At 52.2% G+C, this 57,671-nt stretch carries 50 protein-coding genes, 6 tRNA genes, 1 pseudogene and 1 riboswitch (1 of these 58 cut by a window edge); of the genes and pseudogenes, 45 read left to right on the top strand and 12 right to left on the bottom strand.

All coding sequences use genetic code 11. From position 1 onward, the window contains the following. From phrB to EO763_RS06855, 3 genes are all read right to left on the bottom strand, one after another. Positions 1-1,246, bottom strand: the 5' portion of a protein-coding gene (gene phrB / locus EO763_RS06865) for a deoxyribodipyrimidine photo-lyase (RefSeq protein ID WP_161528477.1). Its footprint begins 218 nt before the window's first position; only the first 1,246 of its 1,464 coding nucleotides appear in the window; the start codon lies at positions 1,244-1,246; its stop codon lies beyond the left edge, outside the window. 21 nt (positions 1,247-1,267) lie between these two features. Then, a complete protein-coding gene (locus EO763_RS06860; RefSeq protein WP_161528476.1) occupies positions 1,268-2,227 on the bottom strand; it encodes a YbgA family protein in 960 nt (319 codons plus the stop codon). A 276-nt stretch (positions 2,228-2,503) separates the two neighbouring features. Further along, positions 2,504-2,710 carry a YbfA family protein gene (locus EO763_RS06855; protein ID WP_010299142.1) on the bottom strand — a complete coding sequence of 69 codons (207 nt, stop codon included), beginning with the start codon at positions 2,708-2,710 and terminating at the stop codon, positions 2,504-2,506. A 422-nt stretch (positions 2,711-3,132) separates the two neighbouring features. Here EO763_RS06855 and kdpF point away from each other — a divergent pair, with 422 nt between their 5' ends. The 7 genes from kdpF (at position 3,133) to EO763_RS06820 (ending at position 11,989) form a co-directional block, all read left to right on the top strand. Further along, on the top strand, positions 3,133-3,222 hold the full coding sequence (kdpF, locus tag EO763_RS06850) for a K(+)-transporting ATPase subunit F (protein ID WP_039290783.1): 90 nt from the start codon (positions 3,133-3,135) through the stop codon (positions 3,220-3,222). After that, positions 3,222-4,910, top strand: a complete 1,689-nt coding sequence (gene kdpA / locus EO763_RS06845; RefSeq protein ID WP_161528475.1) for a potassium-transporting ATPase subunit KdpA — start codon at positions 3,222-3,224, stop codon at positions 4,908-4,910. The genes kdpF and kdpA overlap by 1 nt, the downstream gene beginning before the upstream one ends. A gap of 15 nt (positions 4,911-4,925) precedes the next feature. Continuing rightward, the gene (kdpB, locus tag EO763_RS06840) at positions 4,926-7,070 is read left to right on the top strand and encodes a potassium-transporting ATPase subunit KdpB (protein ID WP_161528474.1); all 2,145 of its coding nucleotides are present in this window, start codon (positions 4,926-4,928) and stop codon (positions 7,068-7,070) included. A 19-nt stretch (positions 7,071-7,089) separates the two neighbouring features. Next, entirely contained in the window at positions 7,090-7,665 is a 576-nt protein-coding gene (gene kdpC / locus EO763_RS06835) for a potassium-transporting ATPase subunit KdpC (RefSeq protein WP_130623147.1), read from the top strand. A gap of 364 nt (positions 7,666-8,029) precedes the next feature. Further along, positions 8,030-10,792 (top strand): two-component system sensor histidine kinase KdpD, encoded by a 2,763-nt coding sequence (gene kdpD / locus EO763_RS06830; RefSeq protein WP_161528473.1) that lies wholly within the window; start codon positions 8,030-8,032, stop codon positions 10,790-10,792. 5 nt (positions 10,793-10,797) lie between these two features. Next, entirely contained in the window at positions 10,798-11,478 is a 681-nt protein-coding gene (gene kdpE, locus EO763_RS06825; protein WP_010309408.1) for a two-component system response regulator KdpE, read from the top strand. Between the two features lie 82 nt (positions 11,479-11,560). Further along, on the top strand, positions 11,561-11,989 hold the full coding sequence (locus tag EO763_RS06820; RefSeq protein ID WP_039535892.1) for an EamA family transporter: 429 nt from the start codon (positions 11,561-11,563) through the stop codon (positions 11,987-11,989). A 307-nt stretch (positions 11,990-12,296) separates the two neighbouring features. Here EO763_RS06820 and pgm read toward each other — a convergent pair whose 3' ends face one another. Then, positions 12,297-13,940: a phosphoglucomutase (alpha-D-glucose-1,6-bisphosphate-dependent) gene (pgm, locus tag EO763_RS06815; RefSeq protein ID WP_039533453.1), complete on the bottom strand. Its 1,644-nt coding sequence runs from the start codon at positions 13,938-13,940 to the stop codon at positions 12,297-12,299. Positions 13,941-13,987: 47 nt separating this feature from the next. Next, positions 13,988-14,521 (bottom strand): replication initiation negative regulator SeqA, encoded by a 534-nt coding sequence (gene seqA / locus EO763_RS06810; protein ID WP_010298821.1) that lies wholly within the window; start codon positions 14,519-14,521, stop codon positions 13,988-13,990. 273 nt (positions 14,522-14,794) lie between these two features. On the opposite strand from seqA, the gene ybfF reads away from it, so the two are divergent. Beyond that, complete coding sequence (gene ybfF, locus EO763_RS06805; protein ID WP_161528472.1) at positions 14,795-15,562, top strand: esterase; 768 nt, start codon at positions 14,795-14,797, stop codon at positions 15,560-15,562. A gap of 290 nt (positions 15,563-15,852) precedes the next feature. After that, positions 15,853-16,134, top strand: coding sequence for a LexA regulated protein (gene ybfE, locus EO763_RS06800; RefSeq protein ID WP_010285457.1), 282 nt, complete (start codon positions 15,853-15,855; stop codon positions 16,132-16,134). A 132-nt stretch (positions 16,135-16,266) separates the two neighbouring features. Here ybfE and EO763_RS23755 read toward each other — a convergent pair. Then, a pseudogene (locus EO763_RS23755) lies at positions 16,267-17,933 on the bottom strand (methyl-accepting chemotaxis protein). 886 nt (positions 17,934-18,819) lie between these two features. Here EO763_RS23755 and fldA point away from each other — a divergent pair. Together fldA and fur are read left to right on the top strand one after the other, a co-directional pair. Continuing rightward, positions 18,820-19,347, top strand: coding sequence for a flavodoxin FldA (fldA, locus tag EO763_RS06790; protein WP_161528471.1), 528 nt, complete (start codon positions 18,820-18,822; stop codon positions 19,345-19,347). Between the two features lie 329 nt (positions 19,348-19,676). Then, positions 19,677-20,126, top strand: a complete 450-nt coding sequence (gene fur / locus EO763_RS06785; protein ID WP_010285452.1) for a ferric iron uptake transcriptional regulator — start codon at positions 19,677-19,679, stop codon at positions 20,124-20,126. A gap of 62 nt (positions 20,127-20,188) precedes the next feature. Here fur and glnS read toward each other — a convergent pair whose 3' ends face one another. Then, positions 20,189-21,847: a glutamine--tRNA ligase gene (gene glnS, locus EO763_RS06780; RefSeq protein ID WP_103860217.1), complete on the bottom strand. Its 1,659-nt coding sequence runs from the start codon at positions 21,845-21,847 to the stop codon at positions 20,189-20,191. A gap of 190 nt (positions 21,848-22,037) precedes the next feature. Beyond that, complete coding sequence (gene nagE / locus EO763_RS06775) at positions 22,038-23,534, bottom strand: N-acetylglucosamine-specific PTS transporter subunit IIBC (RefSeq protein WP_161528470.1); 1,497 nt, start codon at positions 23,532-23,534, stop codon at positions 22,038-22,040. Positions 23,535-23,892: 358 nt separating this feature from the next. On the opposite strand from nagE, the gene nagB reads away from it, so the two are divergent. The 11 genes from nagB to EO763_RS06720 all read left to right on the top strand — a co-directional run bounded on the left by nagB (position 23,893) and on the right by EO763_RS06720 (position 30,638). Further along, positions 23,893-24,693 carry a glucosamine-6-phosphate deaminase gene (gene nagB / locus EO763_RS06770; RefSeq protein WP_161528469.1) on the top strand — a complete coding sequence of 267 codons (801 nt, stop codon included), beginning with the start codon at positions 23,893-23,895 and terminating at the stop codon, positions 24,691-24,693. Positions 24,694-24,711: 18 nt separating this feature from the next. Beyond that, complete coding sequence (gene nagA, locus EO763_RS06765; protein WP_161530356.1) at positions 24,712-25,857, top strand: N-acetylglucosamine-6-phosphate deacetylase; 1,146 nt, start codon at positions 24,712-24,714, stop codon at positions 25,855-25,857. A 95-nt stretch (positions 25,858-25,952) separates the two neighbouring features. Continuing rightward, complete coding sequence (gene nagC / locus EO763_RS06760; protein ID WP_044205656.1) at positions 25,953-27,176, top strand: DNA-binding transcriptional regulator NagC; 1,224 nt, start codon at positions 25,953-25,955, stop codon at positions 27,174-27,176. Between the two features lie 203 nt (positions 27,177-27,379). Then, on the top strand, positions 27,380-29,044 hold the full coding sequence (gene asnB / locus EO763_RS06755) for an asparagine synthase B (protein WP_161528468.1): 1,665 nt from the start codon (positions 27,380-27,382) through the stop codon (positions 29,042-29,044). 219 nt (positions 29,045-29,263) lie between these two features. After that, positions 29,264-29,340 (top strand) — tRNA-Met (locus EO763_RS06750). A gap of 9 nt (positions 29,341-29,349) precedes the next feature. Further along, a tRNA-Leu gene (locus EO763_RS06745) sits at positions 29,350-29,434 on the top strand. 56 nt (positions 29,435-29,490) lie between these two features. Then, positions 29,491-29,565: transfer RNA gene (locus EO763_RS06740), tRNA-Gln, on the top strand. Between the two features lie 35 nt (positions 29,566-29,600). Next, positions 29,601-29,675: transfer RNA gene (locus EO763_RS06735), tRNA-Gln, on the top strand. Positions 29,676-29,728: 53 nt separating this feature from the next. After that, positions 29,729-29,805 (top strand) — tRNA-Met (locus EO763_RS06730). Positions 29,806-29,811: 6 nt separating this feature from the next. Beyond that, positions 29,812-29,886 (top strand) — tRNA-Gln (locus EO763_RS06725). A gap of 134 nt (positions 29,887-30,020) precedes the next feature. Then, complete coding sequence (locus tag EO763_RS06720; protein ID WP_161528467.1) at positions 30,021-30,638, top strand: hypothetical protein; 618 nt, start codon at positions 30,021-30,023, stop codon at positions 30,636-30,638. 22 nt (positions 30,639-30,660) lie between these two features. Here the strand turns inward: EO763_RS06720 and ubiF are convergent, their stop codons facing one another. Then, positions 30,661-31,827 (bottom strand): 3-demethoxyubiquinol 3-hydroxylase, encoded by a 1,167-nt coding sequence (ubiF, locus tag EO763_RS06715; protein ID WP_161528466.1) that lies wholly within the window; start codon positions 31,825-31,827, stop codon positions 30,661-30,663. Between the two features lie 225 nt (positions 31,828-32,052). On the opposite strand from ubiF, the gene miaB reads away from it, so the two are divergent. The 9 genes from miaB (at position 32,053) to EO763_RS06670 (ending at position 41,525) form a co-directional block, all read left to right on the top strand. Further along, on the top strand, positions 32,053-33,477 hold the full coding sequence (gene miaB / locus EO763_RS06710) for a tRNA (N6-isopentenyl adenosine(37)-C2)-methylthiotransferase MiaB (protein ID WP_039472517.1): 1,425 nt from the start codon (positions 32,053-32,055) through the stop codon (positions 33,475-33,477). 268 nt (positions 33,478-33,745) lie between these two features. Next, entirely contained in the window at positions 33,746-34,804 is a 1,059-nt protein-coding gene (locus EO763_RS06705; protein ID WP_103162180.1) for a PhoH family protein, read from the top strand. Continuing rightward, on the top strand, positions 34,801-35,280 hold the full coding sequence (ybeY, locus tag EO763_RS06700) for an rRNA maturation RNase YbeY (protein WP_039488891.1): 480 nt from the start codon (positions 34,801-34,803) through the stop codon (positions 35,278-35,280). The genes EO763_RS06705 and ybeY overlap by 4 nt, the downstream gene beginning before the upstream one ends. Before the next feature lie 118 nt (positions 35,281-35,398). Next, complete coding sequence (gene corC, locus EO763_RS06695; RefSeq protein ID WP_103162179.1) at positions 35,399-36,277, top strand: CNNM family magnesium/cobalt transport protein CorC; 879 nt, start codon at positions 35,399-35,401, stop codon at positions 36,275-36,277. A 7-nt stretch (positions 36,278-36,284) separates the two neighbouring features. Further along, complete coding sequence (gene lnt, locus EO763_RS06690; protein ID WP_161530355.1) at positions 36,285-37,814, top strand: apolipoprotein N-acyltransferase; 1,530 nt, start codon at positions 36,285-36,287, stop codon at positions 37,812-37,814. Between the two features lie 451 nt (positions 37,815-38,265). After that, a complete protein-coding gene (locus EO763_RS06685; protein ID WP_010298785.1) occupies positions 38,266-39,162 on the top strand; it encodes an amino acid ABC transporter substrate-binding protein in 897 nt (298 codons plus the stop codon). A gap of 219 nt (positions 39,163-39,381) precedes the next feature. Then, positions 39,382-40,122 (top strand): amino acid ABC transporter permease, encoded by a 741-nt coding sequence (locus EO763_RS06680; RefSeq protein ID WP_010285409.1) that lies wholly within the window; start codon positions 39,382-39,384, stop codon positions 40,120-40,122. A gap of 3 nt (positions 40,123-40,125) precedes the next feature. Further along, positions 40,126-40,800, top strand: coding sequence for a glutamate/aspartate ABC transporter permease GltK (gene gltK / locus EO763_RS06675; RefSeq protein ID WP_014914631.1), 675 nt, complete (start codon positions 40,126-40,128; stop codon positions 40,798-40,800). Beyond that, a complete protein-coding gene (locus EO763_RS06670; protein WP_102116692.1) occupies positions 40,800-41,525 on the top strand; it encodes an amino acid ABC transporter ATP-binding protein in 726 nt (241 codons plus the stop codon). Before gltK ends, EO763_RS06670 begins: the two co-directional genes overlap by 1 nt. A gap of 48 nt (positions 41,526-41,573) precedes the next feature. Here the strand turns inward: EO763_RS06670 and EO763_RS06665 are convergent, their stop codons facing one another. Beyond that, entirely contained in the window at positions 41,574-42,056 is a 483-nt protein-coding gene (locus EO763_RS06665; RefSeq protein WP_161528465.1) for a zinc ribbon-containing protein, read from the bottom strand. 309 nt (positions 42,057-42,365) lie between these two features. Between EO763_RS06665 and leuS the strand changes: the two genes are divergently transcribed. The 13 genes from leuS to lipA all read left to right on the top strand — a co-directional run bounded on the left by leuS (position 42,366) and on the right by lipA (position 56,191). Next, positions 42,366-44,948, top strand: a complete 2,583-nt coding sequence (leuS, locus tag EO763_RS06660) for a leucine--tRNA ligase (RefSeq protein WP_161528464.1) — start codon at positions 42,366-42,368, stop codon at positions 44,946-44,948. A gap of 14 nt (positions 44,949-44,962) precedes the next feature. Continuing rightward, a complete protein-coding gene (gene lptE / locus EO763_RS06655; RefSeq protein WP_161528463.1) occupies positions 44,963-45,517 on the top strand; it encodes an LPS assembly lipoprotein LptE in 555 nt (184 codons plus the stop codon). Then, complete coding sequence (gene holA / locus EO763_RS06650) at positions 45,514-46,539, top strand: DNA polymerase III subunit delta (protein WP_161528462.1); 1,026 nt, start codon at positions 45,514-45,516, stop codon at positions 46,537-46,539. The genes lptE and holA overlap by 4 nt, the downstream gene beginning before the upstream one ends. After that, entirely contained in the window at positions 46,506-47,195 is a 690-nt protein-coding gene (gene nadD, locus EO763_RS06645) for a nicotinate-nucleotide adenylyltransferase (protein ID WP_161528461.1), read from the top strand. The genes holA and nadD overlap by 34 nt, the downstream gene beginning before the upstream one ends. 194 nt (positions 47,196-47,389) lie before the next feature. Next, positions 47,390-47,707, top strand: coding sequence for a ribosome silencing factor (gene rsfS / locus EO763_RS06640; RefSeq protein WP_039356444.1), 318 nt, complete (start codon positions 47,390-47,392; stop codon positions 47,705-47,707). A gap of 1 nt (position 47,708) precedes the next feature. Continuing rightward, positions 47,709-48,179 carry a 23S rRNA (pseudouridine(1915)-N(3))-methyltransferase RlmH gene (gene rlmH, locus EO763_RS06635; protein WP_005976291.1) on the top strand — a complete coding sequence of 157 codons (471 nt, stop codon included), beginning with the start codon at positions 47,709-47,711 and terminating at the stop codon, positions 48,177-48,179. A 33-nt stretch (positions 48,180-48,212) separates the two neighbouring features. Continuing rightward, positions 48,213-50,117 (top strand): peptidoglycan DD-transpeptidase MrdA, encoded by a 1,905-nt coding sequence (gene mrdA, locus EO763_RS06630; RefSeq protein ID WP_039488876.1) that lies wholly within the window; start codon positions 48,213-48,215, stop codon positions 50,115-50,117. Between the two features lie 9 nt (positions 50,118-50,126). Beyond that, positions 50,127-51,239, top strand: coding sequence for a peptidoglycan glycosyltransferase MrdB (mrdB, locus tag EO763_RS06625; RefSeq protein WP_039488874.1), 1,113 nt, complete (start codon positions 50,127-50,129; stop codon positions 51,237-51,239). A 13-nt stretch (positions 51,240-51,252) separates the two neighbouring features. Continuing rightward, the gene (gene rlpA, locus EO763_RS06620; RefSeq protein ID WP_161528460.1) at positions 51,253-52,371 is read left to right on the top strand and encodes an endolytic peptidoglycan transglycosylase RlpA; all 1,119 of its coding nucleotides are present in this window, start codon (positions 51,253-51,255) and stop codon (positions 52,369-52,371) included. Between the two features lie 166 nt (positions 52,372-52,537). Beyond that, positions 52,538-53,749, top strand: coding sequence for a D-alanyl-D-alanine carboxypeptidase DacA (gene dacA / locus EO763_RS06615; RefSeq protein WP_010284040.1), 1,212 nt, complete (start codon positions 52,538-52,540; stop codon positions 53,747-53,749). A gap of 136 nt (positions 53,750-53,885) precedes the next feature. Beyond that, positions 53,886-54,149 carry a DUF493 family protein YbeD gene (gene ybeD, locus EO763_RS06610; protein ID WP_102116700.1) on the top strand — a complete coding sequence of 88 codons (264 nt, stop codon included), beginning with the start codon at positions 53,886-53,888 and terminating at the stop codon, positions 54,147-54,149. A gap of 165 nt (positions 54,150-54,314) precedes the next feature. Continuing rightward, the gene (gene lipB / locus EO763_RS06605) at positions 54,315-54,998 is read left to right on the top strand and encodes a lipoyl(octanoyl) transferase LipB (RefSeq protein ID WP_208851990.1); all 684 of its coding nucleotides are present in this window, start codon (positions 54,315-54,317) and stop codon (positions 54,996-54,998) included. Between the two features lie 227 nt (positions 54,999-55,225). Continuing rightward, positions 55,226-56,191: a lipoyl synthase gene (gene lipA / locus EO763_RS06600; RefSeq protein WP_014914620.1), complete on the top strand. Its 966-nt coding sequence runs from the start codon at positions 55,226-55,228 to the stop codon at positions 56,189-56,191. Positions 56,192-56,273: 82 nt separating this feature from the next. Here the strand turns inward: lipA and tatA are convergent, their stop codons facing one another. Beyond that, on the bottom strand, positions 56,274-56,471 hold the full coding sequence (gene tatA / locus EO763_RS06595) for a Sec-independent protein translocase subunit TatA (protein ID WP_010298753.1): 198 nt from the start codon (positions 56,469-56,471) through the stop codon (positions 56,274-56,276). Between the two features lie 232 nt (positions 56,472-56,703). Beyond that, a riboswitch (Fluoride riboswitch) is annotated at positions 56,704-56,808 on the top strand. Positions 56,809-56,893: 85 nt separating this feature from the next. On the opposite strand from tatA, the gene crcB reads away from it, so the two are divergent. Next, the gene (gene crcB / locus EO763_RS06590; protein ID WP_161528458.1) at positions 56,894-57,277 is read left to right on the top strand and encodes a fluoride efflux transporter CrcB; all 384 of its coding nucleotides are present in this window, start codon (positions 56,894-56,896) and stop codon (positions 57,275-57,277) included. 98 nt (positions 57,278-57,375) lie between these two features. Here crcB and cspE read toward each other — a convergent pair whose 3' ends face one another. Further along, positions 57,376-57,585, bottom strand: a complete 210-nt coding sequence (gene cspE, locus EO763_RS06585) for a transcription antiterminator/RNA stability regulator CspE (protein ID WP_005976270.1) — start codon at positions 57,583-57,585, stop codon at positions 57,376-57,378. Positions 57,586-57,671: the final 86 nt, after the last annotated feature.

Raw genomic sequence — 57,671 nt, 5'->3', positions numbered from 1 at the left:
GACCTTCAGGGTCGAAGCGCTCGCCCTGCGTTGTCGGGTTGAAAATGCGAAAATAAGGCGCCGCATCGGTGCCTGTTGACGCCGCCCACTGCCAGCCGCCGTTATTCGCCGCCAGATCGCCATCCAGCAGTTGCGACATAAAGTAGCGTTCGCCTTCACGCCAATCGATCAGTAAATCTTTGACGAGAAAACTGGCGCAAATCATACGTAAGCGATTGTGCATCCATCCCGTTTCATTCAGTTGACGCATCGCCGCATCCACGATCGGGTAGCCCGTTTTCCCCTGTTGCCAGGCAGCTAAATCCTCCGGTGATTCCCGCCATTTAACCCACTGCGTCCACGCGGTGAACGGTCGGTGTTTACACAGCTGCGGCCAGGACACAATCAGGTGGCGGTAAAACTCACGCCAGACCAGTTCATTAAACCAGGTGAATGCTCCGCCCTCACGCCGTTCTAGCATATCCGGGCATTCGGCACGCAGGCGGTTAAAACATTGGCGCGGCGATACGATCCCCAGCGCTAAATACGGAGAAAGTTTGCTGGTGCCAGGCTGTGCCGGAAAATCCCGCTGCTGGTCGTAATCCTGCACTTGTTCACGACAAAAACGCCGCAGCTGCTGCAATGCCGCGCGTTCACCGCGAGGAAAATCCTCACGGTCCACTTCACGCTGCGGATAGCTGAACGGCACCAGTTCCACCATGTTATCGATCGGCTCGCGCGCGTCTGGTGCCGGTACGCACGTCGTATCCGACTCCAGCAGACGTTTGATAAAGGCCTGACGAAAGGGCGTAAACACCTTATACATTTCGCCGTTGCCCGTCAGCACGCTACCCGGCGGTAACAACAGGCTGTCATGATAACCGTGACAAACCACGCTACCCTCCAGCCGATCTTTCACCTGCTTATCACGCAGGCGCTCGTTGATTTCATACTGATAATTGTAGAAAAGATCGGTGGCCTGCTGCTGCGCACAAAACTGCACCAGCCAGTCAACCGACGCCGCAAAGTCAGCACATTCGTGGTAATGCAGCGGGATACCTTTTTCTGCCAGCGCCTGCTGTACCAGCGTCAGGTTCTCCAGTAGAAAGGCCGCCTGACGCGGTGCCATATCGTGCTTTTCCCACTGTGCGGGCGTCGCGATAAAGACGGCCAGCACAGTGGCGTTCGGATCCTGACAGGCCGCGTACAGCGCCAGATTATCGGTCACGCGCAGGTCGTTGCGTAGCCAGACTACATGGGTGGTCATGACATTCCTCGGGCGGTCAAACTAGTGTCCGTAACGCAGGCGTAATGCCTCGGGGTACGGCTCAAAGTAACGCTGCTGAGCCAGATACGCATCGGGGTATTCCGCCATGTAATGTTTTAGCAACGTGATAGGTGCCAGTAGCGGCTGCAAGCCTTGTCGATAGCGATCGATGAGCTGCGCCAGTTCCTGTCGCTGCTGAGAATTAAGCTGCCGTCGGAAGTAGCCCTGCACGTGCATCAGCACATTGGTATGATTGCGCCGCGTCGCAGGCGTCGACAACAGCTTCATTAGCCGTTTCCGGTATTCAATAATGTAGTCTTCCAGCGATTCCCACTTATCGATCCCCGCAACAAACGGCCCCAGTTCGCGGTATTCCGGCTGGGAATGCGCCAGCAGCAGGAGTTTATAGCGGCTATGAAAGGCAATCAGCGCGCCACGGCTCAGCCCGTTTTGCCATAGCTGATTCAGTTCGTGTAACGCATAAACGCGCTCAATGAAATTTTCCCGCAAGCCGGGATCCTGCAAGCGTCCGTCTTCCTCAACCGGGAGCCAGGGCATTTGCCGCATCAGCTCCTGCGTAAACAGGCCGATACCACTTTTACGCGCATCCTTTTGCGTTTCATTGTAAACCTTCACGCGCTCCATACCGCAGCTCGGCGATTTGGCGCAGACGATATAACCGCATAAGTGCTGAAGCTGACTGACTTTGTCAGCGGAAAACGCCGTCATCTGCTGGGTAACATCCAGCGGCGAACCATTGCTGGCACGCAGCGTGATATGGCTTTCCCCTTCTCGCACCAGCCTAAGCGCCGGACGCGGCACTGGCAAACCAATCGCCATTTCCGGGCAGACCGGTTCAAAACGAAAATAGGGTGCCAGTTGTTCAGCAGCAAACGTCAAACGCTTGTGCCCGCCATCAAACCGCACGGGATTACCGAGCAGACAGGCGCTGATACCAACAGGGATGAGTTCGAGCGTCATGATTTATCCTTATACCCGTCATATTTCAAGCTGCATGTGCGTTGGCATTCTGCAAACCCTCTGACCAGCATAGCGGATTTCACCACGATTCTGTGCAGTCGCAGCGAAGAATAAAGTAATAAATCATAAGATTGGGGAGATATAACGGAAGAGCAGGCGGGAAGGGAAAAGGGTAAATCGCGTCAAAACATTCTTGAACCTATACTTCACCGGTTCATTTTTCGTGTTTATCTGCCGGAGATGGCGGATAAACACGAGAGACCTTAGACGTTGGCCTTAATAGAAATCGCAGGCGGCAGCTTCGGACTGCGCCATCCAGACCGGTTTATCGCTGGTTTTCAGCCAGACGCGGTGTAAATAGCTGTAAAAACGCGCCCGATCGCGGCGGAACAGCATCACCGGTAACGCCAGCACGCCGATGGCAACCACGGCAGCGCGACGCAGGAGAATACGGTGCAAGGGATAAGTAGTATAAAGCGACATAACGATCCTCCTCTGGGATAAGCACCCTTGTTCAGCGGCGCTTTTCATAACGATAAAATAAGAACTGTGATATTGGTTAAAATTTTACCGCCTTTTCTGAAAGTTTACTACTCATCTGACCAGTAAAAGATGAAATAATCGCCAGTTTTTTCGTCATCACGTCATTAAGTTACAGCAAGGTTAAAAATAAACTTACCATTAGTTAATTTATGGTTTTAGATTGGATCACTTTACTCCCTCTTCTTTAATGTTCTCTTATCGCCGCCTTCAGCTTTGCTGACGCCACAACGCCCTTACGGCCTCCACTGCCTACTTTTCATCCCATTTTTATACTTTTTTTACGCCCACAGACGGGAAATTTGCACCTTCTTTTCCTGCGTTTTCCTACTCTGACGCTGTCTATTCTGTTCTGGAGGTGTGTTGTGACGCTTAGCATCGTCTTAGGCGGCCTGCTCGTGCTGCTATTACTGGCCTATCTGGTTTATGCCTTGTTGAAGGCGGAGGAATTCTGATGGCCGCTGACGCTTTTTTACTGATCTTTGGTCTGCTGCTCACGGTGCTGATCGTCGCCCAGCCGTTGGGCAGCGTACTGGCCCGTCTGATTGAGGGCGAAACGGGTGTGCTCCTGCAAAAGTTTGAGGCGGGTACTGCGCGCCTTTTCGCTTTGGATACGACGGAGATGCGCTGGCAGCAGTATGCGGCGGCCATTCTGACGCTCAACCTGATCGGCATTCTCGTGCTGTTTGTGCTGTTAATGGCGCAGGGTGATCTGCCGCTTAACCCAGAAAATATGCCGGGACTGTCGTGGCATTTGGCGTTGAACACGGCAATCAGCTTTGTGACCAACACCAACTGGCAGGCTTACAGCGGCGAAAACACGCTGAGCTACCTGAGCCAGATGGTCGGGCTAACGGTACAAAACTTCCTTTCCGCCGCCAGTGGCATTGCGGTGGCTTTCGCGTTAATCCGCGCGTTTTCCCGTCGCTGTGTCGATACGCTGGGCAATGCGTGGCTCGATCTGTTTCGTATCACGCTGTATGTGTTACTGCCACTGTCTCTGCTGTTAGCGCTGTTTTTTGTCAGTCAGGGCGTATTGCAGAACCTGCTGCCTTACCAGCATCTGACCACGCTGGACGGCGCAGCCCAAACGCTGCCGATGGGGCCAGTCGCCTCACAGGAAGCGATTAAACTGCTGGGCACCAACGGCGGCGGTTTCTTTGGTGCCAACTCGGCGCACCCGTTTGAAAACCCAACCGCGCTGAGCAACATCGTGCAAATGCTGGCGATCCTGTTGATCCCTACTGCGCTGTGCTTCGCCTTTGGCAAAGCCGTCAGCGATAAGCGGCAAGGTCACGCGCTGCTGTGGGCGATGGCGCTGATCTTTATCGTCGCCGCTGCCGTAGTGATGAAAATGGAGATCAATGGTAACCCGCATCTGCTGGCCTTAGGCGCGGACAACGCCGCGAATCTGGAGGGCAAAGAGACGCGTTTTGGCGTCCTGACGTCCAGCCTGTATGCCGTTGTCACCACGGCTACCTCGACAGGTGCGGTGAATGCAATGCATGACTCCTTCACGGCTCTCGGCGGCATGGTTCCCATGTGGCTGATGCAAATTGGCGAAGTGGTGTTCGGCGGCGTCGGCTCTGGCCTGTACGGCATGCTGCTATTCGTGCTTCTGACCGTCTTTATTGCCGGCCTGATGATTGGTCGCTCACCGGAATATCTGGGCAAAAAGATCGAAGTCTATGAGATGAAGATGACGGCACTGGCGATTCTGATTCCGCCCGCACTGGTTCTGCTTGGCACCGCGCTGGCGCTGAGTACGGAAGCGGGACGCAGCGGCATTCTGAACCCCGGCGCACACGGCTTTAGCGAAGTGCTCTATGCGGTGTCTTCCGCCGCAAACAACAACGGCAGTGCGTTTGCTGGCCTGAGCGTCAATACGCAGTTCTATAACGTCCTGCTCGCTGTCGCCATGCTGCTGGGCCGCTTTGCCGTCATGGTGCCCGTGCTGGCTATTGCTGGTTCGTTGGTCGTGAAAAAGCGCCAGCCGGAAAGCAAAGGCTCACTGTCGACGCGCAGCCCGCTGTTTATCGGCATGCTCATCGCCATCGTTCTGCTGATTGGTGCGCTGACGTTTATCCCTGCACTGGCGTTAGGGCCAGTTGCTGAACATTTACAGTTCGGCCTGACTCACTAAGGCTGGAGACTCTTTATGACTCGTCACACGATGAATCATCAGGCAACACAGGAACCGACCTCAACCCAACAGGGTGAGGCCTCCCGCCAGGTTGGCAAACGTAAACAGCAAACGCTGTTTGACAGAACGTTAATCCGTTCGGCGCTGAAAGATGCGTTGAAGAAACTCGACCCGCGCATACAGTGGCGCAACCCGGTCATGTTTGTGGTGTACCTCGGCAGTATGCTGACCACCCTCGTCTGGCTGACTATTCTGGCAGGTAAAACGGAAGGGAATGCCGTGTTTACCGGGCTGGTGTCACTCTGGCTGTGGTTTACCGTGCTGTTCGCCAACATGGCCGAAGCACTGGCGGAAGGTCGCAGCAAAGCGCAGGCAAACGCGCTGAAAGGCGTCAAGAAAACCCGTTGGGCTAACAAGCTCTCCGCGCCGAATCACGATGCCAGTTCAGAATCGGTACCGGCAGACAGCCTGCGTAAAGGCGATATCGTGCTGGTGAGCGCGGGTGAAACCATTCCGTGCGACGGCGAGGTGCTGGAAGGCGGTGCGTCCGTCGATGAAAGCGCCATCACCGGGGAATCCGCGCCGGTGATCCGCGAGTCCGGCGGTGATTTCGCTTCCGTTACGGGTGGTACCCGCGTGCTGTCCGACTGGCTGGTGATTCAGTGCAGCGTCAATCCCGGTGAAACCTTCCTCGACCGAATGATTGCTATGGTTGAAGGTGCACAGCGTCGGAAAACGCCGAACGAAATCGCCTTAACCATTCTGCTGATCGAGCTTACGCTCATCTTCCTGCTGGTGACTGCCACGCTCTACCCTTTCTCCTGGTTCGGCGTACAGGCGAATAACAGTGGTGATGTCGTCGGCGTGACCGTGCTTGTCGCCCTGCTTGTCTGCCTGATCCCGACCACCATCGGTGGCTTACTGTCAGCGATCGGCGTAGCGGGGATGAGCCGGATGCTGGGGGCTAACGTGATCGCCACCAGCGGCCGCGCTGTTGAAGCGGCGGGTGATATCGACGTTCTGCTGCTGGATAAAACCGGCACCATTACGCTAGGTAACCGTCAGGCTTCCGCTTTCCTGCCCGCGCCGGGCGTGACCGAACAGGCGCTGGCTGACGCAGCACGCCTCGCCTCTTTAGCCGATGAAACGCCAGAAGGCCGCAGCATCGTGGTGTTGGCAAAGCAGCGCTTTAATCTGCCGGAGCAGGACTTAACGTCGCTGGACGCCACCTTTGTTCCCTTTACCGCCCAAACACGCATGAGCGGCGTCAATTTTGGGCAGCGTGCCATTCGTAAAGGCGCCGTCGATGCCCTGCGTCGCTACATTGAAGCAAACAATGGCGATTTCCCGCATCAGGTCGAAGAAGCCGTGTCCAACGTCGCACGCAGCGGGGGCACGCCGCTGGTGGTTGCAGAAGGCAAACGCGTGCTTGGCGTGGTGGAGCTGAAAGATATCGTGAAAAGCGGCATCAAGGCGCGCTTTGCCGAACTGCGCAGCATGGGGATCAAAACCGTGATGATCACTGGCGACAACCCGCTCACGGCGGCAGCGATTGCCGCAGAAGCTGGCGTCGATGATTTTCTGGCAGAAGCGACACCGGAAACCAAGCTGGCGCTGATTCGCCAGTATCAGGCCGAAGGGCGGCTGGTGGCGATGACCGGCGACGGCACTAACGATGCCCCCGCGCTGGCACAGGCCGATGTCGCGGTGGCTATGAACTCCGGCACGCAGGCAGCGAAAGAAGCAGGCAACATGGTCGATCTGGATTCCAACCCGACCAAGCTGATCGAAGTGGTGCATATCGGCAAACAGATGCTGATGACGCGCGGCTCTCTCACCACGTTCAGTATCGCAAACGACGTAGCGAAATATTTCGCCATTATCCCGGCTGCCTTTGCTGCCACCTATCCGCAGCTCAATGCGCTAAACGTGATGCAACTGCATTCTCCCACGTCAGCCATGTTGTCAGCGGTGATCTTCAATGCGCTGATTATCGTGTTTCTGATCCCGCTGGCGCTCAAAGGGATTAGCTATCGTCCCATGAGCGCGGCGGCACAGTTAAGTCGCAATCTGTGGATTTATGGTCTTGGCGGGCTGCTGGTGCCGTTCCTCGGTATCAAGCTCATCGATATGTTACTGACCGGGCTGAATCTGGCTTAAGGACTGACGGGTATACGCTATGCGCTATTTACGTTCTTCTTTGTTTTTATTCTTATTACTGTTGCTGTTTACCGGTCTGGCCTACCCGCTGCTGACAACGGTGTTGGCACAGTGGCTGTTCCCAACACAGGCAAACGGATCGCTGATTTACCGTGAGAATGCCGTCGTCGGTTCATCCCTGATCGGGCAATCATTCAGTCGGGCGGGCTATTTTCAGGGGCGTCCGTCGGCCACGTCAGATGCCCCGTATAACGCACTGGCGTCCGGCGGTAGCAATCTGGCCGCCAGCAATCCGGCGCTGGATAAACTGATCGGTGAACGCGCCGCTCACTGGCATCAGGCGATCGGCAACCAACAGCCAGTGCCTGCTGAACTGTTGACGGCCTCCGGCAGCGGGCTCGATCCGCAGATTTCCCCAGAGGCAGCACGTTATCAGGCACTCTATATCGCGCAGGCCAGAGGGATGTCGCTCCAGCAGGTACAGCAATTAATCGATCGCTTTACTGAGACCAGCAAGCCCGCGTTTATTGGGCAGCCAGCGGTCAATGTTCTACTGCTGAATTTGGCGCTGGATAAGGAAAAGCCCCTGCCGTAATCGACAGTGCGTTACTATTAATCATTATACCCGTCATACTTCAAGCTGCTTGTGCGTTGGCTGCCCTTACTCACCCCAGTCACTTACTTGTGTAAGCTCCTGGGGATGAAATGAGAGACATCCTGTCTCTCACCGGAGGCCAGCCGTTGGCTGGTCAAATTCGTTCCCGACGAATTTGTCGCGCGGTTGCCGCGTTACAAGGCCATGCGGCCTTGTCCTAAAGGACCAACGCAGAGCGTTGTTCAAAACGCTCACGTTTTGTCATGCAACTCGAATTATTTAGGGTATATACGGGGAGCCAGACTCCCCGCCGTCTTTGCTGCGGGCTGACCACCGTTCAGGCCGCGCTAATAAGGGATAGAACATGATTGACGGTGAAGATCGTCGCCCGGATCCCGATAGCCTGTTGGCACAGGTCGGTGCGCCGCCGCGTGGCAAGCTGAAGATCTTTTTTGGTGCCTGCGCGGGCGTCGGGAAAACCTATGCCATGTTGCAGGAAGCCCAGCGGCTGCGGGCGCAGGGATTAGATATTCTTGTCGGCGTGGTCGAAACCCACGGCCGCAGCGAAACCGCCGCGCTGCTGGAGGGTTTACCGCTGCTGCCGCTCAGGCATTTTCGCCATCACGGTCGCCACACGGTTGAATTCGATCTGGATGCCGCACTGGCGCGCTGTCCGGCGCTGATTCTGATCGACGAACTGGCGCACAGTAACGTCAACGGCTCTCGCCATCCCAAACGCTGGCAGGACGTGCAGGAACTGCTCGATGCCGGTATCGATGTCTTTACCACAGTGAACGTTCAGCATCTGGAAAGCCTGAACGACGTGGTCGGCGGCGTTACGGGGATTCGCGTAAGAGAAACCGTACCGGACCCGATCTTCGATCAGGCCAGCGAAGTTATTTTGGTGGACCTGCCGCCGGACGATCTGCGCCAGCGCCTGAATGAAGGCAAAGTGTATCTGCCGCTTCAGGCCGAGCGTGCCGTCGAGAATTTTTTCCGTAAAGGCAATTTGATCGCCCTGCGTGAACTGGCGCTGCGGCGCATGGCAGATCGGGTTGACGATCAAATGCGCGCCATGCGAGCTGGGAAAGGCCGCGAGCAAGTCTGGCATACGCGCGATGCCATTCTGTTATGCATTGGCCACGGCACGGGCAATGAAAAACTGGTGCGTACGGCAGCGCGGCTGGCGGCACGATTGGGCAGCGCCTGGCACGCCGTTTACGTTGAAACGCCGCGTCTGCACCGCTTGCCGGAACCGCAGCGACGCGCCATCTTGCGGGCGCTCAAGCTGGCACAGGATTTAGGGGCAGAAACCGTTACGCTGTCCGAACCCGACGAAGAGCTTGCCGTCCTACGCTATGCGCGTGAACACAATCTCGGCAAAATCGTTATTGGCCGCCATGTCGAGCAGCGCTTCGGCTGGTGGTGGCGCACCCGCTTTGCCGAACGGCTCGGCAGGCTGGGGCCGGATCTCGATCTGGTGGTGGTGGCCGTGCAGGATGATACGCCAGCCGCGCCAATTAAAACGCCTGATGCCCGCGGGCTGGTAGAAAAATGGCGTATGCAGCTGTTTGGCTGTGGGCTCGCCACGCTGCTGTGCGCCTTTATTACCCTGCTCGCGTCGTGGTCGCCGTTCGCCATGCTAGAGCCGGTCAATCTGGTGATGATTTATCTGCTGGCCGTGGTGGTGGTTGCGCTTTTCTTTGGTCGCTGGCCGTCGGTGTTCGCCGCCGTCATCAACGTCGCCAGTTTCGATCTCTTCTTTATTCTGCCACGCGGCACGTTTGCCGTATCGGATGCACAATATCTGGTCACTTTTGCCGTGATGCTCGGCGTCGGCCTGCTGGTCGGTAATCTGACCGCTGGCGTACGCTATCAGGCCAGAGTCGCCCGCTATCGCGAACAGCGCGTCCGCCATCTGTATGAGATGTCCAAGGCACTGAACCGTAGCCTGTCCAGTACCGATATTGTCGAAGCCAGCCAGCATTTTCTCAGCACGACGTTTCAGGCTAGGATCGCCGTTCTGCTTGCCGACAGCCTGCATCATACCTCGTCCGAGCTACCGCAACCCGCACGGGATAGTCAGCAGTTGATTGTCGATCATGCTATTGCCCGCTGGAGCTTCGATCACCGCGCACCTGCCGGAGCGGGAACCTCCACCCTGCCCGGCGTGTCGTATCAGATTCTGCCGCTCGCCACCACGCAGCAAATCTTCGGCGTGCTGGCGATCGAACCTAATAACGCTCGGCAGTTGATGATTCCCGAACAGCAGCGCCTGTTGGAAACCTTTACCGTACTGATTGCCAATGCGTTGGAGCGTCTGCATCTGGTGCAAAGCACGGAGAATGCCCGGCTGGATGCCGAACGTGAGCAGTTGCGTAACTCGCTGCTTGCCGCACTCTCGCACGACCTCCGTACACCGCTGACCGTCCTTTTTGGTCAGGCCGAGATTCTGACGTTGAATCTGGCAAGCGAGGGGTCGCCTTATGCCCAACAGGCCAACCAGATTCGCCAGCATATTTTGAACACCACGCGACTGGTGAATAATCTGCTCGATATGGCGCGCATTCAGTCGGATGGTTTTAACCTGCGCAAAGAGTGGCAAACGCCAGAGGAGCTTATCGGCAGTGCCCTGCAACAGCTGGAAAGCGCACTGGCAAAAAACACCATTCAGGTTAATCTACCTGATGAGATGGTTCTGGTTTATTGTGATGCCGGGCTGGTGGAGCGCGTATTCATTAATCTGCTGGAGAATGCGCTGAAGTATGCTGGAGAGCAGGCCACGATCGCGATTTCAGCACGCGTTATCCCCGCAAGCCTTATTTCAGAGAGCACGGCCTCGCAGCCCGATGCACAAGAGAGCGCACTGGAAATCATCGTGCAGGATAATGGCCCGGGGATTGAACACGGCCAGGAAAGCATGATTTTTGATAAATTTTCCCGTGGTCACAAAGAGTCATCGATTCCCGGCGTGGGGCTGGGGTTGGCGATCTGTCGGGCAATTGTGGAAATTCACGGTGGCCGTATCTGGGCAACGAATGCGGAAAGTGGCGGTGCCGCTTTCCATTTCACGCTACCGCTATCGGCACCGCCGGATCTCGAACCAGAAGATATTGAGGAGAACTGAACCCATTGCAGGCCACTATTCTGATCGTTGAAGATGAAAAAGAGATCCGTCGTTTCGTTCGTCAAGCGTTGGAAGGCGAAGGCTGTCGCGTGTTTGACGCCGAAACGATGCAGCGCGGCCTACTGGAAGCGGCCACGCGCAAACCCGATCTGATTATTCTCGACTTGGGCCTGCCGGACGGCAACGGTATCGACTACATCCGCGATTTACGTCAATGGAGCAGCCTGCCCGTGATTGTGCTGTCTGCCCGTACAGACGAGCAGGATAAAATAGACGCGCTGGATGCCGGTGCCGATGACTATCTGACAAAACCGTTCGGCATCGGCGAGCTGCTGGCACGGTTGCGCGTCGCGCTGCGTCGCCACAGCAATACGCAGCAGGAAACGCCGCTGGTGAGTTTCGGTAATATTACTGTCGATTTGCTTAACCGGCAGGTGAATCGTGATGGTCAGGAACTGCACCTCACGCCCATCGAATTTCGCCTGCTGGCAACATTACTCGCCAGCCCCGGTAAAGTGCTAACACAGCGCCAACTCCTGACGCAGGTCTGGGGGCCAAACGCCGTCGAGCACAGCCACTACCTGCGTATTTATATGGGACATCTGCGCCAGAAGCTGGAAAGCGATCCCGCAAGACCGCGCCATCTCTTGACTGAAACCGCTATCGGCTACCGTTTTATGCCGTAAAATCATCTTTCTGTATCAGGCGACGTCCGTGGAGAATCCCTCCCGCTGCACGCGCTTGTCTTTTCTTCAGGAATACGTCGTCATGAGTAGTTGGTTAATTTACGCTTTGCTGTCTGCTGTATGTGCTGCGATGGTTGCGATATTTGGCAAGATTGGTTTGCAGAATTTGGACGCCAATACGGCGACTGCGATTCGTGCCGTCATCATGGCACTTTTTCTGGTGGGCGTGGTGGTTGCGCAAGGTAAGCTGGCGCTGGTCGGTGAAGTTATTGCTAACAAGAAAGCGCTGTTGTTCATTGTGCTCAGCGGTGTCGCGGGTGCACTGTCGTGGCTATTTTATTTTGTCGCGTTGAAGAACGGTAACGTCGCACAGGTCGCGCCGATCGATAAACTCAGCGTAGTCTTCGCCGTCGTGCTGGCGGTCATACTGCTGGGAGAAAAAATTTCGCTGATGGCAGGAGCTGGCGTTGCGCTGATTTCTGTGGGAGCGTTGCTGGTCGCCTTGGGATAAAGGCGTTCTGCGTTTTCTGTCCGTACAAGATTAAAAAAGCAGACCGTTGAAAAACCTATTTGCCGAATGAAAACGGGAGTAACGGAATAGAAGAGTAAAGCGTTTGCGCCAGGGACAAAAACGTCAGGAACGTTTTTGAACGTCGCTTGCGACGGCCCTGAAAGGGTGAATCTCAGGGATGAGATTCATATCTGCGCAACTCGAGCTTACATGGACGTACTTGCAGCGTCTTTACGATCTATCCGTTACACCCGCTCTGCGGACTTTGTCAGCAGTCTGAAAGGCGCTGCAAGCAGCGCCTTTTCACTTATTTAGCCGTTGCGAGAACCGCGCTAACAATCTCTACCGCTTCTTTCTCGATACGCTCGCGGTGTTCCACCCCAAGGAAACTTTCACAGTAGATCTTGTAGGCTTCTTCCGTACCAGAAGGACGCGCGGCAAACCAGCCGTTCTCCGTCATCACTTTCAGGCCACCAATCGATGCCCCGTTCCCCGGCGCAGCGGTCAGGCGTGCGGTAATCGGATCGCCCGCCAGCGTGCTCGCCGATACCTGCTCAGGCGACAGCTTAGACAGCGCAGCTTTTTGTGCATGTGTCGCAGAAGCCTGAATACGGTTGTAGCTCGGCGCGCCAAAGCGCTGTGCCAGCTCATCATAGTGCTGCTGCGGGTTTTTACCCGTCACGGCCGTAATTTCCGCCGCCAGCAGACATAGAATAATGCCGTCTTTGTCCGTCGACCACGGCGTGCCATCGAAACGCAGGAAAGACGCCCCCGCGCTCTCTTCGCCACCGAAGCCAAAGCTGCCGTCATACAGGCCGTCAACGAACCATTTGAAACCAACCGGCACTTCCACCAGCTTACGACCCAAATCTGCCACTACGCGGTCGATCATTGCGCTGGATACAAGCGTTTTGCCGACGGCAACAGACTGCCCCCATAGTGGGCGATGCTGGAACAGATAGTTGATCGCCACCGCCAGATAGTGGTTCGGGTTCATCAGCCCTGCCGGGGTAACAATACCGTGGCGGTCATAGTCAGGATCGTTAGCAAACGCCAGATCGAATTTGTCACGCAGCGCCAGCAGCCCAGCCATCGCGAATTCTGACGAGCAGTCCATACGGATCACACCGTCGTGATCCAGCGACATAAAGCGGAATGTCTGATCGACGGCATCGTTCACCAGCGTCAAATCCAGCTTGTAGTGCTCTGCGATACGCTGCCAGTAGGCAATGCCAGAACCACCCAGCGGGTCGACGCCCAGCTTCAGGCCAGCGCGTTGAATCGCCGCCATGTCCACCACGCTAGCCAGCCCTTCGACATACGCCTGAACCAGATCCTGTTCATGGACGTGTCCGCTTTTCAACGCCTGATCCAGCGTAATACGCTTCACGTCACGCAGTTCATCCGCCAGCAGCGCATTCGCGCGCGTCTCAATGACGCTGGTGAGGTTGGTATCTGCTGGGCCACCGTTTGGCGGATTATATTTGATGCCACCATCTTCCGGCGGGTTGTGGGACGGCGTAATCACAATGCCGTCCGCCAGCGCACCGCCCTGACGATTGTGAACCAGTATCGCGTTAGACACCGCAGGCGTTGGGGTAAAACCATTATCCAACTGAACGATCACATCCACGCCGTTGGCAGCCAGCACCTCAAGCACGGAGATAAACGCTGGCTCGGAGAGCGCGTGAGTATCTTTACCGACATAGCACGGACCGCTGATACCTTGCTTTTTACGCTCTTCAGCAATCGCCTGCGCAATTGCCAGAATGTGCGGTTCATTAAAGCTATGGCGCCCCGCGCTACCGCGATGGCCAGACGTACCGAATTTCACCGCGTGCGCTGTGTTGCCGACTTCCGGGCGCAGCACATAATATTGTGACGTTAACTGTGCCACATTAATCAAATCGCTCTGCTGGGCAGGCTGTCCGGCCCTTGGGTGATTAGCCATTGGCGCTTCTCCCTAACGCTGTAGTTAGATAAATAGTTGATAAATAATTAGATGGTTCCGCACACTTTTTCTGTCAGTTCCGCTGGGAACTGCATCGTCAGCATGATGTGCTCAACCATGCTGCGTTTACGACCGGTATTCGTGTTGGTAATCACCCAGTATGGCGTGCCCGGAATATGTTTGGGCTTGGTGTGCGTGCCATGCTGAAGCAACGTTTGCTGGTCGCCCGCGAAATAAACTCGGGTGCGGCCATGAAGGGATTCTGTCGCGGCAGCAAATTCCTGCGGCGATAAGGTATACAGCGTGGACAGAACCAGCATAAAGCGGTTGATGGCTTTATTCTGTTCAGCGTATTCATCCGACAGCAGCAGCTCACGCAGGGTTCGTACCCGATCGCGCGGGCTCGGCGCAGCGGCAGGCTGAGACGTCGTCGTTGTTGCAACAGCCGCTGGCGTTGTGACAGGCTGCCCAGCGGTAAATTTCAGCATACGCCGTAAAATATCCGATGCGCTCTCACCAATATGCTGTGTGTGGCTGGCAATATAACGATAAAGCTCTTCGTCGACTTCAATAGTTTTCATCTTTATCCAGTGCTGTTTTTACCCATTACCATACAAATTACAGAGACGTTTCCCTTCTGTAACCCGACATCTATGGGTAGATGACTCAAATCAAAAGGATTATACAGGCGTTCAAACATTATCGAACAGCGGCATAGTGGGACAATAGCAAAAGTCAGACTATGCCCCAATGCCTTTCACATCCCTTCGAGTGGCTATACTGTTCCTTCAGCGACAACATTGATTCTAAAGTCATGATACCCTAAGCCCATGTCTCTCTGAATGAACTTCACCATGAAATTGAATCATCGCTGGCAAAATGCGCACCAGCCCACAGATAAGCTCCCTGTCGTCCTGATTCATGGCCTGTTTGGCACATTAGATAACCTTGGCGTATTGGGCCGGGATTTGCAAAATACGCATGACATTCTGCAAATCGATTTACGCAATCACGGTTTGTCGCCACGTTCATCGCAAATGAACTACCCCGCGATGGCGCAGGATGTGCTGGCATTACTGGATGAACTGAACATCGAACGCGCTATCGTTATTGGGCATTCGATGGGCGGAAAAGTCGCCATGGCGCTCAGCGCACTCATTCCCGAACGGTTGGACAAACTGGTCGCCATTGATATCGCGCCGGTGGATTATCAGGTGCGTCGCCACGACACTATCTTTGCCGCACTGCGTGCCGTAACGGAAGCGGGCGTGACATCACGCACGGAAGCGACAACACTCATGCGCCAGCATATAAAGGAAGACGGCGTGATTCAGTTTTTGCTGAAATCCTTCCAACAGGGAGAGTGGCGTTTTAACGTACCCGTTTTGTGGGATGAGTACGAAAACATCGTGGGTTGGCAAGAGGTTCCGGCTTGGCAAGGGCCAATCCTATTCATTCGCGGCGGCGATTCTCCCTATCTGGACGATTCCTACCGCGATTCGCTATTGCGTCAATTCCCGGCGGCGCGTGCGCATGTGGTCAGCGGTGCAGGTCACTGGGTTCACTCAGAAAAACCCGATGCGGTTTTGCGCGCTATTCACCGTTTTCTGGACACGAATTAACCAGACGACACTGACACTGGCGGATTCATGATAACGGCGGCAGTTAACCGTTGTCGCCGCCAGTGCGGCTAGGGTATGATGGCGCCCGCAGTAGAGGGACGGCTGATTCAGCCACAAGCATTGTAACCACTTCATCAAAATGCACGCATAACTTCCCGACATGTTTCACAGATAGAAAACCGCCACCTGACAATCCTGTAGCAGGGTGAGAATAGGCATCGGTTTTATCTTTTGAACAAGACGGACAGCGCGGTGTATTTTGGTCCGAATACCTTGCAGTATCATTACTTATGGCAAAAGAACAAACGGATCGCACCACGCTGGATCTGTTCGCAGACGAGCGTCGTCCGGGCCGCCCCAAGACCAACCCGCTCACGCGTGACGAACAACTAAGAATTAACAAGCGTAATCAACTACGTCGCGACAAAGTTCGTGGGTTGCGCCGTGTTGAATTAAAGATTAACAGCGACGCCGTCGATATTCTGAACAGCCTTGCTGAAGAGCGAAACATTAGCCGCAGTGAATTGATTGAAGAGATGCTGCTGGCGCAGTTGGCCGAACAGCAGTCCTGATTGACGTAACCGGCTATTTATATAACGTAGTACTCACATAACTTAAACATTCACATCTTGTGCGGCGCCATTTCTGACGCCGCCTGAACGTTTACCCAAGATTAAACACGCTATCTCAGATTAAAACGACGCTTAGAATTTTTCCCAGTTGTCGTTACTGGGTGGTAGCGCTTTGCCGGCACGCGGGGCAATCGCCGGCATTTTCTGCACCGGTTTTGCCGCCACTTGCAGCCCTGACTGCGTATCGGACAGTTGGAATAGCGACACCGTCTGGTTCAACAACGCCGCCTGCTCTTCCAGCGACAAGGCTGCTGACGAGGCCTGTTCAACCAACGCGGCGTTTTGCTGCGTTACGCTGTCCATTTCCGCCACGGCCTGACCCACCTGTGCAATCCCTTTGCTCTGCTCTTCCGATGCCGACGCAATTTCACCCATGATATCTGTTACGTTGGTGACCGCACGGACGATATCCTGCATGGTGTCACCGGCATCGCTAACCAGATTGGAGCCGGTATCTACACAGCGAACAGACTCAGAAATCAGCCCTTCAATCTCTTTCGCCGCCTGCGCACTGCGCTGCGCCAGACTGCGGACTTCGCCCGCCACCACGGCAAACCCACGGCCTTGTTCACCCGCACGCGCCGCTTCTACCGCCGCGTTCAGCGCCAGAATGTTAGTCTGGAACGCAATGCCGTTAATCACGGTGGTGATCTCTGCGATTTTTCTTGAGCTGCCGGAGATTTCCGCCATGGTTTTCACCACGTTCTCAACGATTTCACCGCCCTTCTTCGCCGTTGTCGAGGCTTGCAATGCCAGTTGGCTGGCGTGGTTGGCGTTTTCGGCGTTCTGTTTCACCGTCGCCGTCAGTTGCTCCATGCTCGCTGCGGTTTCTTCCAGCGCAGAAGCCTGTTCTTCGGTACGTGAAGACAGATCGTTGTTGCCCGCGGCAATTTCAGAAGCGCCCTGATAGATGGAATCCGTGCTGTTTCTGATCGTGCTAACCGTGCTAGCCAAACTCCCCTGCATTTCACGCAGCAGTGGGAACAAACGACCCACGCAGTTGTTACCGAAGTCCAAAATCGGCTTGCCCAGGTGGCCGGAAGCAATCACGCTAAAGTGATAGCGCAGATCGTTTAACGGACGAACCAGACACACCACCAGATAGCGGTCGGTCAGGAACAGCATGATCAGGCCGATAACCAACCCGCTCAGCAAAATGTTCTGTCCAATCGTGGTGATTTGTTCAAAACGAACACCTGCGGCATCGAATTTTTCCGCGCTGGCGTTACTGAATGCGGAAAGAGAAGCGCCAAACTGACGACTCAATGGCGGCACAACGTTTTTAGCCTGATTTTGGTAGTCATCCAGCGCATTGGCAACAGCCTTCTGATAAAGCGGTTCAACGCCCTGAACAACCAGGTTATTCCAGTCACGGCTAACGGCCTGTACCAGCGCAGCATCCAGACCCGCATGATCGATAGCATTAAACGCCACCAAATCAGATTTCAGTTTATCCAGCGCAACAAGTGCAGAAGCTTGCTCTTTATCTGCGGTGGCATTATCACCGCTGCGACGCGCGTCAACTGCACGCGCCAGACGGGTTACCATACGGAAATATTGATCGTTACCCTGGTTGATAAAATTCATGTTCTGAACCAGCAAGGTGCTGGTTTTCGAGGTCGCCGTCATCTCTTTAAAAGAGAACATGGTATATATTGATACGCCCCCCAAAGAACACAAAAAATGCCCAGCACCCATAGCATAGCGGTTCTAATGGCAATATTTTTTATAAGTTTCATAGCTCACTCCAAATCAGGAAAATGGTTAAAAAGATTTTTATCGCTAATCAACCGATATGAATCAGAAAATTCACACCATGAAACAAGCCACTTCTCCCTAGCGTTCACATTTCACCGAGTTGAAAACTCAAAAATCACGCTAACTCATCGGCTAAATACAGAGAATGTTTAGCGTTCTCGCTATATTTCTTAATATAATTTTTCATACTGAGAATAAACCCACTTATTTTTATAGATATAAGTATTTTAATCATAGCGTTGCACGCAAATGCCCCGCGCGCCCACGCCCTGCGTGCGTTGGCATGGATAGGCTATTAGGCGAAAAGGCAATTTGAATGAAATTTAATTTTATTCTTTAACATCAAAAGAATAAAACCATTTCTTACATGCTTGCATCGTTTCAGCTGCAAATGGTTATAATTCTTATTCCCGTTCATTAGGAATATTCCCGCGAACTGTTACAGGTTTTCAATTCTATAAAAACATTATCTTTTGTACGCATTTTAATTCCCACGAATAGCAATGTACCGCTCCGTGATTTTTATTCCTCACAAACAGAAGTCTGCTTTTAATTACAATCGAAACAAACCATAAAATAAAAAGCATATTCATAAAAAATGAAACGCCGTTATAAGTAAATAGCCGCAACTGTATTAAGGGAATGTGCGCATAATCTCAGACGATAACATAATCCCTATTCATTATAGGGAATTTAGCATCAGCAGAGATGCTTTCATTTTCTTACTTACCTTCGCATTTCATACGCTCTTGATTTACGCATCCTTACCGATACGAGTTTCTCCCGATGTGAGTGTCTGTTACTATTAACGGATAAGTGGGTGAAATATTACACCATACCATTAGGAATCAAGAGGTTATTCAATTCATGGCACTCATCGGAATATTCTTTGGCAGTGATACTGGCAACACTGAAAACATCGCCAAAACGATTCAACAGCAGTTAGGCACCAACGTTGCTGATGTTCATGACATCGCCAAAAGCAGCAAAGAAGACCTCGAAGGTTTCGATATTCTGCTGCTGGGTATTCCAACCTGGTATTACGGTGAAGCTCAGTGCGATTGGGATGACTTCTTCCCGTCGTTGGAAGAAGTGGATTTCACAGGAAAATTGGTTGCCCTGTTTGGCTGCGGCGATCAGGAAGATTATGCAGAATACTTCTGTGATGCCATGGGCACCATCCGTGACATTATTGAGCCTCGCGGCGCGACGATTGTCGGCCACTGGCCAACAGAGGGCTATTACTTTGAAGCTTCTAAAGGTCTCGCCGACGACAATCACTTCATCGGCCTGGCTATCGATGAAGACCGTCAGCCTGAACTGACCAGCGAACGCGTGACAACGTGGGTGAAACAGATCAGCGATGAGCTGAACCTGCAAGAACTGGTTGGCTAAGCCATTTTGGCTCTGATAATCCCTATCAGAGCCAAAATAGCATTGATAGGTAAAACCTTTCATAATAATTGATACATTTTTTTAACTTCTATCAGTAAACCTGTACAATAATCCCATCGGCTTTGTACGTGCATCATCATTTCCTCATTCATCAACAACGAATTGCGTTGTATACCAATAGTGTGAATGGGGACAATATTGTTAACATTCGCTTGTTTTCATTTTGTATGCGCGGTTCTATAATTGAGACGCTTTTGCATTTTTTGAGCCGACCGATGTCATAGGCTAGGCAGCCTCCATTGATAAGTAAGCAACAGGATTAAACCCGCATGACTGACAACAATACCGCATTAAAGAAGGCCGGCCTGAAAGTCACTCTTCCAAGACTGAAAATACTGGAAGTGTTACAGGACCCTGTCTGCCATCACGTCAGTGCGGAAGATTTATATAAGAAACTGATTGATATGGGCGAAGAGATTGGTCTTGCTACCGTCTATCGCGTACTCAACCAGTTTGATGATGCGGGTATCGTAACCCGTCATAACTTCGAAGGTGGCAAATCCGTCTTTGAATTGACGCAGCAGCATCATCACGATCACTTAATTTGCCTCGACTGTGGCAAAGTCATTGAATTCCGCGATGAATATATCGAAGCACGTCAGCGCGAGATCGCAGAAAGACACGGCATCAAACTGTCCAACCACAGTCTGTATCTCTATGGGCATTGCAGTGAAGGGGATTGCCGAGAGGATGAAACCCTGCACGATTCCACACGATAAATCGACCGCATAAAAAAATAAAACCGCCGAGGCGGTTTTATTTTTGTCTTCTACTGGTGGCCTTAGCCTACCCAGGTATCTCGCAGTCCAACCGTACGGTTAAACACCAGATGTTCTGCACTGGAGTAAACACGGTCAGCACAGAAATAGCCTTCACGCTCAAACTGATACGCTTTCTCTACTTCCGCCTGCGCCAGACTCGCTTCCACAAAACCTTGCGTAATTTTCAGTGAGTCTGGATTAATCGTCGACAGGAAGTCGTCCGCCGCCCCCGGATTGGCCACACTGAACAGGCGATCGTACAAGCGGAATTCTGCTGGTACCGCGTGTGCCGCAGAAACCCAGTGGATAACGCCTTTCACTTTACGGCCGTCAGCCGGATCTTTGCTCAGCGTTTCCGCATCATAGCTACAGTAAATCGTGGTGATGGTGCCCTGCTCATCTTTCTCAATGCGCTCTGCTTTGATCACATAGGCATTACGCAGACGCACTTCTTTACCCAGCACCAGACGCTTGTATTGTTTGTTGGCTTCTTCACGGAAGTCGGCGCGATCGATGTAAACTTCGCGGCTAAATGCGACCTGACGTGAGCCCATTTCCGGCTTGTTCGGATGGTTTGGCATCGCGACAAACTCTTCATGCTCGGCGGGCAGATTCTCAATCACGACTTTGACCGGATCCAACACGGCCATTGCACGCGGAGCATTCTCATTCAGATCGTCACGGATACAGGACTCAAGCGCGGCCATTTCCACGTTGTTGTCCTGCTTCGTTACGCCAATGCGCACACAGAACTCACGGATAGATGACGCGCTGTAACCACGACGGCGTAAACCAGAGATGGTCGGCATACGCGGATCGTCCCATCCTTCAACGACGTTTTCCACAACCAGCTGATTCAGCTTACGCTTGGACATAATCGCGTATTCGAGATTAAGGCGGGAGAACTCGTACTGACGCGGGTGACAAGGAATGGTGATGTTATCCAGCACCCAGTCATACAGACGGCGGTTGTCCTGGAATTCCAGCGTACACAGCGAATGCGTGATCCCTTCCAACGCATCGGAAATGCAGTGGGTGAAGTCATACATCGGATAGATGCACCACTTGTTGCCCGTCTGGTGATGATCGGCAAATTTAATACGGTACAACACCGGATCGCGCATCACGATAAAGGACGATGCCATATCGATTTTTGCACGCAGACAGGCTGTACCTTCCGCAAATCCGCCGTTACGCATTTTTTCAAACAGCGCCAGGTTTTCCTGCACGGTACGATCGCGGTAAGGGCTGTTTTTGCCCGGTGCCGTCAGCGTACCGCGGTATTCACGGATCTGCTCGGGCGTCAGTTCATCAACGTAAGCCAGCCCTTTACCGATCAGCTCAACCGCATAAGCGTGCAGTTGATCGAAATAATCAGAAGAATAGCGAACGTCGCCGCTCCATGAAAAGCCCAGCCACTCGACGTCACGTTTGATCGACTCAACGTATTCGATATCTTCTTTTACTGGGTTGGTGTCGTCAAAACGCAGGTTGCATTGCCCCTGATAGTCACGCGCGATACCAAAATTCAGGCAAATAGATTTTGCATGCCCAATATGCAGATAGCCGTTCGGCTCTGGCGGGAAACGCGTCTGAATATGGTCATGCTTACCGGACGCCAGATCTTCATCGATAATCTGACGGATAAAGTTGGTTGGGCGGGCTTCAGCCTCACTCATTCTTCATTCCTCAATGCTAAAACGACGTATAACCGACAATGATCCAACAAGCTACGCTGGGAAACAACCGTTAGTTTCATTTAATTATTCATAACGAAAAAAAAGGGCGAGATTGCTATCTCGCCCTATCCATGTCATCGGTATAACACCACGTTAAACGATCAACATCGTCATATTACGCCTTGTCATACTATATCTTTTCATACTCAGCTTTCAGCGCGGTCGCTATCGATTCAGCCTGTGTGCCTACCACAATCTGCACACTCTGCTTATTCAGACGAATAACGCCCGCCGCACCAAGACGTTTTGCCTGTACATCATCAACTAGAGAGGAATCAGCCACGTTTAAACGCAGACGTGTGATACAGGCATCAATGCCCGTCAGATTGGCTTTTCCGCCCAGCGCCTGCAAATAGCCTCGCGCTAACACAGCTGCATCGCTTGATTTCTCGCCCGAAGATTCCGTACTCACGTCATAGCCATCAGCTTCGCTACCGCTCACAGCCAGTTCACGCCCCGGCGTTAACAGATTGAAGCGAGTGATGGTAAAGCGGAACACCACATAGTAAATGACGAAGAATACCAGTCCCTGTGCAAGCAGCATGTACCACTGAGTAGCCAGCGGGTTACGTGAGGACAACACCATATCCACCAGACCCGCACTGAAACCAAATCCGGCAATCCAATGCATGCTGGCCGCGATAAAGACGGAAAAACCGGTCAGCAGCGCATGCAGGAAATACAGCACTGGCGCGACAAACATGAAGGAGAATTCCAGCGGCTCGGTGATCCCGGTAAAGAAGGAGGCAAATGCCGCTGCTAGCATAATCCCGGCCACTTTGCTTTTGTTTTCAGGGCGCGCGCAATGATAAATCGCCAACGCAGCTCCCGGCAGGCCGAACATCATAATCGGGAAGAAGCCCGCTTGATAACGTCCGGTGATCCCCACGACAGCTTTGCCAGAGTCGATAGACTGTTGTCCAGCAAGGAAGTTAGGAATATCGTTGATACCCGCGACATCAAACCAGAACACAGAATTCAGCGCATGGTGCAATCCAACAGGAATCAGCAAGCGGTTAAAGAAGGCATAAACCCCTGCGCCAACCGAACCCAACTGCTGAATGTGTTCACCGAACGATACCAGCGCATTGTAAATCACCGGCCAGATGTACATTAAAATGAACGCGACCAGAATCATCAGGAAAGAAACCAGAATCGGCACCAGGCGGCGTCCGCTGAAGAACGACAGCGCCTTGGGCAACTCAACCTGACTGAAGCGGTTATACAGTTCGGCGGACATGACACCGACCAGAATCCCGATGAACTGGTTTTCAATCTTGCCAAATGCAGCAGGTATCTGTTCAACAGGGATCCGTTGGATCATGGCAACAACGGCCGGCGAACACAGCGTGGTCAGCACCAGATAACCGACAAAACCGGTCAATGCCGCCGCACCATCTTTATCTTTCGACATACCATACGCGACACCGACGGCAAACAGCACCGCCATATGCCCGATAATCGCCTCACCTGATTTGATGAGGAGTGCCGCCAACGCGTTCTCGCTTCCCCAGCCAACCGGATCAATCCAGTAACCTATCCCCATCAGAATAGCGGCAGCAGGCAGCGTCGCGACAGGCACCATCAATGCCCGACCGACTTTTTGTAAATAGCTCAGAGTACTCACTTTTTCCTCTCTTACCTTTGCGAGGTAATGAAATGTTGTGGGGCAAACAAACCTGCCAATAAATTTCACTGCCGAAGAACGTCGCTGTCGAAAAATGCCATTGTCGAAAAAATGTGGCAGCGGTGGTTCTTAGGGGGAGTGTAAGAAAAATAATTCGCTACACAAATTAAACCCCGTAATTATGTGATAAAAATCACCAAAAAACTGCATACAAAAAGTTTATACCTGAATAAAACCCTAACTTATTTCAAGATTAAAAAAAACGGAGTAGACTAATTTTAATGCATATACAAAACGCGCCGCTGGCGCGATTTACGCAATAACATATTTAATTCCACTAAAAATCAGGAGAGCGCTGATGAGACTCATTCCTTTAACCAACGCCGCCGACGTCGGAAAATGGGCCGCCCGCCACATCGTTGAGAAAATTAACGCTTTCAAGCCCAGTGCAGGTCGCCCTTTTATTCTGGGATTGCCGACAGGCAGTTCGCCTCTGGAGGCCTACAAATCGCTGGTCGCCATGCACAAGGCGGGACTGGTGAGCTTCAAACACGTCATCACCTTCAATATGGATGAATATGTCGGTCTGCCGACCGATCACCCAGAAAGCTATCATACCTTCATGCATCAGAATTTTTTCAATCACGTTGATATTCCACGTGAAAACATTAACCTGTTGAACGGCAACGCAGAAGACATCACAGCAGAATGTCGCCGCTATGAAGAGAAAATAAAGTCCTACGGGAAAATTCATCTTTTCATGGGCGGCGTGGGCAATGACGGACATATCGCCTTCAATGAGCCCGCCTCCTCTCTGGCTTCCCGCACCCGTATTAAAACGCTGACGGAAGAAACCCGCATCGCGAATTCCCGTTTCTTCGGCGGGGACGTCAGTCTGGTGCCTAAATTTGCCCTAACCGTGGGCGTCGGTACGCTGCTGGATGCCGAGGAAGTGATGATTCTGGTGACCGGTCGTAACAAGGCACAGGCACTACAGGCTGCGGTAGAAGGCAATGTTAACCATATGTGGACCATCAGTTGCCTGCAACTTCACGCCAAAGCCATTATGGTTTGTGACGAGCCTTCAACAATGGAGCTGAAGGTAAAAACCGTTAAATACTTCCGTGAATTAGAAACGGAAAGTATGAAAAATCTCTAACCGATGCGGGAGTCGATGATGTACGCGTTAACCCATAGCCGGATTTTCACCGGCCATCAGATTCTGGATAATCACGCCGTCGTGATTGCCGATGGGCTGATCGAACGAATCTGCCCACTTGCCGAACTTCCTGCTGGCATTGAACAACACGACCTAGGCGGTGCATTCCTCGCCCCGGGGTTTATCGATCTCCAGTTGAACGGCTGCGGTGGCGTGCAGTTTAACGACTCGCTGGACACGATTTCCGTCAAGACATTGGAGATCATGCAGCAGGCAAACGAGCGTTCAGGCTGTACCAGTTTTTTACCTACGCTGATTACCTCCAGTGATGTATTTATGAAGCACAGCATCAGCGTGATGAGAGACTGGCTGGCACAGAATCAGCATCAGGCGCTTGGGCTGCATCTCGAAGGTCCGTGGCTGAATGTGCTAAAGAAAGGCACGCATGACCCTGCTTTTATCCGCAAACCCACGCAAGAGTTGGTCGACTTTCTGTGCGCCAACGCGGATGCCATTACGAAAATCACGCTGGCACCGGAAGAAGTCGAACCGTCGGTTATCCGTCAGCTAACGGCCGCGGGCATTATCGTCTCTGCAGGGCATTCCAACGCCACCTGGGAACAGGCTAAGCAGGGTTTTTCCGCCGGTATTCGTTTCGCTACCCACCTGTTCAACGCCATGCCGTATCTGACCGGCCGAGAACCTGGATTGGTCGGCGCGATTTACGACGCTCCGGAAGTCTATTGCGGTATTATCGCGGATGGACGACACGTTGACTGGGCCAATATTCGCAACAGTAAACTCATCAAGGGCGATAAACTGGTGCTGGTGACCGACGCCACGGCACCGGCCGGTGCGGATATTGACCAGTTCATTTTTGCTGGTAAAACCATATACTACCGCGATGGTATTTGTGTCGATGAACACGGCACTCTGAGCGGTTCGGCACTGACCATGATCGAAGCCGTACGCAATAGCATCGAACACGCGGGTATCGCGCTGGATGAAGCAATTCGGATGGCAACGCTCTATCCCGCTCGCGCCATCGGCGTCGATAAACAGTTAGGCAGTATTGAAAGCGGTAAAGTGGCCAACCTGACCGTCTTTGACCGTGACTATCACATTCTCAAGACGTTTGTTAACGGTAATCCTGTTTGGGGATAAAACGAGAAACGCCTTGGGGTAAAGCGGAAATACGTTGGGTAAACTGCGATGAGGTTTACCCAACGTTGAGTTAAACCTAAGCGAGTAACTTCTTAATGACCACAGGCGGACAAGCGCAGATAGGGAATGTCGATCTGGTTAAACAATTAAACAGTGCGGTGGTTTACCGCCTGATTGACCAGCAGGGTCCGATCTCACGAATTCAGATAGCAGAACAGAGCCAGCTTGCCCCCGCCAGCGTCACCAAAATCACCCGCCAGCTTCTGGAACGTGGGCTCATCAAAGAAGTCGATCAGCAAGCTTCCACCGGCGGCAGACGCGCCATTTCGATTATCACCGAAAACCGCCCTTTCCATACCATCGCCGTACGTCTTGGCCGTTACGACGCCACTATTGCGCTGTATGATTTGCAGGGAAAAGCGCTGGAAGAAGCGCACTACGAACTGCAAGAAAAAACGCAGGAGTCGCTGGAAGCCGCACTCTTTCAGGCCATCGGCGGCTTTATTGCCAGCCATCAACGCCGCATTCGCGAGCTCATTGCGATCTCCGTTGTGCTACCGGGGCTGGTTGATCCCGTTGCGGGCATCGTCCGCTATATGCCGCACATCAGCGTGGATAACTGGCAACTGGTCGAAAACCTGCAACGCCAATTCAATGTTACCAGCTTTGTCGGTCACGATATCCGCAGCCTGGCGCTGGCAGAACACTATTTCGGTGCCACCCACGATTCGCTGGATTCTATTCTGGTACGCGTCCATCGCGGCACAGGCGCAGGCATTCTCGTCAACGGGAAAATTTTTCTTGGCAGTAACGGCAACGTGGGCGAGATAGGCCATATTCAGATCGATCCGCTCGGCGATCGCTGCCACTGCGGCAATTTTGGCTGTCTGGAAACCGTCGTCGCCAACGCTGCCATTGAACAGCGCGTACGACACCTGCTGGGACAGGGCTACCCCAGCAAGCTTTCTACCGATAACTGTACGATTTCTACGATTTGCAAAGCGGCAAACCGAGGTGATGCCCTCGCCCGTGAAGTTATCGAACAGGCTGGGCTCAATCTCGGCAAAGCACTGTCCATCGCGATCAATCTGTTCAATCCTCAGAAAGTCGTGATTGCCGGTGAAATTACCGAAGCAGAAAAGACGCTACTTCCTGCAATTCAACGCTGCATCAACACGCAAGTGCTGAAAGAATTTCGTCATAATCTGCCGATTGAGGTCTCCAGCCTCAACCATCTTTCTGCTATCAGCGCGTTCGCGTTGGTCAAACGGGCGATGCTAAACGGTGTGCTGCTACAGCAATTGCTCGAAAACGCCTGATTCTCTTTCTGGCCGGATTATGTAATCACTAAAAATCCGGCCTTTCCCTTCTATGAATTTGACGAATCAACACCAAAAAACCGCATAAATTAACGAAACACCATGTCGATGGCTTTTTTCATTAAATAATATTGAATTCCTATGGCACTTTGATGCTAAATCAATGGCACTGAGTTCGAATCTGTCATTACTGGGAGTCATGTATGTGTTCTATTTTTGGTGTGCTTGATCTGAAAAGCGATCCTGTTGAACTGCGTAAGAAAGCGCTGGAATTATCCCGTTTGATGCGTCACCGCGGGCCAGACTGGTCCGGCGTGTATGCCAGCGACAAAGCGATTCTGGCTCACGAACGTCTGTCTATCGTTGACGTCAACACGGGTGCACAGCCGCTTTACAACGCCGAGCGCACCCACATTCTGGCCGTTAACGGTGAAATTTATAACCATCAGGCATTGCGTCAGCAATACGGTGACCGTTACGCGTTCCAGACTGGCTCCGACTGCGAAGTGATTCTGGCGCTGTATCAGGAAAAAGGCGCGGCATTCCTGGATGAACTGCGCGGTATGTTCGCCTTTGCCCTGTATGACAGCGAAAAAGACGCCTACCTGATTGGCCGTGACCACCTCGGCATCATCCCGTTGTATATGGGTTACGATGAGCATGGCAACCTCTACGTCGCTTCTGAAATGAAAGCGCTGGTGCCGGTTTGCCGCACCATCAAAGAATTCCCGGCTGGCAGCTACCTGTGGAGCAAAGACGGCGAAATTCGCGAGTATTACCAGCGTGACTGGTTTGATTACGACGCAGTAAAAGACAACGAAACGGATAAAGAAGCGCTGCGCGATGCGCTGGAAGAAGCGGTGAAAAGCCACCTGATGTCTGACGTGCCCTACGGCGTGTTGCTTTCTGGTGGTCTGGATTCCTCCGTTATCTCCGCGATCACCAAAAAATATGCAGCACGTCGCGTAGAAGATGACGAGCGTAGTGAAGCCTGGTGGCCTCAGTTGCACTCTTTCGCTGTCGGTTTGGAAGGTGCGCCAGATTTGAAAGCGGCGCAGGAAGTCGCTAACCACTTAGGCACCGTGCACCACGAAATTCACTTCACCGTGCAGGAAGGGCTGGATGCGATTCGTGACGTGATTTATCACATCGAAACCTATGACGTCACCACGATTCGCGCTTCAACGCCGATGTACCTGATGTCCCGCAAAATCAAAGCGATGGGCATCAAGATGGTGCTGTCTGGTGAAGGTTCTGACGAAGTGTTCGGCGGCTATCTCTATTTCCACAAAGCGCCAAACGCCAAAGAGCTGCATGAAGAAACCGTGCGTAAACTGCTGGCACTGCACCAGTACGACTGCGCCCGCGCCAACAAAGCGATGTCAGCCTGGGGCGTGGAAGCTCGCGTACCGTTCCTGGACAAAAACTTCCTCGATGTCGCGATGCGCATCAACCCACGCGACAAAATGTGTGGCAACGGCAAGATGGAGAAACACATCCTGCGCGAGTGCTTTGAATCCGACCTGCCGCACAGCGTTGCATGGCGTCAGAAAGAACAGTTCTCTGACGGCGTGGGCTACAGCTGGATCGACACGCTGAAAGAAGTGGCGGCTAACCAAGTTACCGATCAACAGTTAGAAACGGCACGCTTCCGCTTCCCGTACAACACGCCGGGCTCCAAAGAAGCGTACCTGTACCGTGAAATCTTCGAAGAGCTGTTCCCAGTTCCAAGCGCGGCAGAATGCGTACCAGGTGGCCCATCCGTCGCCTGTTCGTCAGCTAAAGCGATTGAGTGGGATGAATCTTTCAAGAAACTGGATGATCCATCAGGCCGTGCGGTTGGCGTACACCAGTCCGCCTACAAATAATTCGATTTAATTTCTTCAATCAACGGGCCTTTCATGGCCCGTTTTTGTACGCTTAATTGACTGGGAATGCGTGCTTTTTGGCGCTTTTCTCACCATACTGTTCACAACCCAAACAAACGATACATTGAGGGCACTTTTCGGGAAAAAACTAGTTGACGCAATTAGGCCAACTACGCATAATGCGCCCCGCAACGCCGATGAAGGTGACGCGGAAAAGATGGCTACGTAGCTCAGCTGGTTAGAGCACAGCACTCATAATGCTGGGGTCACAGGTTCGATTCCCGTCGTAGCCACCATCTTTTTTTGCGGGAGTGGCGAAATTGGTAGACGCACCAGATTTAGGTTCTGGCGCCGCAAGGTGTGCGAGTTCAAGTCTCGCCTCCCGCACCATATCATCTTCTCGGTCTGACATCGCTTTTCGAAGCCTGTTAGTGTTTTGTAGTGATTGGGGTATCGCCAAGCGGTAAGGCACCGGTTTTTGATACCGGCATTCCCTGGTTCGAATCCAGGTACCCCAGCCATTTCAAAACATATGCTGAAAAATTCGTTGTCCTGTTGGGGTATCGCCAAGCGGTAAGGCACTGGTTTTTGATACCAGCATTCCCTGGTTCGAATCCAGGTACCCCAGCCATCTACTTGATAGTAGAAGATTTGTTGAAGTGAAGTAACATTAGCAGTAAGTTTGGCTACGTAGCTCAGCTGGTTAGAGCACAGCACTCATAATGCTGGGGTCACAGGTTCGATTCCCGTCGTAGCCACCATATTTTTGGGGTATCGCCAAGCGGTAAGGCACCGGATTCTGATTCCGGCATTCCGAGGTTCGAATCCTCGTACCCCAGCCAAATAAAGCTGGTAAAACAGCAAAGAAACGGGGCGACAATCGAAAGATGTCGCCCCGTTTTGTTGTGTCTGGTATTAACATAGTCTGGTGTTAATATAACCACACCAATCATCCGATTTTCCTAAAAGGGCGGGCATGAAGGTTTTATCGACATCCTCTGTTACTTATGATTTCAGCCACGTTGTGGTGCTGCCACAGCAGAATAACGTCGGCCAATCACGATGGTCTGTCAGACGTGCGCAGTTAACCACACTGTTACTCAGCGTGGCGTTGCTGTTTTGCTTCATCACGTCGACTTATGCTGCTGGCGTCCCTTCTTTTAAGATTTCATCGCAAACGTTCGCTGACCGGATGAATGCCAATCTGACGAAACTCAATATCCCTCTTAAATTGACCATTAAGTTGGAAAAGGGAACGTCCGTCGATGACTTTCAGCACATTTTTAATGAGTACGTCGGATTAATTGGGTCGGTAGAAAGTAAAAGCCAACAGCTTAATGGAATCGTGCTACTCAGTGCCGCGTCAGAACCCGCCGAAACAACAAGACAGAATCTGCAAATCGTCACAGCCGCGTTTTCTGCGCTATTGGGCGAGAACAATCTTGAAAGCCCTGAGGTAACTGAGATGATGTTCGGCCTGCTTCAGGATAGCCAGGCCTCAGGTAAGGGCGTTCGGCAGGTAGGAAAGGTTCGCTTTACAGCAACAACCAATGAGGACACCGATATTATCTTTACCGCCGAGCCTGTGCTATAGCGGGCGGCGTCCTCATTATTCATCAGACGCCAATGGCATATTTCAATGCGCGCTGTTTTAACACGCCAGCGCGCTGTGCAACCATCAGCGCCATATTGCGAGCAAAGCTCAGCGGTGGTAACGCATTACTGAACGCGTTATAGAAGAGATCCATCCCACTTTGCATCATCAGGTTATCCGGCATACGGCGACACTGATAGCGACGTAAAACGCGCTCAGAAGCCCATTCTTCCCCCGCATTACGCGCGTTAATTAGCACATCCAGCAGCGCCTCAACGTCGCGATATCCCAGATTAACCCCCTGCCCCGCCAGCGGATTAATGGTATGCGCGGCATCGCCCAACAGCACTAAGCCAGGTTTGATATAAGTTTGTGCATGGCGTCTGACCAGCGGAAATGATCCCGTAGAAAGCGCCTTAACCGCGCCCAATCGTTCAGGAAACGCGGCCGCAATTTCTTTATCCAGCTGTGTAAGCGGCATCGCCTGAAGCTGACGAATGCGCTGTGGACTGTCATACCACACCAGCGATCCCCACTGGTCAAACAGCGGCAAAAACGCACGCGGGCCGCTCGGTGTGAACTGCTGCCAGGTCACATCCTGCTGGGGTTGCGAGGTCTCTATGCCGATCAACATACAAGACTGACGATACTGCCAGCCGCTGATGCCAATCCCCGCCCACTGGCGAACCTGAGAATTCGCGCCATCGGCGCCAATCACCAGCGAAGCCGTCAGTTGCTGCCCGTCAGCAAGCTGTAAACACCAACCATCATCGGTGCGTTGCAAGTTCTGCGGCGTAGCTGGGCAATAGCATTGGCAGCGATCCTCTTCCTGCAAACTTTCCCAAAGCGCCAGTTGCAGCACGCGGTTTTCCACCATAAAACCCAACTCGGGTAGGTGAATGTCGGCAGCATCAAAAACGACTCTGGCATTCGCCCATTCCCAGGTTTCCAGCCGACGGTAAGGCGCGCTGCGCATCTGCTGTACCCGCTGCCATGCGCCCAGTTCTTTCAATAGCGCAACCGACGCATAACCAATCGCCGAGATCCGTAAATCTGGCGGACTGACGGCATCAAACGGCGTCGGCATTTCCTGCTCAACGACTGCAACCTGAAATCCTTGCTGTGCCAGCCCAAGCGCCGCGGCCGCACCGACCATGCCACCGCCAACCACAATCGCATCGTAATGCATATTGGCTTTATCCTCTCTGGTTCTGGTTTATTCACACCAGTAAAAATGCATGAAAATAGTGTACTGGATTTGCGGGTAACTTTTCAGAAAAGCCGCATTTTTATAGAAAGTAAGGCGTTATCAAATCAGCGTGGTTTCCGGCGCTGGTCACAACGTCAGCGAGCGATTACAATACCCCCCAAATGAGGGGAATCTTTCTTATCCGCACTGAGTAATGGTAAGTCGATGACAAAAAAACTGCATATTAAAACCTGGGGCTGTCAGATGAATGAGTACGATTCATCGAAGATGGCTGATTTACTGGGAAGTACGCACGGCTATGAGCTGACTGAAATCGCTGAAGAAGCCGATGTCCTGCTGCTCAATACCTGCTCGATCCGTGAAAAGGCGCAGGAAAAGGTCTTCCATCAACTTGGCCGTTGGAAAACGCTGAAAGATCTCAATCCGAATCTGATTATTGGTGTCGGTGGCTGCGTGGCCTCACAGGAAGGCGCGCATATTCGTGAACGTGCGCACTACGTTGACGTTATTTTTGGCCCGCAAACCTTGCACCGCCTGCCGGAAATGATTAATCACGTTCAGGGCACGCGTAGCCCTATCGTGGATATCAGTTTCCCTGAAATCGAAAAATTCGACCGCCTGCCAGAACCGCGCGCCGAAGGGCCAACGGCTTTCGTCTCCATCATGGAAGGCTGCAATAAATACTGCACATTCTGCGTTGTGCCTTATACCCGCGGCGAAGAAGTCAGCCGCCCGTGCGATGATGTATTGTTTGAAATCGCTCAACTGGCCGCGCAAGGTGTGCGTGAAGTTAACCTTTTAGGACAGAACGTCAACGCCTATCGCGGCGAAACCTATGACGGTGAAATCTGCTCCTTTGCTGAGCTGCTGCGCTTGGTCGCCGCTATTGACGGAATCGACCGTGTCCGCTTTACCACCAGCCATCCGATTGAATTCACAGACGATATTATCAGCGTTTATGAAGACACGCCGGAGTTGGTCAGCTTCCTGCATTTACCGGTGCAAAGCGGCTCTGACCGCGTATTGACGATGATGAAACGCCGTCATACCGCACTGGAATACAAAGCGATCATCCGTAAACTGCACAATGCACGTCCGGGCATCCTGATCAGTTCTGACTTTATCGTCGGTTTCCCTGGCGAAACGCAGGCTGACTTTGAACAGACGATGAAGCTGATTGCCGATGTGAATTTCGATATGAGCTATAGCTTTGTCTACTCCGCTCGTCCAGGAACACCGGCGGCGGATATGGTTGATGATGTGCCAGAAGAAGAGAAAAAGCAGCGTCTGTATCTTCTGCAAGAACGCATTACCCAGCAGGCCATGCGGTTTAGCCGCCTCATGCTAGGCACCGTCCAGCGTATTCTGGTAGAAGGCACCTCACGTAAGAGCGTGATGGAGCTGTCTGGCCGTACGGAAAACAACCGCGTCGTTAATTTCGAAGGCACGCCGGATATGATCGGTAAATTTGTCGATGTGGAAATCGTTGATGTTTATACCAACTCGCTGCGCGGCATCGTGGTGCGCACCGAAGATCAAATGGATCTGCGCGTACATGAATCACCGTCTTCCGTGATTGCGCGTACCCGCAAAGAGAATGAGATCGGCGTCGGGTTCTATCAACCGTAACCGACGTTCATTCCAGTCTCAGCGTGATGATGGGTGGTTTTGCCACCCATTTTTTATGGCAGGCTATCCATTCAATCATCCGTTTCAATTTCATGCTGATTACATTTGCTTTTGCGAGGCGGCATCCCAATATCATGATTGTGACTTGCGCCATCGGGCATTCACGATGAATAATTCACTCATAGGGCGGACACATCAGGCCGTCTGACAACTGTTCACTTTGTGCGGGCAGGATGGAGCCAGCACAGTAACGCTCAAGAGGAATAATTTGAACGTAACGACAAAAGAGATTGCCCTTGAACCCGCCGATAACCAACGCCTGCTCAGCCTTTGCGGTCCGTTTGATGACAATATAAAACAGTTAGAACGCCGCTTAGGCATCGAGATCAACCGCCGGGATAATCAATTTAAACTGGTCGGCAAAAGCCTGCTGACGCAAGCTGCCGCCGATATCCTGCAACGTCTGTATGTCGATACAGCCCCAGTACGTGGCGTCATTGGTGATATCGATCCTGAGCAAATTCACCTTGCGATTAAAGAATCCCGCGTGCTGGAGCAGTCTGCGGAACACGTTCCTGACTATGGCAAAGTGGTCAACATCCGCACCAAACGCGGCGTAATCAAACCGCGCACACCGAATCAGGCACAGTATGTCGCCAACATCCTCGATCACGACATCACGTTCGGCGTTGGCCCTGCAGGAACGGGGAAAACCTACTTAGCCGTCGCCGCTGCCGTAGATGCGTTGGAGCGTCAGGATATTCGCCGCATTCTGTTAACGCGCCCGGCAGTCGAAGCGGGTGAAAAGCTGGGTTTCCTGCCTGGCGATCTAAGCCAGAAAGTCGATCCTTATTTGCGCCCACTTTATGATGCCCTGTTTGAAATGCTGGGCTTTGAACGCGTCGAGAAGCTTATCGAACGTAACGTGATTGAAGTCGCGCCACTGGCTTACATGCGTGGCCGGACGCTGAACGATGCCTTTATCATTCTGGATGAAAGCCAGAACACCACCATCGAACAGATGAAAATGTTCCTGACACGCATCGGGTTTAACTCAAAAGCGGTCATCACTGGTGACGTCACGCAGATCGACCTGCCGAAAAATCTGAAATCCGGCTTACGCCACGCGATAGAAGTGCTGGCCGATGTGGAAGAGATCAGCTTTAACTTTTTCCACAGCGAAGACGTGGTGCGCCATCCGGTGGTTGCACGGATTGTGAATGCCTATGAAGCGTGGGAAAATGCCGAACAGAAACGTAAAGACGCCTTAGCAGAACAGCGTAAGCGTGAAGCACAGGCTTCGGCATCAGATCAGGAGCAAAAATGAGTCAGGTGATTCTGGATTTACAAATCGCCAGCGAGCAAGCACAGGGGCTACCGGAAGAAAAAGACTTTCAGCGCTGGCTGGAAGGCGTTCTGCCGCAGTTTCAGGAAGTCTCTGAAGTCACCATCCGTATCGTGGATGAGGCAGAAAGCCGCGACCTGAATAACACCTATCGCGGTAAAGACAAGCCGACCAACGTGCTGTCGTTTCCTTTTGAGGCACCGCCTGAAGTCGAGCTTCCTTTGCTTGGCGATTTAATCATCTGCCGTCAGGTTGTCGAACGTGAAGCCGCCGAGCAGGAAAAAAGCGTAGAAGAGCACTGGGCGCACATGGTTGTCCATGGTAGCCTGCATCTGCTAGGGTACGACCATATCGAAGACAGCGAAGCCGAAGAAATGGAAGCGCTGGAAACCGAGATTATGCAGGGCATGGGCTATGCCGATCCCTACCTTGCAGAAAAAGATGGCCTCACCGAATAAATAGAAATACATTTTGTCTAGCCCGAGATCGGGAAGATATCGGGTACTAATCTGGCCGTTGTGTCGATTCCAACGGCTGGCAATAATCCTTTAACAAGAGTGATGTTAATTAAAACGCATGAGCGACGACCATTCTCAAAACAGCGATGCACCCAGTCCCAAAAAGGGCTTCTTTTCTCTTATTCTTAATCAGCTTTTTCACGGCGAGCCAAAAGATCGTAACGGTTTACTCACTCTGATTCGTGATTCCGAACAGAATGATCTGATCGATCCTGAAACACGAGATATGCTCGAAGGCGTCATGGATATCGCCGACCAGCGTGTACGCGACATCATGATCCCTCGCTCGCAGATGATTACGCTCAAGCGCGATCAAACGCTGGAAGAGTGTCTGGACGTGATTATCGAATCCGCCCACTCCCGTTTCCCCGTCATTAGCGAAGATAAAGACCACATTGAAGGCATCCTGATGGCGAAGGATTTGCTGCCGTTTATGCGCAGCGACTCCGAACCGTTCAGTATGGATAAAGTTCTGCGTTCCGCCGTGGTTGTGCCGGAAAGTAAGCGCGTTGATAGGATGCTGAATGAGTTCCGCTCACTGCGCTATCACATGGCGATTGTCATCGATGAGTTTGGTGGCGTATCCGGCCTGGTCACGATTGAAGATATTCTTGAGCTGATTGTCGGCGAAATTGAAGACGAATATGACGATGAAGAAGACCGAGATATTCGCCAGCTTAATCGCCAGACTTACACCGTTCGTGCTTTAACCGATATCGAAGATTTTAACGAGGCTTTCGGCACACGGTTCAGCGATGATGAGGTCGACACCATCGGTGGCTTGGTTATGCAGTCTTTCGGCCATCTTCCAGCCCGTGGCGAAACCATCAACATAGAAGGTTACCTGTTTAAGGTTACGATGGCGGACAGCCGCCGTATTATTCAGGTTCATGTCAGAATTCCTGACAATGCCCCTCAACCAAAATTGGAAGAATAATTTGGCAATGGTTGTCGCTTCTTTTCTACAACGCCAGCAGGTTAAAGCCCTGCTGGCGCTCTTATTTGGTGCCTGTGGCACGCTGGCATTTTCTCCCTTTGATTTCTGGCCCGCGGCGATTATCTCGCTCATGGCCCTACAGGCACTGACGCTCAACCGTACGAGTCGGCAGTCAGCCTGGATAGGATTTTGCTGGGGATTGGGTCTGTTCGGTAGCGGCGTTAACTGGGTTTACGTCAGCATCGCGCAGTTTGGCGGAATGCCGGGACCTGTCAATGTTGCGCTGGTCATTCTGCTCGCTGCCTATTTGTCGCTCTATCCACTGTTGTTTGCTGCCCTGCTCTCACGTCTCAGCCAGAAAACAACGCTGTGGCGTCTGGCGCTTGCCGCTCCCGTACTCTGGCAGTTAACCGAATTTCTACGTGGCTGGGTACTCACCGGTTTTCCGTGGCTGCAATTCGGCTACAGCCAAATTGACGGCCCGCTCAAAGGTATCGCGCCTATTCTGGGTATCGACACCATTACCTTCCTGCTGATGAGCCTCAGCGGGTTGCTCGTTTATGCCATCAACCAACGAAAAATCGTACCGGCGGCCATTGCTATCGGTGTTTTCGTTTTATCATGGCCGCTGCGCAACGTGCAGTGGTACACCCTGCAACCTGAACGCGCCGTCAATGTCGCGCTGGTACAGGGCAATATCCCGCAGGCTATGAAGTGGGAACAAGATGAGCTGCTGAACACACTGAGGATTTATCTGGATAACAGCCTGCCCTATATGGATAAGGCCCCCATCGTGATCTGGCCAGAAACCGCTATTCCCGATATTGAAAGCCGTCAGGGTGCTTATCTGAAGCAGATTGACGATATCCTGCGTAGCAGTAATAGCAGTCTGATTACGGGTATCGTCGATATCCGGCGTGATGGTAATAAAACCGATTTTTATAACTCAGTGATCGTTTTGGGCGACAAAGATCCGTATCACTACCCCACAACGAACCGTTACAACAAAAACCATCTGGTGCCTTTTGGCGAATTTGTCCCGTTGGAAACGTTGTTACGTCCGCTGGCGCCGTTCTTCGATCTCCCGATGTCGTCATTCAGCCGCGGAGACTATGTTCAGCCCCAGCTTTCCGTTCATGGTTTCAAGCTTAACGCCGCTATTTGTTATGAAATCATCTTAGGCCAGCAATTGCGTGATAACTTCCGGCCAGACACCGATATGCTGCTGACCATCTCGAACGATGCCTGGTTTGGTCATTCAATCGGCCCGTGGCAACACTTCCAGATGGCACGGATGCGCGCGCTGGAATTAGGCCGTCCTCTGGTTCGTAGCACCAATAACGGCGTCACAGCGGTGATTACGCCTGATGGCAATGTCAGCGCCAGTCTGCCGCAGTTTACGCGTGCAGTGCTGAGCACGCAGGTCGTGCCAGCAACGGGGATAACACCTTATGCGCGCTTCGGTTCTTGGCCACTCTGGATCATTACGCTACTGGGCGGTGGCGCTGCCGCTTTCCTCGGTTTGCGTCGCCGATAATCGTCCCCTCCTCACATCCCTAAGGGCATGCTTTTGCATGCCTTTTTTTATTTATGGCACGGTATTTGCCTCTTATTACCCTGTAAATGGTTGTTTCTGTATTTTTTGGATATTACGTCGGCGTAAAGCTCTCTATTGGGGCAAGTGACGCACCAAATTGGGGCCACCCTTTGGCATTGCTGCCATTTGGTGCGGCGGATATCGCAAAAAACAAACATTTCTATTTCAATCTATTTACAATCAGCTACTTTTTAACTGTATAGACAGTAACTTCGCGCTTTAACGGTGCAGCGTTATCACTAAGAGGTAGCAAAGCATTATGAGTGATGCAGCGATACGCTGTTTACCTTGAAGACAATGCTAACTTGAAGATAACGGGCACATTAACCATACGGTTATTAATGACAGCGCTATAACTATTGCACTGCAACGACAGCAAAGGAGTTAGAACATGCAAATGCGTAAACTGGCATTATCACTGCTTCTGCTTGGCACCGCCGCCAGCGTAGCTCAGGCTGAAGATCTGGCCGGTACATTGAAGAAGGTCAAAGATAATGGCGTGATCGTCATTGGACACCGCGAATCGTCCGTGCCTTTCTCTTACTATGACAACACGCAAAAAGTGGTCGGTTACTCTCAAGCCTACTCTGACAAAATTGTCGAAGCGGTTAAGAAAAAACTGGATGCACCTAACCTGCAGGTCAAGCTACTCCCTATCACCTCTCAGAATCGTATCCCGCTGTTGCAAAACGGTACCTTTGATTTTGAATGTGGTTCAACGACCAACAACCTGGAGCGTCAGAAACAAGCTGCCTTCTCTAACACCATTTTCGTGGTCGGTACGCGTCTGTTAACCAAAAAAGATTCCGGCGTAAAAGACTTCCCGGATCTGGCGGGTAAAACCGTCGTAGTGACTTCCGGTACGACCTCTGAAGTTCTGCTGAACAAGCTGAATGAAGAAAAACAGCTGAAGATGCGCATCATCAGTGCGAAAGACCACGGCGACTCCTTCCGTACGCTGGAAAGCGGTCGTGCGGTTGCCTTTATGATGGATGATGCACTGCTGGCGGGCGAACGTGCGAAAGCGAAAAACGCCGATCAGTGGGATATTGTCGGCAAAGCACAGTCTGAAGAAGCCTACGGCTGTATGCTGCGTAAAGACGATCCGCAATTCAAGAAACTGGTTGATGACACCATCGCTGAAGTTCAGACCTCCGGTGAAGCTGAAAAATGGTTCGATCGCTGGTTCAAACAGCCGATTCCACCAAAAGATCTTAACCTGAACTTTGCACTGTCAGACGAAATGAAAGCGCTGTTCAAAGCGCCAAATGACAAAGCACTAAACTAATTAATAATGAGAATAAGGGCAGAGTCATCTGTCCTCTGATTGCTGATTCGTGGCAGGACAGACAGGCATGTGATGGTCGTTCCCCATCACATGTTGCCCCGAGAAATTTCGATAAACAGGAAAATAAACACTACGCCTGTAGTTTGAAACAGAACGGGAATATGGCCGCTCATCAATCTTCAGGGTAGCTCCGCTACCCTTTTTTTACCGGAGTTCGTTATGTCAATAGATTGGAACTGGGGCATATTTCTACAAGCCGCACCCTTCGGCAACACAACCTACCTCGGGTGGATTTTGTCCGGCCTGCAAGTCACCGTCACATTATCTATCTGTGCCTGGATTATCGCTTTTCTTATTGGTTCTTTATTTGGAATCCTGCGTACCGTCCCTAATCGTTTCCTTGCGGGCATTGGCACCTGCTACGTCGAGCTATTTCGCAACGTCCCACTGATCGTCCAGTTTTTTACCTGGTATCTGGTGGTTCCCGAACTGCTTCCCGTCAACATCGGCATGTGGTTTAAAGCCGAGCTAGACCCGAATATTCAATTCTTCCTGTCATCGATGATTTGCCTAGGGCTCTTCACCGCAGCGCGCGTTTGTGAGCAGGTACGTGCGGGGATTCAGTCTTTACCACGCGGGCAGAAAGCCGCCGGGCTGGCGATGGGCCTGACGCTGCCGCAAACCTACCGCTATGTATTACTGCCGAATGCGTACCGCGTGATTGTTCCGCCGTTGACGTCAGAGATGCTGAACCTGGTAAAAAACTCGGCCATCGCTTCCACGATTGGTCTGGTTGATATGGCGGCACAGGCAGGGAAACTGCTGGACTATTCCGCCCACGCGTATGAATCCTTTACTGCCATCACGCTGGCGTACGTTGGCATCAACGCCATCATTATGTTGATTATGCAAGTCGTTGAGCGAAAAACCCGTTTGCCGGGCAATATGGGGAGCAAATAAATCATGCATGAATTTGACTGGAGCTCAATTGGGCCAAGCATGCCGTACCTGATTCAGGGGATGGTCGTCACACTCAAAATTACGCTAACGGCGGTGGTATTCGGGATTGTCTGGGGCACAATTCTGGCAGTAATGCGCCTGTCGCCGATCAAACCCATCAGTTGGTTCGCCAAACTGTATGTGAACCTGTTCCGTTCCGTTCCGCTCGTCATGGTGCTTCTGTGGTTCTATCTGGTAGTTCCTAGCTTATTACAAAATGTGCTTGGGCTATCGCCTAAAACCGATATTCGACTGATTTCAGCTATGGTAGCCTTCTCGCTGTTCGAGGCAGCCTATTATTCGGAAATCATTCGTGCGGGTATTCTCAGCGTGTCACGCGGTCAATCCTCCGCGGCGTTAGCATTAGGCATGACGCACTGGCAATCCATGAAGCTGGTTATTCTGCCGCAGGCATTCCGAGCGATGGTGCCGCTGCTGCTGACGCAGGGGATTGTTCTGTTCCAGGATACCTCACTGGTTTACGTGCTTAGCCTCGCTGATTTCTTCCGTACCGCCTCAACCATCGGCGAGCGTGACGGAACACAAGTTGAAATGATCCTGTTTGCCGGGTTCATTTATTTTCTCTTCAGCATTACTGCCTCAATGCTGGTCAGTTACCTGAAAAAAAGGACGGTTTGATGATTTCCCTGAAAAATGTTTCTAAATGGTACGGCCAATTTCAGGTACTAGCCGACTGCTCCACAGAAGTAAAAAAAGGTGAAGTTGTGGTCGTCTGCGGGCCTTCGGGCTCTGGCAAGTCAACCCTGATCAAAACCGTAAACGGTCTGGAACCGATTCAAAAAGGTGAAATTACCGTCAATGGCATTGCCGTTAACGATAAAAAAACCAATCTGGCTCAGTTGCGTTCCAAAGTCGGGATGGTGTTCCAGCACTTCGAACTGTTCCCACACCTGTCGATTATCGAGAACCTGACGTTAGCGCAGGTGAAAGTGTTGAAACGTAAGCGTGAAGACGCCAAAGCCAAAGCACAGAAGCTGTTGGAACGCGTTGGGCTATCAGCACACGCCAACAAATTCCCAGGGCAACTTTCCGGCGGTCAGCAACAGCGTGTTGCCATCGCCCGCGCGCTGTGCATGGATCCTATCGCGATGTTATTTGACGAACCGACATCAGCGCTCGATCCAGAGATGATCAACGAAGTGTTGGACGTTATGGTTGAATTGGCGCAGGAAGGCATGACCATGATGGTCGTCACGCATGAAATGGGCTTTGCTCGTAAAGTGGCGCACCGCGTGATCTTTATGGATGAGGGCAAAATCGTTGAAGACACCCGCAAGGATGATTTCTTCAATAACCCACAGTCTGAACGTGCTAAAGACTTTCTGGCGAAAATCCTGCATTAATACTCAGATAAAGCGTGCCGCAAGGCACGCTTACTTACCCCCAACAGCCTACGGCTGAAACGGCTGGCGGTGGAACAGATCATGCGAGCATTTCGGGCAGAGTGGCAAAACCTCCGGCGTGTAGAACGCAATATGATGATGGCAGTTCTCGCACACCAGATTACCTAGCCCCACCACTTCACCGCTGTGGTATACCCCGTGATGATTCACATCTTTGAAAATCTCACGCCACTCCAACTGCGTTTTATCCGTAATATCCGCCAACTCCTGCCACAGGCTTTCCTTGATGACTCGCATAAACACGCTGTCGGTAAACTCATCCTGACTTTCGTTATAGCTGCGAGCAAACTCTTCCAGATCGCGTTGAACAGACTGAATCACCTCTTCTATTTCTTTCTGCGTCAGCTCCGAGCTTTCCTGTAAGGTTTTACGGGCGCTCAGCACCAGACTGTCGAGATCGCGTTCACCGTTGTTCAGCCGGGCCGTCACTGAAGCCATTAACTCGCGGTAATAGCGGGCTAGTTTATTCATGCTTCCTCCTGAATAAGCGGGTTGAAGGGTGATAAAAAACGCCTATTCGCCGTCTAGCACACCGAGCCAAAAACCGCTACGTTGCCTATCTCTCTCTATTTTAGATTATTTTTGCCATTCTTCTGGTGAATTGTCGCTAATTTGCGCAACAGCTCGCAGTCTATCGCTCACAAATCAGAAATATTCCTCAGTCGGGCGCTGGGTGTTGTTGCCTGCGTCGCTTACGGCTATGCTATGCGGATCTTTTGTTATGAATCAGAACAGGCTACTCACGTAGCGATTCTTCACTAAACAGGACCCCTGGCAGCCATGCAAGAGCAATACCGCCCAGAAGAGATAGAAGCGGACGTCCAGCTTCACTGGCAAGAGAAGCAGACATTTAAAGTCACCGAACAGCCCGGCAAGGAAAAATACTATTGCCTTTCCATGCTGCCTTACCCTTCTGGCCGACTACATATGGGGCACGTCCGTAACTACACCATCGGCGACGTGATCTCCCGCTATCAGCGCATGCTGGGCAAAAACGTTCTGCAACCGATCGGTTGGGATGCCTTTGGTCTGCCGGCAGAAGGTGCAGCGGTTAAAAACAACACCGCGCCAGCACCTTGGACCTACGCCAACATCGACTACATGAAAAACCAGCTCAAACTGCTGGGCTTTGGCTATGACTGGGATCGTGAAGTCGCGACCTGTAAACCAGACTACTACCGCTGGGAACAGTGGTTCTTCACCAAGCTGTACGAGAAAGGTCTGGTTTATAAAAAAACCTCCGCCGTTAACTGGTGTCCAAACGACCAGACCGTACTGGCGAACGAACAGGTTATCGATGGCTGCTGCTGGCGTTGCGATACCAAAGTCGAACGCAAAGAAATTCCACAGTGGTTTATCAAAATCACCGCTTACGCAGACCAACTGCTGAACGATCTGGATACGCTGGAAAGCTGGCCTGAGCAGGTCAAAACCATGCAACGTAACTGGATCGGTCGTTCTGAAGGTGTGGAAATCACCTTTGATGTGGCGGACAGTGAAGAGAAACTGAGCGTTTACACCACTCGCCCAGACACGTTCATGGGCGTGACCTACGTTGCTGTTGCCGCCGGTCACCCTCTTGCAGCACAAGCTGCTGCAACCAACCCAGCGCTGGCCGATTTCATTGCAGAATGCCGTAATACCAAAGTCGCCGAAGCCGATATGGCGACGATGGAGAAAAAAGGCATGGCCACTGGCCTGTATGCGATTCACCCGCTAAATGGTGAGAAAGTCGCTATCTGGATCGCCAACTTCGTCCTGATGGAATACGGTACGGGCGCAGTGATGGCCGTTCCAGGCCATGATCAGCGCGACTGGGAATTTGCCACCAAATACGATCTGTCCATCAAGCCGGTTATTCTGAATGCCGACGGCAGCGAGCCCGATCTGTCTGCTCAAGCGATGACCGAAAAAGGCAACCTATTCAACTCTGGTGAGTTTGACGGTCTCGATTTCGAAGCCGGGTTCAACGCCATTGCCGATAAGCTGGTAGAAAAAGGCATTGGTGAACGTAAAGTCAACTATCGCCTGCGCGATTGGGGTGTCTCCCGTCAGCGTTACTGGGGTGCACCAATCCCAATGGTGACGCTGGAAGACGGCACCGTCGTCCCAACGCCAGAAGATCAACTGCCGGTAATCCTGCCGGAAGATGTCGTGATGGACGGCATCACCAGCCCGCTGAAATCGAACCCTGAATGGGCGAAGACGACCGTTAACGGTCAGCCAGCACTGCGTGAAACCGACACATTCGACACCTTTATGGAATCGTCCTGGTACTACGCGCGCTACACCTGCCCGCAGTACGATCAGGGAATGCTGGATCCGGCTGCCGCCAACTACTGGCTGCCCGTTGACCAATACGTTGGTGGTATCGAACACGCCATCATGCACCTGATGTATTTCCGCTTCTTCCACAAACTGATGCGCGATGCCGGTCTGGTTACGTCTGATGAACCCGCCAAACGCCTGCTGTGTCAGGGTATGGTGCTGGCCGATGCCTTCTATTATCTCGGTAATAACGGCGAACGCATCTGGGTTTCTCCGACCGATGTCACCGTTGAACGTGATGAGAAAGGACGCATCGTCAAAGCCGTAGATAATGAAGGCCGTGACGTGGTTTATGCGGGCATGAGCAAAATGTCGAAGTCCAAAAACAACGGCATCGACCCGCAGGTCATGGTAGAGAAATACGGTGCAGATACCGTTCGTCTGTTCATGATGTTTGCTTCTCCGGCAGAAATGACGCTGGAATGGCAGGAATCCGGCGTAGAAGGCGCAAACCGCTTCCTGAAACGCGTCTGGAGACAAGCCTTCGAGCATACCGAGAAAGGTGCGGTAACGGCTCTGGATATCGCTACACTGACTGAAGATCAGAAATCACTGCGCCGCGACCTGCATAAAACGATCGCTAAAGTGACCGATGATATCGGCCGTCGTCAGACCTTCAACACCGCGATCGCCGCTATCATGGAACTGATGAACAAGCTGGCGAAAGCGCCGCAGGACAGCGATCAGGATCGCGCGCTGACGCAGGAAACACTGCTGGCCGTCGTTCGTATGCTGTATCCGTTCACGCCGCACGTCTGCTTCACGCTGTGGCAGGCACTGCAAGGTGAAGGCGACGTTGATACTGCGCCGTGGCCGGTTGCAGATGAAAACGCAATGGTTGAAGATTCCAAGCTGGTCGTTGTTCAGGTTAACGGTAAAGTACGTGGTAAAATCACCGTTGCCGCTGACGCAAGCGAAGAACAGGTTCGCGAACGCGCTGCACAGGAACCGCTGGTCGCGAAATATCTGGACGGCGTCACGGTTCGTAAAGTGATTTATGTCCCTGGCAAACTGCTTAACCTGGTTGTGGGTTAAGGCAAGGAGGAACTGTGCGACATCGTCTATTCACGTTGTTGCTGGGGCTGGCGGTGTTAATCACCGCTGGCTGCGGTTTTCATCTGCGCGGCACGACACAAGTGCCTGCGCAGTTACAAACACTTGTGCTCGACAGCAGCGATCCTTATGGTCCGCTAACGCGTGCAGTACGTGAGCAGCTCCGTCTTAGCGATGTAAAAATCGTTGACGATGCGACGCGTCAGGATATCCCGTCTCTGCGGGTACTGGGCTCAAGCGAAACGCGCGATACCGTCTCTATTTTTCAGGACGGTAAAACAGCGGAGTACCAGATGGTGCTGACGTTGCAGGCGCAGGTGCTGATGCCGGGTGAAGATATTTATCCGCTCAGCGTGACGGTGTTCCGCACGTTCTTTGATAACCCGCTGGCTGCATTGGCGAAAGATGCCGAACAGGACATCGTCCGTCAGGAAATGCGAGAGCAGGCTGCTCAGCAGTTGGTGCGTAAATTGCTGACCATCAACGGTAGTCAGGAAGTCAAAAATCGGTTGCAGTCCACCAATTCACCTACTGCCTCCACGCGTTCATGATTCGGCTTTACCCCGAACAACTCACCGCGCAGCTCCATGAGGGGCTGCGCGGTTGTTATTTGGTCTTTGGTTCAGACCCGCTCCTGCTGCAGGAAAGTCTCGACAGCATCAAACGGGTCGCTCAACAGCATGAATTCAGCGAGCATTTCAGCTTCATCCTGGATCTTCATACCGACTGGGATGCGATTTTCAGCACCTGTCAGGCACTCAGCCTGTTCGCCTCGCGCCAATCTCTCTTACTGGTCTTGCCGGAGAACGGTCCAAATGCCGCGATGGGTGAAAATCTGGTTAAGCTCTCTGGATTATTGCACCCCGATATTTTGTTGATTCTGCGCGGTCATAAGCTGACCAAAGCGCAGGAAAACAGCGCCTGGTTCAAAGCGCTGGCGCAAGACAGCGTCTATATCAATTGTCTGACACCGGAGCAGGCACAGCTTCCCCGCTGGGTCGCAAAGCGTGCCAAATCCATGAAATTGATGCTAGATGAACAGGCCACGCAGCTCATTTGCTATTGCTATGAGGGCAACCTGCTCGCGCTGTCTCAGGCGTTAGAACGGCTGGCGCTGCTGTATCCCGATGGCAAGCTAACCCTGCCCCGCGTGGAAAGCGCAGTTAATGATGCCGCTCACTTCACGCCATTCCATTGGCTTGATGCGCTGCTGGCAGGCAAAAGCAAACGCGCCTGGCACATTTTGCAGCAGTTAAAACAGGAAGATTGCGAGCCTGTCATTTTACTTCGCACGCTACAGCGCGAACTGCTACAGCTGCTGGCGCTGAAACGGCGCATGTCAGACACGTCGCTGCGTACGTTATTCGATCAGCAAAAAGTGTGGCAAAACCGACGTGAACTGCTCACTCAAGCACTGCAGCGGCTCTCTCTTCAGCAGCTACAGCAGGCCGTACGATTGCTGACGCAGGTAGAAATAACCTTAAAGCAAGACTATGGTCAGTCCGTTTGGTCTGAACTGGAATCGCTTGCCATGCTGCTGTGCGGCAAAGCCTTGCCGGAGGCATTCATCTGAATACGTCACCCGCTGCGCCATCGCTGACCGCATTTTTTGGTGGCACGTTCGACCCCATTCATTACGGTCACCTTCAGCCAGTGACGGCACTGGCAAAACGTGTGGGGCTAACTCAAATTGTCCTGATGCCCAATAACGTTCCGCCACACCGTCAGCAGCCCGAAGCCAGTTCCCAACAGCGTTTTCATATGGCTGAACTGGCCGTTGAAGGCAACCCGCTATTTACCGTGGACGATCGTGAACTGCAACGGCAAACGCCCTCCTACACCATCGATACCCTGGAGGCGCTGCGGGTTGAAAAAGGCCGTGATGCGCCGCTGGGCTTTATCATCGGGCAGGACTCGCTGCTGACGCTACACCATTGGCATCGCTGGCAAGATCTGCTTAATGTTTGTCATTTACTGGTATGCGCTCGGCCCGGCTATCGTTCGACGCTGGAAACGCCCGAATTACAACAGTGGCTGGACGATCATCTGACGCACACGCCGAACGATCTTCATCAGCAGCCGCATGGGCTGATTTTTTTGGCAGACACACCACTGGTCACCATTTCCGCAACGGACATTCGCCAACGCCGCCAGCAAGGCCTAGACTGCCAGGATTTATTACCTCCTGCCGTGCTCAACTACATCGACGAAAGCGGCCTGTACCAATAACACGGCTTTTCCTGCCCATCAGCCACGGGCTTTATACCACTCGGTAAAAGTGCGTGATATACTCCGCGGCTGGTTTCAATCACCGGGAAAAGCAGAAATTCTCGGTAATTACTCGGTGATTTACCATTTTCCTAAACAATTCAGCGCCACACGCGTTCGTCAGTTGCTGACAAAACGCCATTGAGGGGGAACCTTTGCAAGGCCAAGCACTCCAAGACTTCGTTATTGATAAGGTCGATGACTTAAAAGCCCAGAATATTGTTGCACTTAACGTGCAGGGTAAGTCCAGCATCACCGATTATATGGTTATCTGTACGGGAACCTCCACACGTCATGTCGCGTCTATTGCCGATCACGTTGTGCAGTCTTCACGCGCCGCGGGTCTGATCCCACTCGGTGTCGAGGGCGAAAGCGCAGCTGACTGGGTTGTTGTCGATTTAGGTGACGTGATGGTTCATGTCATGCAAGAAGAAAGCCGCCAGTTGTACGAATTAGAAAAGCTGTGGGGCTAATATGAAGCTGCAACTGGTCGCCGTTGGCACCAAAATGCCCGACTGGGTGCAGACTGGTTTCACCGATTATCTGCGCCGTTTCCCAAAGGACATGCCTTTCGAATTACTCGAAATTCCGGCGGGGAAACGGGGTAAAAATGCGGACATTAAACGCATTCTGGAGCGCGAAGGCGAACAGATGCTAGCCGCAGTGGGCAAAGGCAACCGCATTGTTACGCTGGATATTCCAGGGACTCGCTGGGAGACGCCACAGTTAGCGCAACAGTTAGAGCGCTGGAAACAAGACGGGCGCGACGTCAGCTTGCTGATTGGTGGGCCTGAAGGGCTTTCGCCGGAATGCAAAGCCGCAGCAGAACAAAGCTGGTCACTCTCGCCATTAACGCTGCCGCACCCGCTTGTTCGTGTACTGGTGGCGGAGAGCCTGTATCGTGCATGGAGCATTACGACTAATCACCCTTACCATCGGGAGTAAGGCGATACGATGAAACCTGTGAAATAACGCTGGATGAAAGTAGAACGTAAACCCTTTCGTGATTATACGGCTGAGTCCGCCTTGTTTGTGCGCCGTGCTTTGGTAGCCTTTCTGGGCATTTTGCTGCTTTCCGGTGTATTAGTCGCTAATCTTTATCATCTGCAAATTGTGCGTGTTGATGACTACCGCACACGCTCTAATGAGAACCGTATTAAGCTGGTTCCTATCGCGCCCAGCCGCGGCATTATCTACGATCGTAACGGCACCCCGCTGGCGCTTAACCGCACTATCTATCAGTTAGAACTGGTGCCCGACAAAGTCGATAACCTTAAAGATACGCTAGAAGCCCTCCGCCCCGTTGTCGATCTGACCGATAGCGATCTGGAAAATTTTGAAAAAGAGCGCAAACGCTCACGCCGCTTTACCTCCATTCCAGTAAAAACCGGGCTCGATGAGATTCAGGTTGCCCGTTTTGCCGTCAACCAATACCGCTTCCCCGGCGTTGAAGTTAAAGGCTATCAGCGCCGCTATTATCCTTACGGTTCTGCGCTGACACACGTCATCGGCTATGTTTCCAAAATCACCGATAAAGAAGTGGAGCGGCTGACCAAAGAAGAAAAAATTGCCGACTATGCCGCCACGCGTGACATCGGTAAGCTGGGGATTGAACGCCATTACGAGGATTTGCTCCACGGCAAGCCGGGTTATGAGGAAGTTGAAGTTAACAACCGCGGCCGCGTGATCCGTCAGCTCCACGAACAACCACCGCAGGCCGGGCGTGATATTTATCTGACGCTGGATCTGAGCCTGCAAATCTACATCGAGAAACTGCTGGAAGGCAGTCGTGCTGCTGTGATTGTCACCGATCCACGCGACGGCGGTATTCTGGCGATGGTTTCCACGCCCAGTTACGATCCCAACCTGTTTGTCGACGGAATTTCCACCAAAAATTATAACAAACTACAAAGCGATCCCGACCGTCCGTTGATCAATCGTGCAACACAGGGGATTTATCCCCCCGCTTCCACCGTTAAACCTTATATCGCAGTTTCCGCCCTGACGGCAGGTGTGATCACCACTAACACCAGCCTGTTCGATCCCGGCTGGTGGCAATTACCCGGTTCTGAAAAGCGCTTCCGTGACTGGAAAAAATGGGGACATGGTCGCCTTAACCTCACCAAATCGCTGGAAGAGTCTGCGGATACGTTCTTCTATCAGGTCGCTTATGACATGGGAATCGATCGCCTGTCCGAATGGATGACCAAATTTGGTTACGGCGAGAGAACCGGTATTGATATTTCGGAAGAAAGCAAAGGCAATATGCCAACGCGTGAATGGAAATTAGGGCGATTCAAAAAGCCCTGGTATCAGGGCGATACGATTCCGGTCGGGATTGGTCAAGGTTATTGGACTGCGACGCCTATCCAAATGAATAAAGCACTGGTCACGCTGATCAACGACGGCCAGGTCAAAACACCACACCTGCTTTATAGCTCGCGGGAAAATGGCACGATTGTGCCTTTCCGACAGACTGAGAATCAGCAAATTGGCAACATCCACTCTGGCTATTGGGAAGTGGCGAAGGACGGCATGTATGGCGTGGCTAATCGGCCTAACGGTACCGCCCACAAAAGCTTTGAGGATGCGCCTTATAAAATTGCGGCAAAATCCGGTACAGCACAGGTTTTCGGCCTGAAAGAAAACGAAACCTATAATGCGCACAAGATCGCAGAACATCTGCGTGACCATAAATTAATGGTTGCGTTTGCCCCGTATAAAGACCCTAAAGTAGCGATGTCGATTATTCTGGAAAACGGTGGAGCAGGCCCGACCGTTGGCACTATCACCCGCCAGATCCTTGACCATATTCTGCTGGGTGATAACAATACCGATTTACCCAGTGCGCCTCCTGCGCCGCCGGGTAGCGAGAGTGAGTAACAGATAGTCATGACGGATAGCCAACAAAAGGGATCGTTCTGGGCAAAAATCCACATCGATCTCCCGTTTCTTCTCTGCATCCTGGCACTGCTGGGCTATAGCCTATTTGTCTTATGGAGCGCCAGCGGGCAGGACATCGGCATGATGGAACGAAAAGTCGTTCAAATCGTGTTGGGGTTTACGGTGATGATCGTGATGGCGCAAATTCCCCCGCGCGTCTACGAAGGCTGGGCTCCCTACCTCTACATCGTCTGCGTGATTTTGCTGCTCATCGTGGATATTTTTGGGCAGATCAGTAAAGGCGCACAGCGCTGGCTGGATCTGGGCTTTATCCGTTTTCAGCCGTCAGAAATTGCCAAAATCGCCGTACCGCTGATGGTCGCACGTTTTATCAACCGTGATATGTGCCCGCCGTCGCTAAAAAATACGGCAATCGCGCTGGTGCTGATTTTTGTCCCTACGCTGCTGATTGCCGCACAGCCCGACTTAGGCACCTCGATTCTGGTCGCGCTATCAGGCCTATTTGTGCTTTTCCTCGCTGGCATGAGCTGGCGGTTAATTGGCATCGCCGTACTGCTACTCGCCGCTTTTATTCCTATACTCTGGTTTTTCCTGATGCATGACTATCAGCGCGCCAGGGTCATGATGCTGCTCGATCCAGAAAGCGATCCGCTCGGAGCCGGGTACCATATTATTCAGTCGAAAATTGCGATAGGCTCAGGTGGTCTGTCTGGAAAAGGCTGGCTACATGGCACACAGTCTCAGTTAGAGTTTCTGCCAGAGCGCCACACCGACTTTATCTTTGCTGTGTTGTCAGAAGAGCTCGGGTTAATCGGCGTCTTAATTCTGCTCGCCATGTATCTGTTCATGATCATGCGCGGTCTAGTCATTGCCGCGAATGCGCAAACCTCGTTCGGCCGGGTCATGGTCGGCGGGCTAATGTTGATTCTGTTTTTCTATGTGTTCGTCAATATCGGGATGGTCAGCGGTATACTTCCCGTCGTTGGCGTGCCGCTGCCGCTAGTCAGCTACGGCGGGTCGGCGCTGGTCGTCTTAATGGCGGGGTTCGGTATCGTCATGTCGATACATACTCACCGCAAACTGCTATCTAAGAATTTATAACACGAGGTGAGCAATGCGTAAGGATTGGCTTTGGGTCGGCGTAGCAACTCTGGCGCTTGCGGCCTGTACCACAACGGAACAACGGCAACCTACGCCGCCCGTGACTCAGGTTTACAGCGGACCGACGGAAGAGATCGGTGGCGCAGAACCACGTTATGAACCCTATAACCAGGGCACGCTGCAAGACTACAACATCAAAGGCAAGACCTATAAGATTGTCAAAAATCCGCAAAATTTTAGCGAGACAGGTTTAGCGGCATGGTATGGCGAAGAAGCCAGCGGCAACCGCACGTCAATCGGCGAAACGTTTGACCCTAATGCGATAACCGCTGCCCACCCGACGCTGCCTCTGCCAAGCTATGTCCGCGTGACCAACCTGAGTAACGGTCGCCGTCTGGTGGTGCGTGTGAACGATCGCGGGCCGTATACGCCGGGCAGAATTATCGATCTGTCGAAGGCCGCAGGCGATCGGCTGAACATCTCGAACAATACCAAAGTAAAAGTGGATTTCATCAACGTCGCGCCAGACGGCACGCTCTCCGGTCCCGGAACCGTGGGCACCACCGTCGCCAAGCAAAGCTTCGCCCTACCGGAACGCCCGAGCTTCGGTGCCAGCGGGCTGGGCACACCGATGATGGAAACGACGTCACCCACGCCCAACAGCGCCGTACGCCCGATCAGTAATAGCAGCCTGAGCACACCAACAGAAGATGCTCAGCCGCAGAGCAGCGCACCATCACACAGCGGTGGTTTTTTGGGTGCCCCCTCCGCACTGCGTACTGGTGTGGTTGAACCCAACGTGGCACCAACCGCAACACCATCGTCATCCGCTGCGCCAATGAACATCGCGCCAGCAGCTACGATTGCCGCTCCCGTTGCTACAACGCCATCCACCACGGGCCGCTATGTAGTTCAGGTTGGTGCACTGAGCGATCAGCAGCGAGCACAAACCTGGCAGCGCAGCCTGAGCGAACGCTTCCGCGTGGCCGGGAAAGTCACGGCGAGCGGCGGCCTGTATCGTATTCAACTGGGGCCATTCCAGAATCGTCAGCAAGCCGCTGAACTTCAACAACGTTTGTCAGTCGAAGCTCAGCAGCAGTCGTTTATTACCGCCGCACCCAGCACTCTCTAGTAACGGATAATCGGCAGACTCACGCAGCGAAAAAGGCGGCTATGGCATTGAACATACCGCCCTTTTGCAAAATCACGTAACGTAATGTCTGATGCCTGCCTATTTCCCATCTGCTATAGTGTGGCTCGTTTTTTAACTCATACCCACGGATGTTGTTGTTCCAATCATGAATACTGTAAACACGTCTCGTTTTACTAAACGTACTGCGCTTGGCGCACTGCTCGCCATTAGCGCCTCTTCCTTTGCCTATGCCGAAGATATCAATCTTAAAACGATGATCCCCGGCGTCCCGCAAATCGATGCTGAATCCTACATCCTGATTGATTACAACTCTGGGAAAGTGTTGGCGGAAATGAATGCCGACACGCGCCGCGATCCGGCCAGCTTAACGAAAATGATGACCAGCTACGTGATTGGTCAGGCCATTAAATCAGGAAAAATCAGCCCGAACGACATCGTTACCGTCGGTAAAGATGCCTGGGCAACCGGCAACCCGACTTTCCAAGGCTCTTCCCTGATGTTCCTGAAGCCGGGCGACCGCGTTCCTGTCTCCCAGTTAAACCGCGGCATTATCCTGCAATCTGGTAACGATGCCTGCGTCGCGATGGCCGACTACGTTGCTGGCAGTCAGGATGCCTTCGTTAACCTGATGAACGGTTACGTGAAAGCACTGGGACTGAAAAATACCAATTTTGAAACCGTGCACGGCCTTGATGCACCGGGCCAGTTCAGTTCGGCACGCGATATGGCCCTGATCGGTCAGGCGTTAATCCGTGATGTGCCAGAAGAGTACGCGACCTACAAAGAGAAAGAGTTCACGTTCAACAATATTCGCCAGCCTAACCGTAACGGTTTGCTGTGGGATTCCAGCCTGAATGTTGACGGCATCAAAACGGGCCATACGTCATCAGCCGGCTTTAATCTGGTTGCCTCGGCAACAGAAGGCCAGATGCGCCTGATTTCGGCGGTATTGGGCGGGCGTAACGCCAAAGGACGCGAATCAGAAAGTAAGAAATTGCTGACCTGGGGCTTCCGCTTCTTTGAAACCGTCGCGCCATTGAAAGCAGGCAAAGAATTCGCTTCTGAGCCAGTCTGGTTTGGCGACAGCGACCGCGTTGCGCTGGGCGTTGAGAAAGATGCCTACCTGACCATCCCGCGTGGCCGTATGAAAGATCTGAAAGCCAGCTATGTTCTGGATAATACGGAACTGCATGCGCCATTAGCCAAAAATCAGGTTGTGGGTTCTATCAACTTCCAACTGGATGGCAAAACCATCGATCAGCGCCCGCTGGTCGTCATGAACGAAGTGAAAGAAGGCGGGATCTTTGGCCGCATGATCGACTACATCAAACTGATGTTCCATCACTGGTTCGGCTGATCCCCCCTTGTATGGGGCCAAAACGCCCCCATATAAATACCATCCATAACTCCCGCACAACGCGGGAGTTATATTTTTTAGTATAATGTCGTTATGTCAGTGCTAATACCGATGTATTACCCTCTCTGGAGCGCAAATGAAAACCAAATTAAACGAACTGCTTGAATTCCCCTGTATTTTTACCTACAAAGTCATGGGCGAGGCAAAACCAGAGTTAGTCGATCTGGTCGTTGAAGTGGTACAGCGTCATGCGCCAGGCGATTACACGCCGCAGATCAAACCCAGCAGCAAAGGGAATTATCACTCGGTTTCCATCACCATCACGGCGACTCACATTGAGCAGGTGGAAACGCTGTACGAAGAACTGGGCAACATAGACATCGTGCGCATGGTTCTGTAAGGCATATAGTTCTGTAAGCATCGAGCTGTAAGAAGAACGGGCGGGAAAATTGGCGAATGCGGCATAGTTTTATACTACATAGTTTTATACCGCATAGTTTTGCATAGGACTGTTCGCTGACGCTTCCCGCCGTTATAATCTCCCCCACCTTTCCTTAACCTGAAGATGACACACTTGCTACAGGATAAGATCATCGTACGCCAATTTGACGTACAGCCGTATGAACCCGTCTCTCTGGCGATGCATAATTTCACCGACCGACGTGATGATAAAACCCCAGATGAAATCTGGCTGGTTCAGCATCCTCGCGTATTTACGCAGGGTCAGGCAGGTAAAGCCGAACATGTCCTCATGCCCGGCGATATTCCCGTGATTCAGAGCGACAGAGGCGGTCAGGTAACCTACCACGGCCCCGGTCAGCAGGTCATGTACGTGTTGATTGACCTGAAGCGTCGCAAGCTCGGCGTTCGTCAGCTCGTCACCGCCATCGAAAACACCGTGATTGGCACACTGGCACATTTCCAGATTGAAGCTCATGCGCGCCCTGATGCACCCGGCGTCTATGTAGGCGAACGTAAAATCTGTTCGTTAGGACTGCGTATTCGCAAAGGCTGCTCTTTCCACGGGCTGGCGCTCAACATTGCCATGGATCTCTCCCCTTTCCTGCGTATCAACCCGTGTGGTTACGCTGGAATGGAAATGACGCAAATCAGCGATCTGGTGCCGGGCGTCACGTTGGATGACACCGCCCCCGTGCTGGTGAATACCTTTTTACAGTTAGTCGGCTATTCCGCACCCGAATTTGTTCCGTGGAATCTGGACGTTCAGGGTGAGCCGCTTCCTGGTTAATGCATTTCATCCTGTTAATAAAAATCAGTCAGTTAGACGATCGTTTTTTGATAAATTACATTTTATTCACATAATTTCTTCATTTTGATCGCGCAAAGGCTGATTGTGGTTAGGCAAGATGATATAATTTTTATAGTTTTTTAAAAAAAAGTTTAACTAAAAACATAATCCTTTGAATTTGAATTACAAATTTAAAGAAACGATTCAGAACTGGAACTTACGCAAACATGAGTAAACCGATTCAGATCGAACGCGGCGTTAAATACCGCGATGCCGATAAGATGGCGCTAATCCCGGTACGTACCGTCGTCACCGAACGCCAAGAGCTTCTGCGCAAACCTGAATGGATGAAGATTAAGCTTCCGGCGGATTCAAGCCGTATTCAGGGAATCAAAGCGGCCATGCGCAAAAACGGGTTGCACTCAGTTTGCGAAGAAGCGTCCTGTCCGAATCTGGCGGAGTGTTTCAACCACGGTACCGCCACCTTCATGATTCTGGGCGCCATTTGTACGCGTCGCTGCCCGTTCTGTGACGTTGCCCACGGCCGCCCGCTTACGCCGGATGCCAATGAGCCTGAGAAACTGGCACAGACCATTCATGACATGGGTTTACGCTATGTCGTGATCACCTCCGTTGACCGTGATGATCTGCGCGATGGCGGAGCCCAGCACTTTGCAGACTGCATTAGCGCCATTCGCCGCAAGAACCCGAGTATCCGCATCGAAACGCTGGTGCCAGACTTCCGTGGCCGTATGGATCGCGCGTTAGAGATCCTGACCGCCACGCCGCCAGATGTGTTCAACCACAATCTGGAAAACGTACCGCGCGTTTACCGTCAGGTTCGTCCTGGTGCGAACTATGAGTGGTCACTGAAGCTGCTGGAAAACTTCAAAAAAGCGCATCCAGATATCCCGACCAAATCTGGCCTGATGGTTGGATTGGGGGAAACCAATGCTGAAATCGTGGAAGTGATGCGCGATCTGCGTCGCCACGGCGTGACGATGCTGACGCTGGGACAATATTTACAGCCGAGCCGCCATCACCTGCCAGTACAGCGCTACGTCAGCCCAGATGAGTTCGATGAGATGAAAGCCGAAGCGATGGCGATGGGCTTTACCCACGCTGCCTGCGGTCCATTTGTTCGCTCGTCCTACCATGCCGACCTACAGGCAAAGGGCATCGAAGTAAAATAAGCGCTCATACATATTTACACATTTTCTGTGTGGAATAAAAAACGGACGGCTATTGCCGTCCGTTTTGCTGTGTGAGGTGCGATCAGGATTCTTTACGAGAAGAATCATTCAGCGCTGTCGTATCATCCGTCTTCGCCGGTTGATCGTCATTCATCGCCTTCTTGAAGCCTTTAATCGCCGCGCCCAAATCACCGCCAAGGCTACGAAGTTTATTCGTACCGAACAGCAGAATGATTAATGCGCCAATCACCAACAGCTTGGCAATACTGATACCTTCCATACAAACCTACCTGATTTACAGAGGCTGGAAACGCCAGCAAACGAGACTATTCTTGTCGAAAACAATTCTTTTTATCCTATGCCTTCTATGTAAAACCTTACGCAGCAGGGCACAATTAGCATCTGTAACAAAGTAAGACGCGGCAAAAGTGTTTTCGCACGCATTCAGATTGCTTTACAACTTTCGCCTTGGCATCACTACAAAAAACCCGTCTGACGGCGTAAACTTTCCCTACTAAAGCGGAGATGACAGTCCTCCCTACCCTCGCGCAGCCAGAACGCTGACAGCCTTAAATACAGGGTACAACCGCCACTCGGCTAATGATGTCTACGTCCACCTCGCAGAGAGGGCGTAGCGTCTTGCCCAACACTCTCCGAGATCGCAAAAACAATCTAGGTAAAAGCAATCCAAGAAAGGTTTCTATGTTTAGTACATTACTCGCGGTATTTATTGGTGGCGGAGTCGGTAGCGTGGCGCGCTGGCAGCTTGGTGTGAAGTTTAACAATCTGTACCCGTCGCTCCCTTTGGGCACGCTGCTTGCCAACCTGATTGGGGCTTTCGTTATTGGCGGTGCGTTAGCCTTCTTCCTACGCCATCCTTATCTTGATCAGGACTGGAAAATATTGATTACCACTGGTCTGTGCGGCGGTTTAACGACATTCTCGACCTTTTCTGCCGAAGTCGTCATGTTCCTGCAAAGTGGGCAGCTTGCGGCGGCGGGGTTACACCTACTGTTGAATCTGGCGGGTTCGTTGCTCATGACCGCGTTGGCGTTTGCTCTGGTCACGTGGGTGACAACACACTGATATTTGTTGAAAATTGATAGCACGTGGAAATTGATAGAACGTGGAAAATGAAGCAAAAAAAACCCGCCATCGGCGGGTTTTTCACGAAATCGGTATAATTAAATAGCGTTAACGTTAGCAGCTGAAGGACCTTTGGCACCGTCAGTGATTTCGAACTCTACACGCTGACCTTCAGCCAGAGTTTTGAAACCATTGCTCTGGATGGCAGAGAAGTGTACGAACACGTCTTTGCTACCATCTTCAGGAGTGATGAAACCGAAGCCTTTAGACTCATTGAACCACTTAACACTACCTTTAATCTTAGACATCAAACTTACCTTTACATGAATGAAAGACACAAAATCTGTGTCAGGTACAGTACAACAATAGATTGGCCTTTTGTCCAGTTGAAGTT

Source organism: Pectobacterium odoriferum (genome assembly GCF_009931295.1).
Classification (GTDB): Bacteria; Pseudomonadota; Gammaproteobacteria; order Enterobacterales; family Enterobacteriaceae; genus Pectobacterium; species Pectobacterium odoriferum.
The sequence above is the reverse complement of the archived record's forward strand: the minus strand, read 5'-3'. Positions and strand labels throughout refer to the sequence as shown.

Bases quoted from the DNA above. Each gene is read 5' to 3' on its own strand.
- tatA (WP_010298753.1), bottom strand. From the start codon at position 56,471: ATGGAAGGTATCAGTATTGCCAAGCTGTTGGTGATTGGCGCATTAATC.
- EO763_RS06680 (WP_010285409.1), top strand. From the start codon at position 39,382: ATGTCAATAGATTGGAACTGGGGCATATTTCTACAAGCCGCACCCTTC.
- EO763_RS06860 (WP_161528476.1), bottom strand. From the start codon at position 2,227: ATGACGCTCGAACTCATCCCTGTTGGTATCAGCGCCTGTCTGCTCGGT.
- crcB (WP_161528458.1), top strand. From the start codon at position 56,894: ATGTTTAGTACATTACTCGCGGTATTTATTGGTGGCGGAGTCGGTAGC.
- mrdB (WP_039488874.1), top strand. From the start codon at position 50,127: ATGACGGATAGCCAACAAAAGGGATCGTTCTGGGCAAAAATCCACATC.
- EO763_RS06670 (WP_102116692.1), top strand. From the start codon at position 40,800: ATGATTTCCCTGAAAAATGTTTCTAAATGGTACGGCCAATTTCAGGTA.
- kdpD (WP_161528473.1), top strand. From the start codon at position 8,030: ATGATTGACGGTGAAGATCGTCGCCCGGATCCCGATAGCCTGTTGGCA.
- rlpA (WP_161528460.1), top strand. From the start codon at position 51,253: ATGCGTAAGGATTGGCTTTGGGTCGGCGTAGCAACTCTGGCGCTTGCG.
- leuS (WP_161528464.1), top strand. From the start codon at position 42,366: ATGCAAGAGCAATACCGCCCAGAAGAGATAGAAGCGGACGTCCAGCTT.
- asnB (WP_161528468.1), top strand. From the start codon at position 27,380: ATGTGTTCTATTTTTGGTGTGCTTGATCTGAAAAGCGATCCTGTTGAA.
- ybeD (WP_102116700.1), top strand. From the start codon at position 53,886: ATGAAAACCAAATTAAACGAACTGCTTGAATTCCCCTGTATTTTTACC.
- holA (WP_161528462.1), top strand. From the start codon at position 45,514: ATGATTCGGCTTTACCCCGAACAACTCACCGCGCAGCTCCATGAGGGG.
- dacA (WP_010284040.1), top strand. From the start codon at position 52,538: ATGAATACTGTAAACACGTCTCGTTTTACTAAACGTACTGCGCTTGGC.
- EO763_RS06720 (WP_161528467.1), top strand. From the start codon at position 30,021: ATGAAGGTTTTATCGACATCCTCTGTTACTTATGATTTCAGCCACGTT.
- miaB (WP_039472517.1), top strand. From the start codon at position 32,053: ATGACAAAAAAACTGCATATTAAAACCTGGGGCTGTCAGATGAATGAG.
- seqA (WP_010298821.1), bottom strand. From the start codon at position 14,521: ATGAAAACTATTGAAGTCGACGAAGAGCTTTATCGTTATATTGCCAGC.
- cspE (WP_005976270.1), bottom strand. From the start codon at position 57,585: ATGTCTAAGATTAAAGGTAGTGTTAAGTGGTTCAATGAGTCTAAAGGC.
- lnt (WP_161530355.1), top strand. From the start codon at position 36,285: ATGGTTGTCGCTTCTTTTCTACAACGCCAGCAGGTTAAAGCCCTGCTG.
- EO763_RS06820 (WP_039535892.1), top strand. From the start codon at position 11,561: ATGAGTAGTTGGTTAATTTACGCTTTGCTGTCTGCTGTATGTGCTGCG.
- lipB (WP_208851990.1), top strand. From the start codon at position 54,315: ATGACACACTTGCTACAGGATAAGATCATCGTACGCCAATTTGACGTA.
- kdpB (WP_161528474.1), top strand. From the start codon at position 4,926: ATGACTCGTCACACGATGAATCATCAGGCAACACAGGAACCGACCTCA.
- ybfE (WP_010285457.1), top strand. From the start codon at position 15,853: ATGGCAAAAGAACAAACGGATCGCACCACGCTGGATCTGTTCGCAGAC.
- ybfF (WP_161528472.1), top strand. From the start codon at position 14,795: ATGAAATTGAATCATCGCTGGCAAAATGCGCACCAGCCCACAGATAAG.
- mrdA (WP_039488876.1), top strand. From the start codon at position 48,213: ATGAAAGTAGAACGTAAACCCTTTCGTGATTATACGGCTGAGTCCGCC.
- fldA (WP_161528471.1), top strand. From the start codon at position 18,820: ATGGCACTCATCGGAATATTCTTTGGCAGTGATACTGGCAACACTGAA.
- nagC (WP_044205656.1), top strand. From the start codon at position 25,953: ATGACCACAGGCGGACAAGCGCAGATAGGGAATGTCGATCTGGTTAAA.
- corC (WP_103162179.1), top strand. From the start codon at position 35,399: ATGAGCGACGACCATTCTCAAAACAGCGATGCACCCAGTCCCAAAAAG.
- rlmH (WP_005976291.1), top strand. From the start codon at position 47,709: ATGAAGCTGCAACTGGTCGCCGTTGGCACCAAAATGCCCGACTGGGTG.
- nagB (WP_161528469.1), top strand. From the start codon at position 23,893: ATGAGACTCATTCCTTTAACCAACGCCGCCGACGTCGGAAAATGGGCC.
- pgm (WP_039533453.1), bottom strand. From the start codon at position 13,940: ATGGCTAATCACCCAAGGGCCGGACAGCCTGCCCAGCAGAGCGATTTG.
- lipA (WP_014914620.1), top strand. From the start codon at position 55,226: ATGAGTAAACCGATTCAGATCGAACGCGGCGTTAAATACCGCGATGCC.
- EO763_RS06855 (WP_010299142.1), bottom strand. From the start codon at position 2,710: ATGTCGCTTTATACTACTTATCCCTTGCACCGTATTCTCCTGCGTCGC.
- glnS (WP_103860217.1), bottom strand. From the start codon at position 21,847: ATGAGTGAGGCTGAAGCCCGCCCAACCAACTTTATCCGTCAGATTATC.
- EO763_RS06685 (WP_010298785.1), top strand. From the start codon at position 38,266: ATGCAAATGCGTAAACTGGCATTATCACTGCTTCTGCTTGGCACCGCC.
- fur (WP_010285452.1), top strand. From the start codon at position 19,677: ATGACTGACAACAATACCGCATTAAAGAAGGCCGGCCTGAAAGTCACT.
- gltK (WP_014914631.1), top strand. From the start codon at position 40,126: ATGCATGAATTTGACTGGAGCTCAATTGGGCCAAGCATGCCGTACCTG.
- kdpC (WP_130623147.1), top strand. From the start codon at position 7,090: ATGCGCTATTTACGTTCTTCTTTGTTTTTATTCTTATTACTGTTGCTG.
- ybeY (WP_039488891.1), top strand. From the start codon at position 34,801: ATGAGTCAGGTGATTCTGGATTTACAAATCGCCAGCGAGCAAGCACAG.
- ubiF (WP_161528466.1), bottom strand. From the start codon at position 31,827: ATGCATTACGATGCGATTGTGGTTGGCGGTGGCATGGTCGGTGCGGCC.
- EO763_RS06665 (WP_161528465.1), bottom strand. From the start codon at position 42,056: ATGAATAAACTAGCCCGCTATTACCGCGAGTTAATGGCTTCAGTGACG.
- nagA (WP_161530356.1), top strand. From the start codon at position 24,712: ATGTACGCGTTAACCCATAGCCGGATTTTCACCGGCCATCAGATTCTG.
- kdpA (WP_161528475.1), top strand. From the start codon at position 3,222: ATGGCCGCTGACGCTTTTTTACTGATCTTTGGTCTGCTGCTCACGGTG.